The organism is Pantoea sp. SGAir0183 (genome assembly GCF_043545505.1).
On the sequence record NZ_CP028053.1, the window covers coordinates 3,328,450 to 3,386,120 of the forward strand.

Here is a 57,671-nt window from a genome sequence, read left to right on the forward strand (position 1 = left end):
GCACGGGCGCGCAGCACCTCTGTCATCTCTTCTGCGATGGGCCGTCCGGTCAGCGTCGGGCGCTGCGCAGCTTCAGGCTGGCTTTCCAGACGTCGGGCAAGCACCTCAGAAGGCGCACTTAACCAGATAACCTGACCATGTTCGCGCATATAGCGGCGGTTGACCTCTGCCAGCACCATGCCACCACCGGTCGCGATGATGGTTGAGGGCGCCGTCACGGCTTTCAGCGACTCGGTCTCCCGCGCACGAAAGCTTTCCCAGCCCTCCGCCGCGACAATTTCAGCCACGGTACGCTGGGTCGTGAATTGCAGGTGGTGATCGGTATCGCGGAAGGCATAACCCAGCGCATGAGACAGGGCTTCACCGATGGTGGTTTTTCCGCAGCCGCGCGCACCAATCAAAAAAATGGACAAGGACATCTGGGCACTTCCTCCGCCGTACAGCCCATAACAGCTGCAGGTCTGGCTTAAATAATACGCGCATCATAGCGGGAAATGATGGCGGCCTCTACCCATTGAGCGTATTTTACGCACAGTCAGACAACCCATTGCATTAAGCTTTTTATAAACAATGAATTAACCATGCACATTTTGTGCATGAACACCGTATTTTTGTCTCTGCAACATTTGCTTACCGCCACGAATTTACATTGCTGCTCATCGCCCCCATATACTGTTTACAGTCGCAACGGGAGAGTAATCATGCAACGCGAAGAACAACAACTGATTGAAAATCTGTTCAGCCGTTTGAAACAAGCGGAAAGCCAGACAGCGGCGCGCGATGCTGCTGCCGAACAACTCATCAAACAACACCTGCAGGAACAACCAGGCGCGCCCTACTACATGGCGCAGGCCATTCTGATTCAGGAAGCGGCCCTTAAAAAACTTAATGAACGTATTAAGGAACTGGAAAACCAGCTGGCGCAACAACAGGCGCAGCAGCAGCCGAAGAGCAGTGGTGGATTTTTATCCAGCCTGTTTGGCGGCGGCAGCGCCCAACCGCAGCCAGCTCAGCCGCAGTGGAACAGTGCGCCGCAACAGGCACCGCAACCGCAGCAATCTTATGCCAGCGCCCCGGCGCCACGTGGCAGCGGCTTCCTGGGCGGTGCCCTGCAAACCGCCGTTGGGGTGGCAGGTGGTGTGGTCATGGCCGATATGCTGACCAGCATGTTCCATCATTCTCAGCCGCAGGAAATCGTTAACATCATCAACGAGCAGCCGTTGCCGCAGGTGGACGACAGTCTGAATACCTTCAACGGTGGCAACGATCAGTCGTTCCTTGACCAGAACGGGGCGGATAATCAGTCTTTCCTGGATCAAAGTAACGGCTGGAGTGATTCCTACGCCGACAACGGCGACCTGAATGATTTTGGCGGCAATGACTTCGACGACGACGACAACTTCGTCTGATTTAGCGCTGGCGTTGTCGGAGCCAGCTGTCTAGTTCATTGGCAAACTGCTGGCGGTCCCGTGGGCTTAATGCGGCGGGGCCGCCTGTCTGAACACCGCTGGCGCGCATGGTGTCCATAAAATCGCGCATGGTCAGTCGTTCGCGAATGGTTGCTGGTGAATAGCGTTCACCGCGTGGATTCAAGGCTGCCGCGCCCTTCTCAATCACTTCCGCGGCCAACGGAATATCGGCCGTAATCACCAGATCGCCGACGTTTACGCGCTTAACAATCTCATTGTCCGCCACATCAAATCCCGCAGGCACCTGCAGTGTTCGCAGCCAGGGCGAAGGTGGCACCCGCAGGGACTGGTTAGCCACAAAGGTCACCACGGTTTGCGTTCTGTCCGCTGCCCGGTACAGCACGTCCTTAATCACGTTAGGACAGGCATCAGCATCAACCCAGATAGCCATTGTTATTCCTTGTTCTGCAAAAGAGTGACGATGGTAACCTGTTTTGCTGATCGGGTTGAGTGAAAAACACAGCCCTCTTTAACGCAGAACCTGCTTTAGCCGACCTGGCTGCACCGCCCCTGCGCCTTAATGCGCACCGCGCCATGTCCTGGCACGGTTGAACGCCTCCAGTCAGCGGGGTGACAGCAGGCCGTTCAGCACAGGGCTAACTTGTTATTAATCCTGTCTGCAGTAAGCTACATCGTTGATATGTGTAAACAGCGAAGGAGACGGTGATGCAGGAAAAGAAAATCGGATTTATTGGCGGAGGCAACATGGCCAAAGCCATCATTGGCGGCCTGATAAACAGCGGGCAAGTTGCACCGTCAGCGATCTGGATTTATGACCGTAAAGCCAGCACTAATCAGGAAATGGCCGAACAGTACGGTATCCATGCGGCTGAGAGCGCAGAAGCGCTGGCGCAGCATGTTGATGTCCTGTTTGGTGCGGTAAAACCGAACGTCATCCTCAGAGTTCTGAATGATCTCGCCACCTGCATGAAAAAAGAGACGCTGGTTGTCTCCATTGCGGCAGGCGTTACCCTGGACAATCTGGCCTCCGTACTGGGACACGATCGAAAAATCATTCGGGCCATGCCGAATACCCCGTCTCTGGTGGGAGAAGGGATGACCTCGGTCACGCCCAATGCGCTGGTTGAACAGAGCGAACTCGATGAGGTCGTTGCAATGTTTAAAAGCTTTGGCCAGGCCGCGGTAGTGGATGAATACCTGATTCATTCCGTGGTAGGCGTGAGTGGTTCGGCACCGGCTTACGTGTTTATGTTCATTGAAGCCATGGCCGATGCTGCGGTGGCTGGTGGCATGCCGCGGGCGCAGGCCTACCAGTTTGCGGCACAGGCCGTAAAAGGTTCGGCACAGATGGTACTGGAGACCGGCAAACACCCGGGCGAGTTAAAAGATATGGTCTGCTCGCCGGGCGGCACCACGATAGAAGCGGTCAAAGTTCTGGAAGAAAAAGGTTTTCGCTCCGCCGTGATTGAGGCGATGCAGCAGTGCATGGCGAAATCAGAGAAGCTGAGCCGCAGTTAACCCGCGGCGTCTGGCAACGGCAGTGCGCGTTGCCAGGCGCATCCCCACTAGCCGGCGGAACGGTAGTCCTGATAAAGCGCCAGCGCCTGCTTCACCGTCATGGGTTGCTGCATGTTGTCAACCAGCGCGGCGGTCAGAGTGTAAAGGCCACAGGAGAAGATCGCCGCCAGTTGCCCTTCTTTGCCATAAAACGCCATGAATTCCTTTTCTTCCAGCGAGCCCACCGACTGGTAGTCATCCCAGTCCGCCGCATGGCCAAGATATTCATAGCGCGTACCGTAGTGCGCGGTCCAGAAAAACGGCACCCGATCAAAGTGACGGATATTGCCCAGCATATTGATGGCCGCTGTCTGTCCTTGTTGTTCGGCAACACGAAAGTGTTCGATTCGCAACGGCCCCTGGGGAGAAGGATACGTGGCGATATCGCCTGCCACCCAGACATTCTCGGCCACCCGGAGTTGTTCGTCCGTTTGCAGGCTGCCATCCTCCAGCAGCGGCAAATCATGAATAAAGTGTGTGGCGGGTTTAACGCCGGTCGCAAACAGCACCACATCGGCGGCAATATGCTTGCCCGTTTTTAGTCGTACCGCGTTAACATGGTCTTCGCCCAGCAGGGCATCGATCTCGCCTTCGATAAACTTTACGCCGTTCGCCTGATGGAGCTGATAAAAATAGCGACCAACGGCTTCGCCAAACTGTTTCGCAAACGGCAGCGGATGACGCGCAATGACGGTGACATCAATGTCGCGATTACGCAGTGAGGAGGCCAGTTCCATGCCGATAAAGCTGTTGCCGATAATGACAATCTGTTGAGTGTCATCGACCGCCTGCAGTAAGTCTGCGGTGTGCTGTTTACTGCGCAGGATATGAACGCCAGCAAGATCGCGCCCGGACAGCGCAGGTTTGACGGGCGCGCCACCTGTGGCAATCAGGAGCTTATCGAATTGCAGCGTCGTACCGTCAGCAAATATTATCCGGTGCTGATGGTTATCAATCCGCTCCACGCGCTTTTGCAGGCGTTCTACGTGCGCCATGATGTCCTCACCCAGCAGTGAGGGCACCTCATCGATGTCCATTTTGCCCGAGGGGACAAATTTGGTTAACGCCGTGCGATCATAGGGTGCATCTGGCTCCTGCTCAATCAGGATCAGCCGCCCTTTAAACCCCTCGTGACGTAACCGCCATAGCGCCGCACTCCCGGCTGCGCCACCACCCAGCACGACAAAGACCGGCGCAGCGGCTCCACTGCCTATCGCAGTCGCAGGCGACATGGCTTTGGGATTCACCAGAACCGCCTCGTTTTCAATGCGCACGGGATACTGTTTGAGATCGGCCAGCGCGAGCGGCTCACACATTTTGCCACTGTCCAGTTCAAAAGTGGCTTTATGCCAGGGACAGATCAGCCGGTTTTCACAAATGGCACCCTGCTCAAGGGGTGCGCCGGCATGGGGACACTTCGCCTGGTAAGCGTGTACGTTGTCGCCATCACGAATTAACAGCAGCTCTGTTTCCCCGAGCTTTTTTTTAACCGGCTGGCGGTGCGGTAAATCCTTCAGAGCGACCACAAATTGATAGTTCACGACATAGCTCCTTCTCCGACTGTCACGGCTGAACGCGCAGATCAACAGGGCTTCTGCGCAAATGCCTGTAAACAGTAAGTGTGGCAAAGGATCGGCCAGACTCCGGTTTTAACGTCAGGATTTTTTGCTAACTGTTTGTTTAAGCGGAAATTAAAAATACGTGAGGATGTGACAGCGCAGGCAGGAGAAAACTAAAGCGGCCACCGAAATGGCCGACCGAACGTTAACTTTTCTTCAGACACTGACTCATGAAGGTTTTGCGTGCTTCCCCCGTCAGCTTTTTATCACCGGCCTGCAGATTACAGGTTTTCATTTTTACCTGCTGCGGCGACATGTCGGCGACCTTACTGTCCTTTTTCAGGCAATCGCTCATAAATTTCTTTCGCACATCGCCTTTCAACGCTTGTGACGTGGCATGTTCATTACACATGGCCATTTTTTGCTGTTGTGGCGTTTTTTCAGCCGCACTGGCGCTGCCGCCCACCAGTAAGCCTGCTAACACTAGCGTCATTAAACCGCGTTTCATTGTATTCACTCCCTCTTGATGAAAACAGATTAATTCTGGCACGTTACACGCTATACGGAATACGTTTATCAGGGAATAAGGCAGAGATCGCAAATCTGAATTGTCGGTGGCACTTTTCAGATACGCGGACGATTAAGTAAGCGCGTGACATAACGTTTTAGCAGGACCGTATTTTTATCATTATGATCTACATCGGCATTCATCATGGCGGTTTCAATACTGCTGACGATAGCGTGATGCTGCTCGGGTGGAAGCAAACGCAGCATCGCGGTAACCACGATTTCCAGCGCTTCGATCTGTGCAACCTGCTCTTTTGACGCCTCTTCTTTTTCTGCCAGGGTGATTAGCAACTCAGCAATCAGGTTTTTCATGCCGGGGCCCCTTCGTGTAAGACAAATAAAAATTAGCATTCGTCAGATTAAAAAACAAAGTGATTTTTCAGCCCGCTTTGCGCCCGACTCAGGCCATTTTGTCGCTACGGTTTTATTGCATTTATTTTGCCGGACAACGAAACGTTGTTATCGCAATGAAATAACACGCTGACTCACTCAGTCGAAATAAAATAAAGATTCCCGGCTGGCTTTTTTTAGCAGAGATTCTTTTCTTACAAGCGATAACGGCCGTTTTCATTCCCGTTAACGTGAGAATAATCTCCCCGCGATGGCGGGCAGTTGGCCCCCCTGTTCCTTAACCTTCCACCCGGACAACAGGATCCTCACGGCCCGGTAATGACGGGCTACTCAGCCCTTTGGCTGCGCCAAAAACGCACCTGATTCAGTGCAACAGCTTGTCTTTCATCAAGATAGTCTGAAAAAATGCCTTATTGCATATTGGCACTATTCGATTTTCACTCATCACATCTGAAAAATATTTCAGGCTGTTACTGACAATCCTCTCTGGCCCACCTATGTTTAAAAAACCGCCAGGTACGGGCGGGACGTTGGCTGTTCTGACCAACGAAACGCTCCCGATAAAACCCTTGCCGTTCTTTCCGGGAGCCCATCATTCAGTAGCTTCTGCCTGCTGCGCCGTTGCGCACCGGGCAAAGGGTCTGTTTGCGGAGACGGGGAATGAGCGTCCAATCTAATAGTGCCAGTCGTGCTATCACTGATTACTTCAACAGCCCGGACTGGAACGTGCTGCCGGAGTCCGATCTGCTGGCCGTTATCCTGCGTGAACTGATGGAAGCAGGCCAGCCGACAACGAATAAGGCAATAATCGCACGCGTCATTAATAAACTGGAGTTTGAAGGGGATGAGCAGCGCCTGCAGCGTTACCGGGGTTTACTGGCCCAGTTGATGGAAGCGCGGCCACGTGAGTAGGCCGCCTTTATGCTATTTCACCCAACGGAGCTGACGGGCTTCACTTACACTGGCACGGCCGCTGCTGCGTTGAAACAGGCAGAGTTCACGCCCACGCCGGTTTTTCATTTGCTTCTGTGGGTAATGCCCCTCAAGTAACAAGGCGCTGTAACCCACGCTGTCATCATAGTCGATGGGCTGCCCCACGATTTTTACCTTACTTAGCGTACTGGCATTGATACAGGCCTGCCGCATGACCTGCTGGTTTTCCTGCCATGCCGTCGGGCTGGAAGCCAGTGCGACCGGACTGATCAGCAATAAAAGTGACAGTGAGAGGCGTGGACGAGAGTACATGCGTTGCTCCTTCCAGACTGAGCCAGAAAAAAATTCCCGCCAGAGCGGGAATAAACAAGACGAGCATTGCAAATTGATGTGACGAGGAAATCCCGATCCTGCTGGCTCAGTGCGACCAGACGACCACAGGCTGAAGACAACAGAATACCGGCCTTATCTTCCCCTGTCCCCATGACACCTCAATGACAATGCGCGGTTTATTTAACGCTTAACCACAATAGACCTGGGTGATAGTACCGCTTTTGTCTGCCAGAAAGTTCAGGCGGGCGAAATTAAAATCCATCGTGACGGCAGAATTCCACGGAATAGCGCGCACCTTCTGACTGAAACGCTGTTGCTCAAGGGCGGACAGCGGTTTGCCGACAAAGTTTTGGTAATGAGAGGCACCGCAACTGTCCGCTTCCTTGCCGGGCGGGACGGCTGCCGTATCAGGCTGCGTGGTGGACTGACAAGCCGTCAGCAGTAAGAAGCCGGTTGCCACCAGCACTTTTCCGTAATGATTCACGTATGTTCTCCTGTAACCGTGTTAAACCCTGACCTGAAGCGTAACAAGCCCCACCACCGGGTTTAATCGTTAAAATCAAGCGATTCACACATTATTAAGCATTAAATGCTGCCTTATTGTCAGATAACCAGTGTAAAGGCACTTACCGTTCAGAATTTCAAATACAAGGCGCTAACCTTACTAAGAATTATCTTAGGAGGCTACTATGGAACTTGTGATTTTTATCTGCTTTGCCGTTGTGATGACACTGATTGCGGTTCGGGTGCGATAAGCGGCCCGTTTGCGGGTGCGGTTTCACGTCTGACAGGCTGGGCGACCTGACAGGCGACAGAGTGTATCTCAGGCAACGCACTGATTTTTAACTGATTAACCCAGACTCGTTTACGTAAGGTAATAAACAGCTAACATTGTGTGATCGGCTCTCTCGACAGCGATTTGAGGCATTGCTACTATGCGCTTATCTTCGCTGGCTGGGTCGCCTATGAACACCAATTCCGACAGAGTGACGTTGACACTGTTTTATGTCGGCAGCTTTGTTGTTTATTACCTCGTTACCATGTTGATTACCCTGTTTCCTAATTACGGTATTCTGCGTAATGACGGTTTACTGGTGCCTGTGCTTTGCCTGTTTGAATTTGCCGTTATCTATCCGCTGTATCGCTTTTATTGCCAGCGTCGTACCGATATTCCTCTGGGCTTTTTGCGTTCCGGTCAGACTTTACTGTTTATTGGCGCGCTGTTTATTTTAATGGTGGCACAAACGCAGTATTTGCAGCCGGAAGGCTGGCTGGTCGCACAAACTCAGCAGGGGCCCAGTTCGATGCTTATCCTGCTGTTGACCGCCGTCTTACTGGCTCCTGTGTTTGAGGAAGTGTTGTTTCGCGGCTTTTTATTACAGGGATTTCTGTTGTGGGCACCTAACAGCCGTTTTGCCTGTGTTTTACTGACCTCGTTACTGTTTGCGCTCATGCATACGCAATATGTCCACTGGGAAACGGTGGTGGCGCTGACGCTGTTTTCTATGCTGCTTTGCTACGCCCGTCTGCGCAGCAATACGCTGGCCCTGCCAGTCTTTCTGCATACGCTGAATAATCTGATTGCGATTCTGCCTGCCTGGTATTTCGCCTGATCCCGCTGACCTTTTGTTACCGGGTCATCACTAACCTGCGTAAAATCAGCGTGTATCTTTTACTAACAGGGAGGGATGGTCAGAAAGCCCATGATTACCATGCTGGATGTGGCCCGCAAGGCCGGCGTCTCTAAAGCCACCGTCTCGCGCGTGCTGGCTGGAAATCGCTACGTCAGTAAGAGTACGCAACAGAAGGTCTTTCAGGCTGTGGCGGAAACCGGTTATCGCCCTAACCTGCTGGCGCGTAGCCTGGCGACGCAGAAATCCCAGAATATCGGGCTTATCGTTACCCATTCTTTATTCAATGGGCCTTACTTCAGCGAATTGCTGTTTCAGGCTGCTACGTTGACGAATAACTATGGCCGGCAGCTTATTCTGGCGGATGGTAAAACCAGCGCTGACGATGAACGTGCCGCCATTGAGTTTCTGCTCGACCTGCGCTGTGACGCCATCATAATCTACCCCCGTTTTCTGGATACCGCGGCGCTGGATGCCATTATTGAGCAGCACGCCATTCCCGTTATGGTGGTGAATCGTCAGCTGCAGCGTCATCCGGCACACTGCGTCTGGGCCACCCATCAGCAGAATACCTTTCAGGCCACCCGCTATTTGATTACGCGCGGCCATTACGACATCGCTTTCATTACGGGTCTGGCAGGCTCACCGACCGCTGCGGCCCGCCTGGCCGGTTATCAGCAGGCGCTTGACGAGCATGGCTTAGCGGACCGTGCGCTGATCGTGCAGGGTGCATGGACGCCCGCCAGCGGCATGGCGGCGGCAAAAACGCTGCTTGAATCGGACATGCCATTTAGTGCACTGATGGCCAGTAATGACGATATGGCTATTGGGGCCGCGCTGGCGCTGAACGCTGCGGGCAAACGGCTGCCGGAGGATGTCTCCCTGCTGGGCTTTGATGATATTCGTATGGCGGAATTTTTTCTCCCGCCGCTCACCACGGTACATGTGCCGGTCGCAGAGATGATTCAGCACACGCTGGCGCAGTTGGTGGCGATGCTGGAAGGGGAAGCGGTCACGGCCTTGCCGCCGTTTAGCGGTCACCTGATCGAACGGGCCTCGGTCACTGACGGGCCTTATAAACAGTAAGGCGCGGCATCCCTGCCGCGCACCATCAGTAGTCGACTGAATCGTTCAGCGTTGCGCCATTACTGCGAATCAGTTTCTGGTACCAGAAAAAACTCTTCTTACGGTAACGTGCCAGATCCTTTAAATCTTTTTCATCGCGGTTGACGTAAATAAAGCCGTAACGCTTGTTGATGCCCTGATGCGTACTTACCAGATCTATTGCCGACCAGGGACAATAGCCAAACAGTTCCACACCATCGGCAAGTGCCAGCTGCAGTTGCGCAATGTGTTCGCGCAGATACGCAATACGGTAATCATCATGTACCTTATTATCGGCCTCCAGCCGATCAAAGGCACCCAACCCGTTTTCGGTCACGATAAGCGGCAAAGCATAGCGGGCATAAATCTGGCGCGCCGTAATGCGAAAACCCACCGGATCGATATACCAGCCGAACTGATTTTGCCGGAGATGCGGATTATCACATCCCACATAAACCGACCGATCAATGCCCGCCATTTGCTGATCGGGCCGAGGTTTATTTTCGCTTTGCTCCCCCTCGCCTTCGGCTCCCACCGTCGCGGACGCATAATAATTAAAGGCGATAAAATCCGGCTTGCCTGCGGCGATGATGGCCATGTCATCGTCTTCGATCGTCGGTAACCAGCCGCGCTGCCTCAGGAAAGCCCAGACCACGGCGTTATAGCGACCATGGACCGCCAGATCCAGATAGAGCCAGTTGCGAATTGCAGAGAAATTATCGGCTGCCAGCACATCTTCCGGCCGCGCACTGGCGGCATAGACGCAGGAGATATTGGGTGCCGGACCAATTTTGGCATCCGGCAACCGTTCATGGCAGGCGATCATCGCTTTCGCCTGCGCCAGCATCATATGGTGATTCTGCTGATATAGCGTTTTCTGCGGATCGGCGGTGCCGGGTGGCAACGTACCAATCACATCGCCCTTGAGGATCATCATGTTCTGTTCGTTTATGGTCAGCCAGTACTTAACCTGACGACCATAGTGCTCAAAGCAGGTGATGGCAAAACGCTCAAAGGCCGCTACAGTACGCCGTGAAGACCAGCCGCCCGCCTGCTGCAACGCCCAGGGCAAATCAAAATGATAAAGGGTGACCAGCGGCGTAATGCCGTACCGACAGAGTTCATCGATCACCTGCTGATAAAAAGCCACGCCCGCCGGGTTCAACGCACCATCGCCCTCGGGATAAAGACGGCTCCAGGCAATGGAAAAGCGGTAGGTTTTTAATCCCATCTCCGCCAGCAGCGCGATGTCCTCTCTGAAACGATGATAGTGATCGCTGCAAACGGTAAAATCGGTAAGATCCTGATGGAAGGTTGCCTGGTCAATGACGGAAGGCCCTTTGCCCTCTTCATTCCAGGCCCCTTCAACCTGATAAGCTGAGGTGGACGCGCCCCAGAGAAAGTCCCTGGGAAACGCGGGCAATGTCGAATGTTGCATATAACCTCCTGTTTAACGTGCGGCTAACTCCCGGCGCAGTTGAATGATCTCCTCAGCCAGTTCGCGACAGAGCATTGCGTTCATCAGGTGGTCCTGAGCATGGACCATAATCAGACTGACCGGAATCTTTCCGCTGCCCTCATCAGCGCCAATGAGCTGCGTCTGCGTTTGATGGGCTGCTTTGGCCGCCGCGGTTGCGGCACTGAGCATACTGTCCGCCTGCGCCCAGTTTTGCTGCCGCGCCGCCCGCAACGCCTCCATTGAACAGGAGCGAGCTTCGCCTGCCTGGATAATCAGTTCGATTACCGTGCTTTCATCAATTTCCATGGGTTACTCCTTAACCGGTTGCGCTGCGGCAGAGGGTTGCTCTTGCTGCAGCAGTTGACGCTCGTACATTTTGAAAAACGGGTAGTAGATCAGCGTGGCAATAGTGACCAGCACGGCAATCAACACAATGACGCGCCAGTCCCAGCCGGTTGACCAGGCGGCCCCGATGGGGGCGGGCGTCGTCCACGGAGCCAGTGAGATCACGTGATTAATCAGGTTCGTTTTGGTGGCGATCCAGGCAATGACGGCGTTAACTAACGGGGCAAGAATAAAAGGGATAAACAGAATGGGGTTCATCACGACCGGTGAACCAAAAATCACCGGTTCGTTGATGTTGAACATGCTGGGCACCACACTCAGTTTTCCAATCGATCGCAGATGTGCTGACTGACTGCGCAAGTAAAGCAACACCAACCCCATCGTCGAACCGGAGCCACCGATAACAATAAAAAACTGCCAGAAGGGTTCAATAAACACGTGGCTGATGGGTTCTCCCGCGTTCAGCGCCTGCTGATTCAGACCGAGATTGGTCAGCCAGAAAGCCTGCAATATGCCCCCGACAATCACCGCCCCATGAATGCCTGCAAACCACAGCAGATGGCACAGCAGTACCGCCACCAGCACGGCAGGCAGCGAATCAGAGGCAGAGATGATGGGCGAGAAAATGGCCATGATGGCCTGAGGCAGCAACATGCCGAACTGCGCCTGTACCCACAGGCTCAGGGGAAACAACGTAATAAAAATCGTGATAATCGGGATGAGCAGATCGAACGACTGACGGATCTTCGGCGGCACCTGCTCGGGCAGTTTGAAACCGATGTTGTATTTCTGCAGAACGTGCATCAGCTCCGTCGCAAAGAGCGCGACCAGAATGGCGGTAAAAATGCCCTCCCCGCCCAGCGAACCAACCGGCAACGTTTTGCCGCTCTGCGGTGCCGCCACCACCAGAAACGCCATCAGCGACAGACTGGCCGCCATAAAGCCATTCATCTTATAACTGTTTGCGAGGTTATAGGCGATGGCACTGGCGATATAGAGCGCCATAATGCCCATCGTCATGTTGTACGGCATCATGATTTGTTCTTCATGCGCCTTTACCATGCCCAGCCACCACTGTGCGAACGCCCAACTGCTGTCTGCCGAAAAAGGCGGATGAGCAAACAACAGCATAAACGAGCCCACGATCAGAAACGGCATGGAGGCAATAAATCCGTCCCGGATAGCGATGACATGACGCTGGCTGGAAAGACGGCCCGCCAGTGGGCTAATACGGTTTTCGATGACGCCGAATAGAGATTCACTGAAGTGGCTCATTGCCTGACTCCTTGCTGAGGCAAAAGAGAATAACCTGCCTGACGCAGTGCGGGTTTCGCGTGATATATCCCGGACCTCCCTGGTGTCAGGTATGAATAAGCTTTAGTGCGTCGCTTAATATTTTTTCACCATTCATCATGCCGTAATCCATACTGTTGATGACCGCAACCGGCTTGCTGTATTGCTGGGCGATCGGTTGAAAATCGGCCAGCTTGTATTTGATTTGTGGCCCGAGCAGGCAGCAGTCGTAATCGGCGATATCGTCTCTAAACTCTTCAATCCCCACAGCTTTTATCTCGACGTCCAGCCCTTGCTGTTGCGCCGCCTTTTCCATTTTCTGTACCACCATACTGGTGGACATACCCGCAGCACAGCACAGTAAAATCTTCGTCATGGTGTATTCCTCTTTGTGGTGAATGATTAACGAATACACAGGGTGAAAATTTTCTGCAACCGGTTTCAGATTTGCGTATCAGAAGTGTGAGAAATATCAAAACGCGAGCATTAAAGAGGTTCGGGGCGAATAAACACCTGAATAAGCCTTATCAGGAAGCCCGTTTCTCGTCATGCTGAGGCAATAAAACAGCGGTTCACTCAGCCATATCGTCGGCGCTGTCCATCGCAGTGATGGGTAAGAATTCACTGCCTGATAAGCGGGTAACGCGTATAATTGCTCAGAGCAATCCGATACCGACTGCCGTAACACGGGCGTCCGGCGGCAATTAGCTATACTGGTGATATATAAAGGAACACTCACCCTTCTCGCAGTACGCGGACCGGGATAAGGAGTCGGTTATGTTAATTGGTTTTGTGTTATTGGTCAGCGCGTGTGGACACGATGCCTGTGAAGCTTTACCGGTATCAGAACGCATTTATCCGACGAAAACCGCCTGTGAAGTCATGGCAAATCGTATCCATAAAGTGCGTCCTAACGTCGTGCTGATATGTGGCGAAGTGCATCGTTAAGAAAGCGGTACAGGGCGAATGGCACAAAAAGTAGCCGATGACATTGCAAGGTTGCCGCTTAACGTTCAAAATATAAGCTGTTCTACACCAACACAGTCGTGAATCCCATGAAAAGTAGTCGTCCCCGCCGTCCTACCGGGCGTTGGGTTTATTACATTTTGTATGAAGGCATTCTGTGGCCCTGTCCGGTTCGCTGGGAATGGGAAAGCGGATACGGTGGCTGGCTGCCGTTTTACTACTCACCTACGTTTGAGTTTGTCGCGGGCGATCCCGGCAAGGCGTACCGTATTGCGCGCACGGATGTACGTGTGAAGCGGAGTGAAGAGATTTACGCCTGATTGCTGTCATGCATTCCATGGCAGCCACGAGGCGGTAAGAAGGAAACAGATTACCTCCAGCAGCAGTACCACCATCAGCAACACGCCGAGTTTGTGGCGCGACAGCCAGGTTTTCAGCCCCATAGCATTGCGGCCCTGTGGATCAGCAGCAGTCCGCCACCCATGCTCAGCAAAACCCGCCCCCCTTTTCCGTCTTTTTTGCCATTTCAGTGTCCCTCTGAAGAAAGCGAAAATGCGCCCTGAGGCGCATCCGGATGCTGCAAGATTGCTGCGGGAGCCGCCAGAAGGCGACTCAGGTACGCAATCAGTTGTTCAGCGTGTAATCGAGTGTGATCTCTGCATTAAGCACCTGCGAAACCGGACAGCCGGCTTTAGCTTTATTGATGATTTCATCAAAGGTGTCGTTATCAATGCCCGGCAGCGAGATGGTGCTGGTCAGCGCCACTTTCGTAATCGCGAAGCCTTCACCTTTTTTGTCCAGCGACACATCGGCACTGGTATCAATGCTTTCAGGTTTATGGCCTGCGTTACCTAACATGAGCGACAGTGCCATTGAAAAACAGGCGGCATGTGCTGCGCCGATAAGCTCTTCCGGATTGGTGCCTTTCTGCCCTTCGAAACGGGTGTTAAAGCCGTAAGGTTGCTGGTTCAGTACACCACTTTCTGTGCTGACTGTGCCTTTGCCTTTGATATCGCCTTCCCAATGCGCCGAACCTTTCTTATGAATGGTCATATCATTCCTCCTGTTGGTAAAGAAGGTAAGTATAGACAACGTCGCTCAGTTTGCCGGGCATGAGGCCGGATGCAGGGCCACTTCGCCCAGCAACGCATTCGCCTGCACCAGCGACGTCTGGTTGATATCGGCTATACACTTCGCGCCTGTTAAGGTCATCGCGACTTTCATTTCGTTTTCAATCAGCGTCAGCAGATGTTCGACGCCACGTTGGCCATGTGTGGCCAGCGCGTAAACAAAGGCCCGTCCCAGCAGAACAGTATCTGCGCCCAACGCAATCATGCGCACCACATCAAGCCCATTACGGATGCCGCTGTCGGCAAGAATCGTCATATCCCCCTTCACCGCATCCGCGATGGCCGGTAAGGCACGAGCCGAAGACAACACGCCGTCCAGCTGGCGTCCGCCATGGTTTGAGACCACAATGCCATCGGCACCAAACCGCACCGCATCGCGGGCATCTTCCGGATCCAGAATGCCTTTAATCACCATTGGCCCGTCCCAGAACTCACGGATCCATTCCAGATCTTTCCAGGAAATCGACGGATCGAAATTCTTTGCCAGCCAGCCAATATAGTCTTCCAGCCCGGTCGGTTTGCCCAGATAGGTGGAAATATTGCCCAGATCGTGTGGTCGGCCCTGTAGCCCAACATCCAGTGCCCAGCGTGGGTGCGTGACAGCCTGCCAGTAGCGGCGCAGGGCCGCGTGCTTGCCGCTCATGCCCGAGTGCGCATCGCGATAGCGTGCGCCCGGCGTTGGCATATCAACGGTAAATACTAATGTGGTACAGCCCGCCGCTTTTGCCCGCTCAAGGGCGTTACGCATAAAGCCGCGATCGCGCAGCACATACAGTTGAAACCACATGGGCCGACTGATTTGCGGTGCCACTTCCTCAATCGGGCAAACGGAGACGGTCGATAAGGTAAACGGAATCCCTTTGCCCGCCGCAGCGCGCGCGGCCTGCACTTCCCCCCGACGCGCGTACATGCCACACAGCCCAACCGGTGCCAGCGCGACGGGCATGGACAGCGTTTCACTGAACAGCGTGGTTTCCAGGCTGAGCGCCGACATGTTCCGGAGAATGCGCTGGCGCAACGCCACGTCTGACAGATCGGCAACATTCCGCCGTAGCGTATGCTCTGCATAGGCACCGCCATCCAGATAATGAAACAGAAAAGGCGGTAAAATGCGCTGCGCGGCGGCGCGATAGTCACTGGCGGCAGAGATGATCATCAGCGGTTTTCCTTGTGATTGTGCAGGTCATGACCCGGCAAACGCGTAATTCGCGCCTGCCTGGCTTCGTCTTCATCAAGTGTTTTCATCGTGGTGTGAACAAAACCCAGATGATCCATGGCGGCTGACCGGGCAGCCTCGGCATCGCCCAGTAAAATCGCGTCGAGCATCGCCCGGTGCTGATCGGTCAGGCGGTCAAAAATCACGGGTCTGATGTACATCAGCTTACGACTGTGCAGCATGGACGAGTGCAGTAAATCGAATAACCCCCGCATGGTTTGCAGCAGCACGATGTTGTGTGAGGCTTCTGCGATGGCCAGATGAAAGCGCAGATCGGCCTGCCCGGCCAGATGGGGATCGTCACTCTCTTTCATCGCCAGCGTGGCATCAAAGGCGTACCGCAGACGCTCTTTATCTGACTCGGTAGCCCGTAGCGCCGCATGCCAGGCCGTGCTTCCCTCAATCGCATGGCGCGCTTCAAGAATGTCGTAACGGTAGTCTGGATCGTTGGCGAGAAGCTGACGAATGGGCTCGACGATGCGCTGCTCAGACCAGGGCTCCTGCGGCTGACGCAGCCAGGTACCGTCACCGCGCCGACTCATCAAAACGCCGCTGCTGATCAGTTGCTGAATAGCTTCACGCAGCGACGAACGGGAAACGCCCAGCGCGGCCGCCAGCTGACGCTCGGCGGGCAAACGCATGCCCGGCTCAAGCTGATGATCGCGGATATAGTGCTTAAGCCGCATCGGTAAGGGATCGTTTGGTGTCATGGGATCATCCAGGGAAAAACGTAAGCCTGCAGCGTGGTCATCACCCCAACCAGGCCGGTGAAGATCAGGCTGTGCTTTACGGTGAAGCGGAACAGATCGGACTCTTTGCCGACCAGACCGACCGCTGCACAGGCAATAGCGATCGACTGGGGAGAGATCATTTTACCGGTGACGCCACCCGTGGTATTCGCTGCCACCAGCAGGATATCGGAAACGCCAATCTGCTGCGCCGTGGTGGCCTGCAACGCGGCAAACAGCGCGTTGGAGGAGGTATCCGAACCGGTAAGAAACACGCCAAGCCAGCCCAGAAAGGGGGAGAAAAAGGTAAAGGCATGGCCCGTGTGCGCTAAGGCCAGCGCCAGCGTGGCTGATAAACCCGAGTAGTTCGAGATAAAGGCAAAGGCCAGCACCATACCAATAGAGTAGATGGGCAACATCAGGGATTTCAGTGTTTCGACAAATGTCCCGACTGCCGCTCTGGGTTTCATTTTCAGAAAGATAATCGCCACAATTGCCGCAATCAGAATGGCAGTGCCGGTTGCAGACAGCAGATCCAGTTTAAAAATGGCGGGCCAGGCGCTGGGCTGTGCCACAACCGGCGGTATCCGGGTAATCCAGTCATGCAGGCCAGGGACGGGAATGCTCATCACCCAGTTGGCCAGTGCACCCCCTTTGGCAAACAGTGCTTTAAAGGGCGGGATACTCCACAGCGTTACCGTTGCGGTGAGAAACAGGAAGGGCATCCAGGCGCGAATGACCTGCTTTGTCGTATACGTCTGCTGACGTGCGGGTTGCGTCGCCGTGTGATTTTCGGCATCGCTGAAGCGAAAGATGCGAACCGGCTGCCAGACGCGCAGAAACAGAGTCAGGGAAACCAGTGATGCCAGCGAAGAGATAATATCGGGTAACGCCGGGCCCAGGAAATTTGAACTCAGGAATTGGGCTATCGCGAACGACCCACCCGCAACCATCACCGCCGGCCAGGTTTCTTTCATCCCGCGCCAGCCATCCATGATCGCCATGATCCAGAACAGCACGATGACGGTTAAAAAAGGCAGCTGGCGTCCGGCCATCTGACCGATGGCAAAGCTGTCCAGACCGGTAACCTGCCCGGCTACAATAATGGGAATACCCATCGCACCAAACGCCACCGGCGCGGTATTCACGATCAGGCATAACCCTGCGGCATAAAGCGGATTAAAACCCAGCCCTACCAGCAACGCAGCCGTGATCGCCACCGGCGCACCAAAACCTGCCGCGCCCTCTAAAAAGGCACCAAAGGAAAAACCGACAATCAGCATCTGTAAGCGCTGATCCGGCGTGATCGACAAGATGGACGCGCGAATGATATCGAACTGTCCCGTCCTGACCGAGATTTTATAGACAAAGACCGCGGCCACGATAATCCAGGCAATGGGCCACAGGCCGTACAGGAAGCCGTAGGCCGCTGAGGCCAGCGCCTGCTGCCACGGCATATGATACAGCAGCAGCGCAACTCCCAGCGACAGCATGACAGTGATGGTGGCAGCCTGATGGCCTTTCATCTTTAGCTTAATCAACGCAAAAAAGAAAAACAGAACAGGCAGTAACGCAATCAGGCTGGAGAGCCAGATGTTATTGAGCGGATCATAATTTTGCTGCCAGACCTGCATGCCGTTATCTCCAGAAAGGTGATGAGAGCGATGCGCGACGGGCATAAACACAGGGCGCATCTGTCACGCCCGTCCTGCTTATTGGTCCTACCAATTTTGCCAGTTGGGGCTTATCCGTTACAGATACTTAACCCGCTGTTAACCCAAGGCAACAGTTACGGCTTTAATTTTAACGTTATGTGAAGCACTGAAAAGGTTTAGCTGTTTTGGTCGGACCAATCACGGTTGTGGAAAGGCGTATTTGTAACTTTGCGGATGAAAACGCAGATTCAACCCGACCAGCCCAATCGTAACGCCGCACTGGAGCCACCAGATCGTGGAGAAATCCCCGGTCAGTGCATGTAACTGACCGGCGATAAAGGGCATACTGCCGGCAATAATAAAGCCAATCCCTTGCATGAACGCCACCAGTCGTCCGCCCGCCTGCGGATGCGCCAGATGGTCCAGCGCCAGCACCAGCGCCAGGGGAAAAGCACCACCCAGACCCACGCCCGCCATTCCCACCCACAGCCATGGATGGTAAAGCGGTGCAAACAGGAGGCCAAGCATACCGCTTAGCTGAAAAATCAGCGTTAACAGCAACAGCGGCCGTCGATCCGGGCCGCGCGTCAACAGCGGAAACACCATCGCCCCGGCGACCTGGCAGGTAATCATCACGCCCAACAGGCTTCCGCCCGCCTGTGCGCTCCAGCCGAGTTGATGGTAGAAATCAGGCAACCATGCCACGCAAATGGCATAACCGCCATTCACTAAACCAAAGCTGAGCGCCAGCATCCAGGCGCGCGCGTTGCGCCATAGTGAAGGCATCACGACCGACGCGCGCGCTGGCGACGTCACCCCGGGCATCCACGCCCAAAGCAGGATGGCCAGCAGCGCAGGCACGGCCCAACTGCTGAGGGCCATCTGCCAGCTCAGGTGAGCACTTAACCACGGTGTTAATGCGGCACCCAGTCCGCCCCCGCCCATCAGGGCCGCAGACCACAGCCCGGTCATCATCGCACTGCGTTGTGGAAAGCGTTGGCGGATAAAGCCCGGCATCGCCATTTGCACTATCCCGATACCAATGCCGCCCGGTAGCGTGCTCCCTACCAGCGATTCGCCCTGCGCCACAAAAAGGCGGCTGAGGAGCGCCAACACTAACAGAGCCAGTCCGCCACACAGCAGTCCGCGCAGTTGAACACGCTGCATAAGTGGTGCGCTGATTAACGCTATCGCTCCCATCATCATCATGGGAATCGCAGGCAGCAGTGACGCTGCCAAGGCGGAGAGTCCAATGCTTTCGCGTAACTGATCCAGCAACGGACTGACGGAGGTCATCAGTGGACGCATATTCAGTCCCGCCAGCACCAGGGCGGTAACGATCACAATATTCTCTTTTTTCATGGGCCATCCTGGAAGTAAACCTTGTCAGCCTGGCAGCTGTCGTTACTATTTGGAAATGGAATATCATCATGACAGGCAGTGGAAAAATGAATCGCCAGCCTATGTTCACGCCCCAGCAGCTTCTGAGCTTTGTTGCGGTCTGCGAAACCGCCAGCTTCACCCGTGCCGCCGATCGCGTGCACCTGTCGCAATCAACAGTGAGCCAGCAGGTGCGGCGACTGGAAGAGAGGGTGGGAAAAGCACTGCTGGCCCGCTCATCACATCAGGTAACCGTCACGGAGGAAGGCGAGAAGCTGCTGGGTTATGCCCGCCGTATCATTGCCCTGAATGGCGAAGCACTCGATGTGTTGAGCGATAAGTGGCGCGATGGTGTGCTGCGGCTTGGCGTTCCGGAAGATTTTGCGGCCCCCACGGCTGCCCTGCTGGCGCAGTTCAGTCGCGAACATCCCCATATGCGGCTGGATGTGATGAGCGGGATGCAGGTAGAACTACGTCGGGCCTGGCAGCGGGAGGAACTGGATATCATGCTGATTAAGCAACCTTACGGTGAACGCCCGCTGGCTTCCCGACCCGAGCCGCTGTTATGGCTGGACAGCGCCGCATATCCCTGCTTTGAGCATTCGCCGGTGCCGCTGGTCCTGTTTCCTCAACAGGGACTTTATCGCGAGGAGATCTGCCAGACGCTGGATGGGTTGGGCCGCAGCTGGCGCATCGGTTACAGCAGTGCCAGCCTTGTGGCCCTGTCTGCCGCCAGTGCCCAGGGCCTGGGCGTTACGCTGTTGCCTGCCAGCTGCCGTCTGCCTGCACATCGTGTGCTGGGCGACCAGCAGGGCTTGCCGGTGATTAACACTTTTGAGCTGGCGCTGTTTTGTCGCCAGCCGGATGAGGCGCTTCAGCGCCAGCTGGCAGAGGCACTGGTGACATTTGCCGATCTGCACTGGCAGTGAGTTTTTCACTGACAGGCAGTGGAAAAGGACGCTGTAAAACCAGAAACCGCGGGCAGATGCGGACGCGCCCCCTGTCACAGAGCTGGCATGGGGCGCGGACAGCCGAATGAAGGCGACGCTAAACCCGAGCCTCCCTCGTCTGTGACATTAACGCCATCGCAAGCGTATAGAGATGGGCGCCATCAGAAGCCACCGGATCGTCTTCGGCATAACATCCAATCATAGAGGCCACTTTATCTGCCGATAAGCTTTCCCCATAGAGATGCAATGTCAGGACTGCACGACCTACGATTTTAAGTACGTCTTCATGCAAGATCTGCGGGATATTATTCAATGAAAAAATCCTCTGCCAGTAGTGATATCGATGTATCCTCCTCAATATAAAGGCGTTTACAAGTCGTTTTCATCTTCTCTTCTGGCGATACTTTTGCATTATTAATGCGTTAATTCCGTCGCAAATGCGGAATAATCTGATTAACTTTAAATTGTGTATTACAAAGAAAATATTAGAAAAAACATTCTTAATCTTAATGGCTTAGTCCATGTAAGCGGTTTCACATTTGACGTTTTAATTGATTAAAATTTCCCAACTAATCTTTTTCATCTTCAGTTTATTCTTAGATAAAAGCGCCGCCCGGCGCAGGGTTTGCAGGTTAACATTGCTGTTGTGTACGCTTTCTGACAGACTTGCGCTCGCAATGATGCCCCAACTTACAGCCGCAGAGGCCGCACCCGTGACCGCTTTTTCCTCGCTTAATTCTCTTCCCGATAGTCAGCTCGATAACCTGCGCGAGATGGGCTATACCAGCATGACGCCGGTCCAGGCCGCCTCGCTGCCCGCTATCTTAGCCGGACGTGACGTTCGTGCGCAGGCAAAAACCGGCAGCGGCAAAACGGCCGCATTTGGTATTGGCCTGTTGCATCATATCGACAGTGCGCGTTTTCAGACTCAGGCGCTGATTTTATGTCCGACGCGAGAACTGGCCGATCAGGTCAGCAACGTTCTGCGGCAGTTAGCGCGCTTCACGCGCAATATCAAAATTCTGACCTTATGCGGCGGCCAGCCCATGAGTGCGCAGCGCGATTCGCTGGTGCATCCGCCGCAGATTGTGGTCGGTACGCCGGGCCGTATTCTTGACCATCTCAAGCGCGAAACGCTGCAGCTCGACAGTCTGCGCACGCTGGTGCTGGACGAAGCCGATCGGATGCTGGAAATGGGCTTTCGTGACGATATGGAAACCATTATTGCCGCCACGCCCGCCGCGCGTCAGACGCTGTTATTCTCTGCCACCTGGCCAAACGGCATTGCAACACTGAGCCAGCGCTTTCAACGTGATGCGCTGAGCGTCGTGACGGAAGAGGTCAGCGAACTGCCAGCAATCGAACAACAATTTATTGAAGCGACGCACAGCGAAAAATTGTCGCTGCTGATTAGCCTGCTCAGCGAACGCCAGCCATCGTCCTGTGTGGTGTTCTGCAACACCAAACGCGAATGTGATGATATTGCCGCCGCGCTTAACGCCCGCGAGATCAGCGCCATGCCCCTGCATGGCGATCTCGAACAACGCGATCGCGAACGTGTGCTGATCCGGTTTGCTAACGGCAGTGGTCGCGTGCTGGTGGCGACGGACGTCGCGGCCCGCGGCCTGGACATCAAGTCGCTGTCGCTGGTGGTGAACTACCAGCTGGCGTGGGATCCCGAAGTGCATCTGCATCGTATCGGCCGTACCGCGCGGGCGGGCGAAGAAGGCGCTGCCGTGAGTTTTGTCGCGGCCGATGAAATGGCGCGCGCGCATGCGTTAGAAGATTTCCTGCAGCAGAAGCTGCCATGGGTTGCCGCCAGTGCGCTCAGGAAAAGTAGTAAGCCGTTGCCGGCAGCCATGATGACGATTTGCATTGATGGTGGGCGTAAGGCCAAGATTCGGCCCGGCGATATTCTGGGTGCGCTGACAGGAGAAGCAGGCTATCGCGCCGATCAGATCGGTAAGATTGATCTCACCCCGACGCACGCTTATGTAGCGATTGAAGCGGCTCAGGCAAAATCTGCGCTGGTCAAACTTAAGCAGGGCAAAATAAAAGGCAAAACCTGCCGGGCTGTACTGCTGAAAGACTAAAAGAAAGGGCGAGAATCATTCTCGCCCTGCCGATTATGGCTCATCGATCCGCATAACGTGCAGCGTGGTTTTGTCACCTTTTCCGTGCACTTTACCGCTGACGCGAACTTTGTCGTCAGCGGAATAGGTTTTGCCATCGAACGTTTTCTTCGGCGCAATAATGGTTAAAGTGCCGGTGCTGTCACGAAACTGATAATTATTGTCCGCGACTTTTTTTACGATATAACCTTCCAGCGTGACGTAACCGCCCTGCCGAAAGTCACGAATCTGATCGATGTGCGTCTGTCCTGTGTCTTCTGACCCTTTGTAGCCTGCATCCTGTTTATGCTGTGGCGGCGGCGTATCACCTGCCTTGAAGCCACCTTCTTCCGCGTAAGCCCCTGTGGTCGCTACCGCCAGTAAGGTCGCCAGTACTAATTTTTTCATCGCTTACTCCTTTATAGGGAAAAGTATCCATGCTGCGTTCTCACTGTTAAGCCTGGCACAATAATCTCTTAACGTGCGTTTTCCCCTCTCACCTTTTTCCGATGGCTGCCGATAACTTCATCACACCCTTTTTCACCTGCTGCGCTGACGCTGAGGCAACGATGGATAATTTTCAGAAAGAGATCGATGAGAGAGCGAATCTCGCCTTATCGAATAAGTTTGAGCTGCTGCTGTTTCGCCTTGGCTCTGACCAGTTAAAAGGTAAATCAGAGCTGTTTGGGATAAACGTATTTAAACTGCGTGAAATTGTTCCGATGCCGCCGATTACGAAAGCTGCGGGCATGCGTTCGCCGTTGCTGGGCATGGCGAGCATTCGTGGACAGTTCATTCCTGTTATTGACCTGCCTGCGGTAGCCGGTTGCGTGCCTGAAACGGGCCTGAACTTGCTGCTGGTGACCGAATACGCGCGTAATACGCAGGCGTTTGCCGTCGAATCCGTTGAAAACATCGTGCGTCTTAACTGGAGCCAGGTTCATACCGCTGAAGCCGGTATCGGTGGACGTAACATCACCAGTATCGCGTGCCTGGATGACGACGAACAAAAAAGCAATCTGGCCATGGTGCTGGATGTCGAACAGATTCTCTATGACATCATCCCGTCCGTTCGTGGCGTGGAGCCTGAAGCGCCGAAAGAGCGTCAGTATAAAATGAAGCCCGGTTCCGTCGCGATTGTGGCTGAAGACTCCAAAGTTGCCCGCCAGTTGCTGGAGCAGGGCCTGAAGAGCATGGGCATTCCTGCCGTCATGTGTAACACCGGCCTGGAAGCGTGGGAAAAAATCAAAGCGATCCACCAGCAGGCTCAGTCGCAGGGTGAATCCATTCACGACAAGATCGCGCTGGTGTTAACCGACCTGGAAATGCCCGAAATGGACGGCTTTACGCTCACGCGTAACATCAAGCGCGACACCACGTTGCGTCATATTCCCGTCGTGATCCACTCCTCGCTTTCGGGCAGTGCTAACGAAGATCACGTTCGCAAAGTCGGGGCTGATGGCTATGTTGCCAAGTTCGAATTAAACGAACTGTCGGATGTCATTTTCAAAGCGCTGGAAGCCGCCAGCTAAAACGTAGCGGGCAGCACAACCCTGCCCTGCTGTCACCTAACGTTCAATACATGAGACTATGAAAATGCAGAGTGAAGCGCTTCCTGTCGTACGTAAGCCCCTGTTCCGCGGGCGTTTACGTCAGCTGAGCTGGATTGCAATGGTGATAGCCTGTCTGGCGTTCTGGGCCGGCGTTCTTGTGCTGATGGTATAAGCGCAGCCTGGAAAACGGCTTCTACATTTCGCGAAAAGGGAATGAAAAAAGGCTGCCACTGGCAGCCTTTTTGATTACGGTAAATGCACAACGCTATAACGCTCTTTAGCCTTTTCAGAGCGCCTGTGGCTGACTCTGAGTTGCAATCCTTGTCGCGTTAATCTGAACAACGACCGTTTTGCAAAAAATGCATTTTGCTCCATGCGGGTTGGCTCTTGTCACATCGAAATGTGATGTACGGTACTGCGAGCCATTACAGTGAGGACACTTGAAACGCGTAATTTTCAGTCCTTAGAGACCAACAACGTTTGCAGCAGCTGGGCCTTTAGCACCATTTTCTACTGTAAATTCAACTTGTTGACCTTCATCTAAAGTACGGAAATCAGTACCCTGGATTGCAGAGAAGTGTACGAATACATCTTTGCTGCCGTCCTGAGGAGAGATGAAACCGAAGCCTTTCTCAGCGTTGAACCATTTAACGGTACCGCGGATTTTGTTAGACATGTTTAATTCCTTAAATAATTGAGCCTTCCGGCGTAATGGCCTGAGAACAGATTTCAATCAGAACGTAAGAGAAGACTCAAAAAGAAGGAATGTCTCGCGACAGGCTTAGAGATGAGAACTGCTGTAGATACTTACTTTGATAGCGTCTGTTAATCAAACCGACGATTCATTAGGTCACATCCTCGCGTTGCATGCAAGGGTTATTTTGAAATCGATGCAAACAGGGCAGATAAGCCAGACGACGTGCCTCTGCCCTGTTCTGCCCTCAGCCTTGGCGAATGTGGATTCTGTGGCCCTGCTCACCGGCTGCCAGATCGTCACGCAAGGTTAACTCGGGGATCGCGTAATCCCCGCCGTTTTGCCGATAATAGCCAACAGGTGCAGTAATAAACAGGTTATCGAGCCGCTTACTCAGTTCCTGACACAGCGCATCAAAACGTACGCTATCGATCCGGCCGGTACGGTAAACCGTGAACGGCGGCAGCACGTCAAAGCCGGGGTAAAACAGAATGCCATGCTGAATGGGAAACAAAATGTCATCAATATGCCCATTGATGCCGCGAGGACTGTAATGCGACGCCCATCCGCCCATCGTGACCACCAGCATGGCGCGCTTCCCTGCCAGCGTACCTTCACCGTAGCGATCGCCCCAGTGCGTATCTGAATGTTCGCCTACGCCGTAGGCAAACCCGCAGGCATAAACACGATCGATCCAGCCTTTCAAGATGGCGGGCATCGAAAACCACCATAACGGGAACTGCAAAATCACCGCATCGGCCCAGAGTAGTTTTTCCTGTTCCTGCTGGATGTCTTCGCTTTGAAAACCGCCTTCAAAAGCCTGAGTGGATTCCAGTGAGGGAGTAAACCGTTCGGCATGTTGGCGATGTTGTGTGTCGGCAGGCGATACGCGCGCCTCCCAGTTCATGGCATAGAGATCGGAAACGCGCACCTGATGGCCCAGCCGTTCCAGATGACTGACGGAAAAACGCGCCAGCGCACCGTTAAGCGAGCGGGGTTCAGGGTGAGCAACAACGATTAACACATTCATAAACTATCCCGTGTTGATAAAAGAGACAGGTAGCCTGCGCCTGATTGTGCTATCAGTAAAAGTAAAGGAACGGATAGTCGCTATAGACAGGACTGATACCATGAAGCCCGATCTGAATTTGTTGATCACGTTAAACGTCCTGCTACAGGAAAACAGCGTCAGCCGTGCCGCTGAACGGTTAAACCTTTCCCAGCCTTCCGTCAGTGCCCGGCTGGAACGCCTGCGTACTTTATTTAACGATCCGCTACTGATTCCGGTTTCTCATGGTATGCGTCCCACGGCGCGGGCCGAAGGATTACGTCTTTCGCTTGAAGAACTGGTTGCCAGGATCGATGAAGTCGTAGCCGAGCCGGGCCCCTTTGTGCCCGCCGAGGCAGACATCACCTGGCGTATTGCCGCCACGGATTATGGTGCGCAGACGGCGCTGGTGCCGTTGATGAATACCTTACGTCAGGAAGCACCGGGCACCCGGCTTGCGATACTGGAAATGAAACCGGCCCTCATCGCGCAACAACTGGAAAAAGGCACGGTCGATCTGGTGCTTCATCTGCGTGACGGCGTGCCAGAGGGATTACATGTCCGCCCACTGTTTCAGGAGCGCTATGTGGTAGCAGGCCGTCAGGGTCATCCCGCCCTGCATTCTGCTATCACCGCCAAAGCGCTCTGCGCGCTGGAGCATGTGGTGGTGTCGCCAGACGGCGGCGGCTTTCGTGGGGTGACGGATAGCGTGCTGGAAGCCAGAGGATTGAGCCGGAAAGTGGTACTCTCTGTACCCCACTTTTTGCTGATGGGCACCGTGCTGAGCACCAGCGATTTAGTGGCGTTGATGCCGGAGAGAGTGGCGGCGATGATGCCGGGATTAATGACCGTGCTACCGCCGATGACGATTCCGGGCTTTGAGCTGGTGATGCTGTGGCATGCGCGATCGCACCGGGATTTGGGGCACAGGTGGTTGAGGGAGCGGGTGGTGGGGAGGTTTCAGGATGGGAATATGGTGAGGTTCTGAAGTACTATTAAAGTAATTAATATCATAAAGGTGAGCGATATGGATAAAGAGATACACGCCGAAGCGAGTAAGTTTTTAAGTTACATTTTACGGCATAAACCTGAAACGATTGGGTTAACTCTCGACGCGGAGGGGTGGGCTGATATTGATACATTGCTCCGCCTTTCAAAAGTAAAAGGCCATCAATTTGATAAGGACCTCATTCGCACTATTGTTGAAAAAAGCGCGAAGAAACGTTTTACCCTCTCTCCTGATGGCTTACATATTCGAGCCGCACAAGGACATTCTTCTCAGCAGGTGGATATCCGTTATGAAGAAAAAACACCTCCTGCTCTTTTATATCATGGGACTGCTACACGCTTTCTGGCATCTATCTTTGGGGAAGGCCTTAAACCTCAAAGTCGTCAATATGTCCATTTATCTGGCGATGAAAGTACAGCAATTCAGGTTGGCATGCGTCACGGAAAACCTGTCGTTTTGAAGATTCAGGCTCGGACCATGCATGAACAGGGTTTTACTTTTTTTCAGGCTGAGAATGGCGTCTGGTTAACAGAGAAAGTGCCTTATCAGTTTATTCAGCAATAATTACTCTTCACCTCCGTCTCGCTCTGTCTTATAGCGGGATGATTCAAGGCTAGCCATTTTCAGCCATTCATTAAAGCTATCTACATTACCTCTATTTTCCCAACCAGGCGAAGCAAAAGCATGTACATAATAGACTCTTGGATCACCTGTTGTGTTTGTACCATCAAAACAAGCTATATCGTCAGAGTAGTTTAATTTAGCAAATGGCACTAATTTTCGAGTAGGGTATCTTTCTTTTAATTCATTCATCCAGAATGAAGATGATTCCTGAGATTCACAAATAAAAGACCACGGCTCAATGTCAGGAATAATATCCATAGTCATTATTTCAGCATAGGAAGCCGGATATCTAAAATCATCAGGAAGTTCGTCCTTTGTGTATAAATAAACACCCATTTATTACTTTCCTTTTCCTGTTACTCTGGGAGGTTCAGTTGATCCATAAGGATTATTGGTACAAAAGCCGCCAAACTGTTTATTTATTCTACCTGTTACTGCCTCCCCCCAAGTTTGAGGAACAAAATCACGTTTTCTGTCTGCAAAACGTTCAACTTCAGAAGGTGTTAATGTCTCGTTATAGCTTCTTACATTCGCTTCAATATTTATACCTGCTTCTCTGGCAGCCCTGATCCTCGTGTTATCAATGCTGGTCCTTTTCCATCAGGAATTTTGATAACATCCACTGGTTCTCCCTTATTTCAGTAATTGTTTAGGAGTAGCAAACCCACATTCTTTATCTATGGAATAACGCCCTCCATCCCATCTATAAGCTTCAATCTCATTACATATTAATCTAATTTTTGTAAAGGGATTCCCCTCATCATCATAGTTGCTAAAAACCCTCCAAATCATCTCACCATCTCCATTTAGATAATAAATATTCCGTGCGCACTCAACTTTCCCATATAGATCCTGCATACCTAATCGATTAATAACTACAATTTTTTTTCCATCATCAAGCAAAACTTCGCTCAAAACATTATCATTCATTATCACACTCTCACTTTATCGGTCCAGGAACACCAAAGCTAGTATCTGAAATTTGATCTAAAAGTTGATATTGCACATTTCCGCTTTCGGAAGCTCCAAATTCAGGTTGAGCGGCGACCTTAACAACTTGCATTCTTGTACCAGTTGGTACAGTAACCTCCGCAACTTGTGTTGGTACGTTTGGTAAGGCCAGATGTTGTTGAATTTGCTTAGGGGTCATTCCTGCAATTTCATCCGCCCGAACCAGAAATGCACCTATAGGGTTATTTGATGTAGAAACACGCACAAAAGTCAAATCTGATGTCATCGTGAATGTTCTAACCTGTGTTGCTGAATCATAAGGAGCATTCCAGCCTCTATTGATGAAAGGAGCATTTGCTTCGTCTGCATTTATGGCCTTAACATTAGATATCATGCTATTTTTAGATGGATATAATGTTGCTGCCGCAGTTTTACCGATACCTACTGCACCGCCAGCGCCAATACCGCCTGGTACTATAGCTTCCGATAACTGAATACCGCTATTATGCAGACATATATACAGCTCGTCCTTACAGGTCTGTAACGCGACTTGCTCCATCCGTGCAATTGCAGGTGTAGCGGCGGCGAGTAAACCACCACCCAGACCGGCGGGGATCGCAACTGTCAGTGCATCATTTATCGCCTTACCACGCTCACACGCTGCACCAACCGGATTATCAGCACAGGATGCAATATCTTGACCGTGCTTTCTTACAAAATCTTTCTGACCTAGCTCTGTGCCGCCCCCCATTAAATTATTCTCAACCGTAACCTTCCCGGCCTGACATCACTCTGATTAATACGAACGGTGAGCGCTGACACATTTTAATCTGGCAGTGTGAAGCGTTAGACAACGAGCAATGTGGTGCGTCAGTAAATATACCGACAACTACATCGACCATTTAATTTTATTGCGGTTTTATACTCTCCAGCACGATTCGTCTGGCGATTCGATTCGCGAGTCGGCTGCAGAGTCGCCACCAATAAACATGCGATTCAACTCCAGATTAATTTCGTGATAATCTATTGTTTTTTATAAAGATAGCCAGTGCTTACTTTGTGACGACTCGCCGATGACTTGCCATAGAGTCATAGGCAAGTCGGATCTGCATAATAGAAATTTTTATAACCTAATTTTGAAATTATAACTTAATTATTTTAAAGGCCCATCAAAAAAATTAGTTTTGCGTGAGTGTGGGGATTTTATTGATGAGGAGACATATTTAGATTTAAAAGAGAGATAGAGTACAATTAGTATTTCTGGCAGAAAATAACATTTCAACATATCAAACCAGGATAAGATTAAAAGCCTCATAAATAATTAGAGGCTCTTTTAAAGATTTGTAATAACCTATCGTTCCTTTCGATTCAAAGAATCATATTGTCCGAACGCTGGAAACTGTTCATAATTTTTGGCTACATCAGAGTAAGTTTCACTCCTCTTTGAAGTTTTACTCGGGATATTATCCTCTATAATTATAGTATGCCCATCTTCTTTAAAATGGTACGTTGTCCCGTTGATAACAAGGTCAGTATCATCGTTAAACTCTCTATAAACAGCCATCGATAGAAATAATGTTTCCACATCCAGCATTTGAAAATTATAAAGAAGATACTCTCTTAAATGTTCATCAAGAAAGCTTACACTTACCCAACCACTATTCCTCATTATATTAATAAAGCACGATGGTGTAGATTCAGAGTCAATGAGCACTGTATAAGGTTCGCCAGCCTCATGTTTTTTAAGGGCTTTTTCCTCCCCCCATAAGTCAATTGGCTCTTTATATCCAATTGACCAATTTTTGCAGTAATAAACTTTCTGACTCATTTATACACCTTACCATTTGTATCACGAATCACTACACCAGATTCCTTGGCAATATCAATTATTGATTGTGGAATAGGTTTAGTTTGTGGAGGGATTTCTAGTATATTTATCCCTTTTAATAAGCTGCCACCAAGATCACCGCTGGAGGGAACATTTGCAACTGTAGCTCCAGCCGGATACTTATTCACAGCTTCCCTAATGTAACTGGTCGCCGTAGCCTCTGTAATATCAGCAAATTGTGTGAATTTACGAGACACTATCTCACCTTTTGCCGGGTTATATGAATCCACACGATAATAACCGTTTCCGTTGGGTTTGTTCACATACAGCTCATTGTATGGATAATTTTTAGACTGCTCTTCATTAAATTTATTACCCGCCTGAACATTCTGCAACCATTCGGGCTTAGCCGATATCGTTTTACCTGGTGTTGAAGCGCCAGCTTTGCCCATCCCGCCAGTCACTGCACCTAGCACGGCCATTGCAAGGATCTCGGACTGTTGTTTGTCCATGCCATACCGGTTTTCCAGCTGACTCGCAAATTCTGTACTGGTAACTACACCTTCAGCCTCCATCTGCTGCGCCCAGAATGAAGAGATATCATTCTTCAGCTGTGATGGCACATCTGCATCAAACAGGCCATCAAGCGCCTTGCGAACCAGCATCCCATTTGCCGGGATATCACCGTACTTCTCTTTGCAGGCTGCAGGATTGGTGGAACAGACCGCAATCATTTCCTTTTGCTGCTTCAGGCTCAGATCTTCCATTTCTTTCACGATCTGACCACAGTCACCACGGGCTTCACAGCCCTTGGCTTTCTCCGCAAAACTTTCTATTTGCGGAACACTCAGCGTATTATTCTCCACCTCAGTCCGCGCCGCCGAGCCACCGCTTCCTGCCCCGGTGCCGGCGCCCACAGCACCGCCCACTCCAGCGCCCGCAAGCGTAACTATATTGGCAATCAACTGTTTTTCATCGGCTGTGAGGAGAGCTGCTTCTTTACCGAAAAACAGCTTGCTGAGCGCATCGTTGGTGCCCAGAGCAGCGGCTGTGAATCCACCCGCCGCAGCGCCAGCCACGCTACCGCCCTGAGCCCTGGCAATAAGACCGGAGGCCAGTGTATGAAGCAGGATGCGCATGGCATCATTGTCACCAGATGCCTGCTTAATCATTTGAGCAAGTAACGGTGCCGCACCTGCAGCGACTGCACCGCTGGCATTTCCGCCTGCAAGCGCTGAGAATACGCCGCTGACTGCCTGCGCAGCAATCTGCATTTTGGAGCCTATGCCATATTTTTCTTCTGTTTGCTTGTCGAGGCTACTGAGCACCAGGCTCTTTTGTTCTGGTGTCAGCTTATTGAAAGCAGGGTCATCCTTCAGCTTGTCAAGCTGCTCATTCTTTTCTTTCTCCTTTAAATAATCGAACGTCGATTGAATGGCCTGCTGACCTAACGCCGTCATCTCGCGCTGCACGTCAAGGTTATCCTGCACTTTCTGCGCATTAAAGTGATCACTCAGTGCGCCCGATGCGGAATCCGTATCCCGGCTCAGCGTTGCCAAATCCTGTTTCTGAGAAGCAGGATCGCGAATATCAATCGTGCCTGCTGACACCGCACTGTGTGTAACCGAATCCGCACCTGCTTTTACCTGCGTAAGACCTGCTGAAGGCATACCGGATGTGCTGGCACTGATGCCATAACCACTTCCCCCGTTCTTCGCGTGATTATCTATATCACTCCAGCCCAGCGTACCGGTGCTGAGATGGTTTTTATCCGGCGTCGCAGAAGAGGCGATAACTGCACCGTCAAGCTGAGTGTGGTTGCCGACGTAAATGTTATAGCCACCGTCGCCCGCCCTGATGCCGCTCTGCTGCTGTACCGAAGCATAATCATTGTAAATTTTACTGCCGCTCATGCTGGCGCTGCCCTGTACCGGTACGCCTGCGCAAATGGGTGGCACGCAGATACTGGCACTAAATCCGGACGAACTCTGATGGCTGTCGTAGGTTGACTGATCCTGCTGACTCGCAATGTTCAGATTGCGTCCTGCATTAAGCTCAACATGATTACCCTTCAGACCGGCGCCGTTAAGCGTGACGTCCTGACCAGCTTTGACCGATAAATCTCCCCTGGCAGTAATGTCACTGTTATGGTGGGTAACGCTGCTGCCATTGGCATTCGCGCTGTTCTGGCTTGCCGCTAATTCAATGGAGAAACCGTTCTGACTGCCTCCCAGCCCAAAACCGACACCAACGCCATAGTGATTACCGCCACTGGTCGACTCTTGACTGGTCTGATCCTGGGCTGAACTTAAGGCGATATCTTTACCTGCCGTTAAGGCGACATTGTCACCGCTGATTTTAGCGCCCTTGCCGGTGATGTTTTCTGCTGCCGTTAAGGTCGTATCGCCCTGAGACTTGAGTACTGAACCACTCTGAACCGTACTGCTTTGCTCAACAGACTGGTGGCTGGTTCCCGCTGTAGCGCTAACGGAGACTTTGATCGCAGCCGTGTTTTGTGTCGCGGCGGATAAAGCCGTTAACGCAGCCTGGGCGGCATAAATAGCCTGCAAGCGAGGATCGCTGTTGTTCTTGTGTGCATCCGCAACTTTGTCTGCCGCCTGAGCAATACTCACCGCATAGCCTGACACCTGTGCTGTTACGCCATATTGTGCCGATTTGCTGTTGCTGCTGGCGCGGTTGCTGTCCTCAGAGGGGTTAAGATTGATATTCCTGCCATCAACATTTAATGCGTTACCTGCATAAACGTCTGCGCCCTGAAGACTGATATCCTTACCGGCAGAGACTGATACATTCCCCTGCTCGCTTACCACACCACTGCGAAGGTTGCTCTGCTGGGTTCCCGTCCGGGCTTTATTCCACGCCGTACTGCCCCAGCCCAGGGTTCCGCTGTAGCCATCCCCGCCCAGCGATCCGATTAAAGTGCTGCCACCCTGCGCAGAAATGTCCTGCTTATCTTCACCTGTCGTCAGGTTTACGTTGCCCTGTTTTGCCGTCAGTGTAACTGACTGCTTACCGGTCACCGTTGAACCGGAAAGATTGATGTCCCCTTTATCACTGTCGATGCTAACCGTATTTCCGGTTACCGACGAAGTATGCTGCGTGAGATAGCTGGCATTACTGGTTTGCTGTTCACGTGCAATCCCCACAGGCGATGCCGGGGAGCCATGATTTGGCGAGTTTCCCGCCATCCGTACAAATCCAGCTGGCGATGCACCCGACGTCAGACTCAACCGCTTGCTGCTGCTTTCACTACTAACTGACTGACTGTCCTGAGACGTTACAATATCGACATTGTTAGTGGCCTTAAGCTCAGCCTTATTTCCGGCTGCAACCGAACTGCCTTGCAGGAGGATATTACCATCGGGTCCATTACCTTTCGCTTTCAACAGGACGTTGCCTGAAGCGCTAAGTGAACTGCCGCTTTGATAAATACTGTCACTCTTCTGATCAGCCTTTGAAGAAGAGTGGTTATAGGACAAACTTAGACTAGGGCTATCAAGTAACGTTGCCCCGAGTTCAGTTCCTACGCCTTTAGCTTGCTGATAAAAGGAGCTGTTTTGATGCACAACATCACGCAGATTACGGATGGTGTCCAGCAGCGTACCACTGAGACTCAAACCGATGCCTGAACTTTTACTCTCCTGATGTGTTCTTTCGGTTATGTGATCTTGCCCAGCTATCAAAGCAATGTTTTTGGCGGTAACAGTGATATCGCCATTGTTCCCTCCGGCGACAACATCACTGCCTTTCACCAACGCATTGTGACCTGCAGAAACGGTAACTCCCCCATCGGCAGCACCGATCAGACTCCGAGCGTCACTCTGAGTAACTTTCGCGCCTTTATATTCACTTTTGGCGGATTGTTTACCGTAACTAATCCCTAATCCTGAGCTGCCAAAACCACTTTTCTTCTCTTCTTTCAGTCTGTAAGTGGATTGCGTATCCGTTGCCGCCAGAACGTTAACGTCATTACCCGCACTAAGCGCAACACCGCTTTGACCTGCAACCGAAGACCCCTGCACAGTGAGATTATTTCCTGCGGTGACCGAAACGTTATTGCCACTTAACTGCGTGCCTTTCTCGTTTGTTGCCTTGTCTTCTTCAATGGTGTGCGTGGTCTTTTTACTCAGGAAGCCCTTTTTGGTTTTGGTTTCTTCTTTGTAGTAATAGTCGCTTTCGGTCGCGGTATTCAGGTTAACGTCGCGCCCGGCCTGCAGCGCGATATCCCGCTGTGCCGTCACGTCTGTCGCCTGAGTGTTGATATCCCGTCCGGCAGCCATGGTCGTACTGCCACCACTGGCGATTTCCGTGCCCTGCTGGCGCACGGTTTCACTGATAACGGTTTTTTTGTCGCCCCTTTCGCTGTAACCGGAACCGGTAGCGTCGGCATTCAGGTTGATATCCCGGCCCGCTTTCAACGCGGCATTGCCGGTGGCAGCGATGGCGGCGGCCTGGCTGTTGATGTCCTGACCCGCAGCCAGGCTGAGACTGCCGCCGCTGCTGACAGCCGTGCGATCCAGTCCGGTGGAATGGGATTCCTGGTTGCCATTTCTGCTGTTCTGGCTGTTGGTAGCACTGCTGAGGTTCAGATCATTACCCGCTTGTAGCGAAGCATCATTTGCAGCGTTAAGGTTACTGGCGGTGACGTTCAGATCGTGACCGGACTGAACCGACAGATTATGGCCTGCCGAAATCTGGCTGGCTGTATTCGTAATTTTTTGCGTACTGCTGTTTTGAAAACCGAAGCCATTAATCTGATAGCCCGATGTTTCCTGGTTATTTGCTATGGCAATATCGTGCCAGGCATTCATAAGCAGATCGCCGCCAGCATTAACGTTGGCACCCTTAACATTAATGTCGTTGCCGGCTTTAAGGCTCATGCTGTCTAGCGATTTGATGCTCGCCGTAGGACCGACGAAGGTCTGGCTTGCTGAAACCGTGTTACTTTTATCGCCAGTACCCTTTAATTCCCACAACTTTGTCGCCGTCGTATTGTTGATATCGCCATTAATACTCTCAAGGGCGACCCTTTTACCGCTGATGCTTGAACTGACGTTGTTAATATTATTTATCGCTGTCAGCTGTAAGTTTTCGCCAGCATAAATCATACCGGCACTAAGATTATTCACGCTGTTCTGACTACTAACCGTCAGGTTGTTATTCGCGGTAACAGTACTGCCGCTGTTGGTAATATCACCACCGGAAAGCGTCACATTATTCCCTGCAATCACACTACCATCATGCATTTCCACATCTTTAGATGATAAATAGACTTTCGGCACCATCACCGTCTCGCCATTTATCGTCGCGGCTTCCCACCAGACAATACTTTTATCAAGTGAGGCTACCTGCTGAGCGGACAGTGAAACACCAAACTGTAATCCCAGCGCGCGCTGCGCAGAGGCCGCGTTATCCATGAGATAGCGCATTTGATCCAGTTCAGAACCAATGCCGTTCAGATAACGGCTGCCGGTCTGGTTTAGCACCACGTTACTAACGTAGCGCGTATCAAAGGCCGCATCGCCAAGGAAACGGTAGTCGTAATTTGGCTTGAGGTTCAGACGATCAAGCAGATAAGACGACCCCAGGAACGTGGTTTTATCAGTATAAAGCTGACGCGTTTCCTGCGGTGCCTGGCCGGGCTGTCTGCCAAGCAAAGCGTTAAGATCGCCAAACAGGCTGTTATCCAGTTGTCCCAGACCGTTAAGTTTTGGATTGAGAGTGATTAAATAGGGACTTTTACTGTTACCAAAAACAAAATAGCCATTATCGCCAGACGGAATCGGATAGGCACTGGTATCTACTGTGGCTGGCTTATAACTGCGTAGATTAGCTGAGCTGACTGAAGGGTCGGAAATCAGTCTACCTGACTGACTTAAATCGGCGCGGCTGAAGCTGCCTGATGCATGAGTAACAAGCGAAGCCTTATCAGGTGTGCTGTTATCCAGTGAACTATCACCGTTAACCTGCTGCAGGGCACCCTGAAGCTGATCGCGCCACTGCGGTGAGTTGACTGTTACCTTGTCGGTTCTGGCGATTTGCTGACGCTGTTGCCCGCCCGCCTGGCTCAGTGAGGCCAGTCCTCTTATGCCTGGCGATGAAATCGTATTCCCAGACCAACCTGCGTTTGAGGTTGTATTGGTGTTACTGATGTTATCACTAAAATTTGCATTAACACTCCCTCCAGCTTGAATAACAGCCCGAAGGGGCGCCCCAGTAATTACCGTTTCAAATTCTGGCGCCCCTGAATATACATATGTAACTTTATCCGAAAAAGAATTACCTCTACGCAGTTGACTCGGACTATTCACATCTCCAACCGGACCCTCTATAAAACTTCTGGGTGGAAGGTTAAATGTACGGTATTCATTAGTAGTAACACCAAGCCAAGATGCATTATTTAACCTTGAACCTTTTATATTTAACCAGCCACCTGATAAAACATTACTAGCAAAATTATCGAAACTGTATGCATTTACATTGATATTATTTCTCGCACTAATATAAGCAGCCCCACCATTGGCTGAAGCAGTGCTTATAGTCTGTTGAAACAAATAACGCTTAGATTTTACTTTTTTAGTAGGTGCAAGGTATTCAATTTCATAATAGCCTGCTGAGTTGGCACCATTTGGGCCAGCCTCTACGGTGTAAGTTCCCACAGCTCCATCTTCTTTATTAAGTTCTGCTAAAGAAATTTGAAATGATCCTTGATCTGCACCATATGGAAGATCTCCACCTTTAACTACTGTGCTATTTGTAGACAACCCATCCCGCGTATTCAGCAAATGCCCGGTATTGATATTGATATCCCCACCCTGCGTCTCAATCGTCCCCGAGGTGTTGATCACTTCCCCGCTGGCATTGCCCGCGCCATCGCGCTGCATCCACAGGCTGTTGCCCGCCAGAATATCGCCGCGCTGGTTACGGATGCTGTTGGCAAATAAATAGAGATTCTGTCCGGCGTAGAGCAGCGCCGTGTTGACCAGGCTGCCCGGCGTGCTGATGGTCAGGTTACCGAGCGTGCCGGTAAAACCGTCCAGCGTGACGTCGCTGCGGCTGTTCAGGGTGACGTTGCCACCGCCCTGCAGGCTGCCGGCACCGTTCATGGCGATGCGGTTGCCCGTCAGACTGCTGTCGGCGCTGCCGGTGGTAATCTGGCCGTTATTGGTCAGATCGCCCCCCGCATTGATCGTCACGCCCTGGCCCTGCATCGTGCTCTGGTTTTCCAGCGAGCCGTTGCTGTTAAGGGTCAGCCGGTTGCCCGCTGCCAGCGTATTGTGACTGACGAAGCTGTTCGCCAGATTCAGCACCGCATCACCCAGCGCCACAACCTGACCGAACTGGTCGAAACCGTTACTTACCAGCGTCAAACCACCGCCGCTGAACAGCCGTCCCGTTCCGGCCAGGTTAACCTGCGCCGCATTCACGCTCAGCTGTCCTGTGCCGAGTAGCGTGCCGCTGTTATTCAGGGTCTGATAATTCACGGCAAGGTTGCCGGCCTGCGCTGTGCCCTGGTTCTGGAACCCGTTACCGTTCAGTGTACCCTGCTGATCGGCAAGCAGCGTGCCGTTGTTGGTCAGGCCGGACGCATTCAGCGTGAGCTGCCCCGCCTGCAGCCAGCCGTTGTTCACCAGCTGCGGCGTGGTGAAGGTCAGCACGCCGCCCGTCAGCAGTCTGCCGTTGTTGGTGGCAGAATCTGTGGCGCTGACTGTGCCGCCGGCCCCCTGAATCAGACCGTCGTTATACAAATCCGGCGTGGTCAGGCTCAGTGCATTCTGCGAAAGCACCGTTCCACTGGTGGCGTTGGTCAGATGGCCGCTGGTGCTGAGCTGCAGGCTGTTATCACCCTGCAGGCGGCCGGTGTTGTCTACCGTTCCGGTATTGATTACCAGGTCGCTGCCCTGAATACGGCCCGCATTGCTGAGCGAGGCAGCCTGCAGGCTGAGCTTCCCGGCGCTGAGCAACGTTTTATCCTGCTGCTGCGTCAGTGCGCCGTTGAGCTGAACCGTCAGGCCGTCTGTACCGGCAATATTACCGTTGTTGCTGAGCGTGTCGCCTTTCAGCATGAGGTTTTTGGCAACCCACTGTCCCTGATTCGCCAGCGTCAGCGCCTGTAGGGCAGCTGTACCGTTGGCTGATATTTTGCTGCCTGCGGCGGCATCCAGCCTGTCGGTTAACGTCAGCTGCAGGCCATCAGCGCTCTGTATCGCCCCGCCGTTTGCCAGTTTTGCCGCACTCAGCAGGATCTGTTGCCCCTGCCAGGTGCCGTTGTTGGTGACGTTACCGGCCGTAATGTTCAGCGTCCCCTGTGTCAGGAGCTGTCCCCCCGCGTTGTTGACGAGTTCACGCGCCGGCGCGGACTGTGCCAGCAGCATGCTGAACCGCTGCGGGGCCGGTCCGAGCGTCAGGGATTTCAGGCCGATAAGGTTGCCCTGGTTGGTCACGCTGGCCGGTGTGACCGACAGCGTGTCGCCCTGAATGGCGCCACTGTTGTTCAGCGTACCGCCGCTGAGCATCATGGTTTTTTCGGCGAGGACAGCGCCGGTATTCACCAGATTTTGCGCACTGAGTTGCGCACCGCCCTGACTGAGGAGTGAGCCCCCGTTATAGAGGTCGTTATCAATCGCGGCGGTGAGATCGCCGGTGCTCAACAGCGATCCCTGGTTTTGCCAGCTCCCGGCAGTGATCTGGCTATTCCCGCCCTGCAGGGTGCCGGCGGTATTTAACGTCACGGCGCCCAGCAGCAGATCGCCGCCACTTAACGCTCTGCCTGTTGAAGACTGGGTGAGATCGCCGGTGCTGATCGCATCAAGTGACGTGCTGCCCTGCCACAGGCCGCTGTTGTTGAGCGATGCGGCACGCAGCGTCAGGCCGCTCGCCATGATTTTGCCGCTGTTAACCAGGCTGTCGGCATTCAGGCTGGCGTTGCCGCCCGTAATCAGGTTGCCGCTGTTATCCAGCAGCCCCGAGGTTTGCCCGTCCAGTGTGCCGGTGCCGTTGAGGGTACCGGTGTTTTTTACGCTGCCGAAACGGTAACTGAGCTGGCTGCCCTGCCAGGTGCCGGCGTTACGGGCATCCGTACCCTGTAACGTCAGCGCGCCACCGGTAATCAGTTGACCACTGGCCTGGTTATCCAGCTGACGGAACCCTGCCGTCAGCGCGTTGTCGCCCTGCAGCAGCCCCTGATTTTGTAAGGTATCGCCCGTGATTTGCAGTTGCTGCCCGGCAACGATCCCGGCGTTAGTCAGTGACTGCGCCTGTACCTGCGCCAGCTGGCGTGCCAGCAGCTTGCCGTTTCCGCCATTATTCAGCGTGCCGGTCAGCGTGGCGTTCAGCGCGTCCGCATTCACCTGGCCGTTATTGGTAAAATCACCCCCGTTAACGCTGAAGGTGCCCGCTACCTGTACTGCCCCATCGTTGATGAGCTGAACGGGCGCCAGGCTCAGGCCGCTGCCGCTGACAAGCCGGCCGTTTGCCAGATTTGCAATCTGTGCGCTGGTCATCGCCAGTGCCCTGTTGCCCTGTAACAGGCCGGCATTGCTGAGCAGGGGGGCCTGAAGAGATAACTGATCGGCAGCAAGCGTGCCGCCATTGATCACCTTGCCAGCCTGCAGGTTCATTGCCTGCTGGCCTGTCAGGGTGCCGCCATTATTAAGCTCGCCAGCCACAGAAGCAGTGACGTTTTTCATGGCACGCGCACTGCCGCTGTTTTGCCAGCTTTGTGCTGTGACAGCCAGATTATCGCCCTGCAGCTGTCCCTGGTTGTTCAGAGAGGAGGCCGTAATGTCAGCGTTGCCCGCCGTCTGCAACTGGCCCGTCGCCTGATTAGTCAGGCTGGTACCTTTTAAGGTCAGTCCCGTGTCGCCCTGAATCAGGCCGCTGTTGATTAAATCCCCCTGAAGCGCCAGCACTTTTGCGAGCAGCCATCCGCTGTTGTCAGTGATACCGCCCTGTAAGGTCACAGCCTGCTGACCCAGTATCTTCCCGCTGTTAGTCAGCGCCTTTGTATTCAGCGTGGCATCACCGGCACTGAGCGCATTGCCGCTGTTTACCCAGTTGTCTGCCCTCAGGGCCAGTTTTTCTCCCTGAATTAATCCCGCGTTATTCAGGTCACCGCCGTTAAGCGTCAGTTGCCCTGAGGTCAGTAGTTCGCTACCCGGGCGGTTATTTAGGGTGCCAGCATTCAAAGTCAGGCTGTCAGTGCCCTGAATTCTGCCCGCGTTATTCAGGCTGTCGGCGGTAAGTTCAGACTGATTAGCAGCAATCTGCCCGCCGTTAGCAAACTGGTTGTTTGTCAGTTGCAGCGTGCCTGTCGCCAGCAGCTTACCGCCCGCGAGATTTGACAGTTGACCGTTGTCAGAATGAAGCGTGCTGGCGTTGATTTCGCCATCGTTGACAAGACTATTGCCGCTCAGGTTCAGTGCACCCTCCGCGCTCAGCAGCCCGCTGTTGCTGAAGTCAGGCAGGTTAAGCGTCAAATCGCCCGCCGTCGCAATACTGCCTTTTTTTAAGTTAGTCAGATGCTGGCTTAATAACGTCAGATTCTGCGTGCCCTGCAACAGACCGCTATTGGTGATAGCGTCGCTGTTGAGGACCAACTGGGGTGCCGTCAGCGAGCCGCTGTTATTCAGCGTGATCGTCTCCAGCGCAAGTGCATCAGCACCCTGCACCGTACCGCTGTTAGTTAACACTTCACTTTTCAGCCGGATCCTGTTGCCCTGCAAGGCACCCTGATTCGTAACCTTGTTGCCGATCGCGGACAGTTGCCCCTTTGCTGACAACGATCCTGTGTTCGCGGCTGTGAACGCATTCAGGGAAAGGTTGTTACCTGCGGTCAGTTGCCCGGCATTATCAAACTGACCGGCCGGGTCCAGGCCTGAACCGCCGGTGAAGTCTGGTTGCGCGTTGAACGAGATATTGTTTGTTGCATTGAGCGCACTGCCGCTGTCCAGCGACAAGCTGGTTGCGGCAAGGTTGATGCTGTCACCGGCCATTATCTTGCCGCCGCTGACCTGCAGGCGATTGCCGCCCTGCAATGAAACGGCACGATCGCTTCCCAGGCTCCCGTTATTCAGACTGATACCGTTTTGTGCGGTTATCGCCGCCGGGCCAGCGGATTTATGTTCCCCGCTCAGCTCAACGCTTTGCGCGCTGACGGTCAGTGCCCCGCTGCTGAGGCTGTCATGCACGGCCAGTTTGCCGTTCGCGTCCAGGGTGATATCGCCCTGTCTGGCCAGTAAGTTACCCAGGTTGACGCCAACGCCTTTTTCGCTGGACACCAGATGAATACGGTTGGCGTACATGCCGCCCAGCGCGCTGGTATCCACCGCCACGCCCGGCGCAGGCCCTTCTCCGCGGATGGGCGTAACGGACCCGTCCTGCCCGACGCGATTGGCACCCAGCGTCACGGTGAGATCTTTAGCGTGAATGCCGGCATTGATTTCCGTTGCGCGTGCCACAATCGACACCGCATCGGCCTTGCTGCCGTCCAGCCCTTGGCCTTCTAAGGTAATGGTGCCTTTACTGACTTCCAGCGCGGCCAGATTGCCACTGGCATCGAACTGCGGTTTACCGGTGGTCAGCGTGACGTTCGGCGTGTTGATAAATCCACAGCCGTTACAGGTAATGCCATAGGGGTTTGCGACCATGACGTTCGCCGCCCTACCGGCAACTTCCGTGTACCCCTGTAGCTGGGTGCGGTTCGCGCCCACCACTTCGTTGATGATGGCCCGCGCTTCCTGACCGGCGCGGAGGTTGGGGTTGTTCTGAATCAGCCCGCCAAGCTGGGTCTGCGTCAGCTGACCCGTGGCATTGTTCAGGATCAGTCCCTGCTGCCCCACGTTATATTGATCGTACTGGTTATGAGAAATGCCCGCCTGATTCGGCGTGGCAATATTGACCACGGGCACGCCATTGCCCGCCGCATCCATTTTCGTGCCCGGAGTTACCGGTGTGATTTCCGCGGCCATCACCGGCAGCATCGGTTGTACCGCCACCAGATAGCAGATGAGATAGCTGAGTGCGCGGCGGGCAAGGGAAACGGGCTGACGATCATCCATAATCAGTTCCTCTTTTTAGAAAACCAGCCCGACGCGGGCGTAGATGCTGACGTGATCCGGCTGGAGATAGCCGGGATAGCTGAGCGGAATGCCCACGGTGTACTGGGTGTAGAAATACTGGTTACGGGTCCCCAGGCCGACGGCGCTGCCCCATATCGTGCCCGTAAACTGAGGGTTCAGCGGATCGCTTCTCAGCCAGCCCCCGTCGACCGCCACCAGAGCGGTGACGTCACCCAGTCCCGGTAAGGTAAACAGGCTGTAATCAAGCTCATTACGTAAATAACCGCCGACATCACCCGACAGATACTGCTCTTTGAAACCGCGCACGGAACTTTCGCCGCCGATCGTCAGGCGTTCACTGCCGTAGAGCGTGTCCGGTGACCACTGCCCGTAAAGGCTGCTGAGCCACCACAGTTTTTGGGTGAGCGGTTTCTGGTAGCTGGCACTGATGCTCCATTTGCGAAATTCCGCTTTCGGCAGGCTGCCGTTTTTGCCCGCATCGCTCTCGGCATCAAACCACGGCATACCGCGGCTGAAGGTGGGGTTCAGCGTGGCGACGCCACCGGCAATTTTCTGCGTATGATTCAGGCCAAACTGCAGGCTGGTTAATTTACGGCTGCTGCTCACTAACGGCGCGTCATTGAGCCAGTTATGGCTGGAATAGTGATTCAGGCCTGCCTGTACGCCGGTTTTGATATCGCCGTTGCGAAACAGCACCCACGATCCATTGAGACGATGCGCGATATTGTCGCCGTTGCTGAACCAGGTAAAACCGTTGTTGATAAAGTGGCTGTGGTAGTTGCTCCAGCTGTAGCTGTAATCCAGCAGGCCATAACCATAAGGCACGCTGACGCCGGCCTGCAGATTCTGGGCGTCACGCCAGCGGCTGAAGGCACTGCTGCGTCCGCCGCTCACAAACCAGCGATCCGCCAGCCCCAGCAGGTTGTTTCCCGTCAGTGAAGCCGTAAGCTGCCCGACGCCGGTCGTTCTCTGCCCGCTGTTATCAAAACCCAGCGTCATGCTGAGCGGAAATTCAGGCTTTGCCGTTAAGTTAACAATGGAATAACCCGGTCTGGGCGAGGGCTGAATTTCAATCTGCACAGGCACCGTTCTGACACGGTTAATCTGTTCCATGCCCTGTTCAATATCGCGCAGGTTAAGTATTTTTCCCTCCATTCCCGGAAAAACCATACGCAATATACGTGGATGTTTACCGTCCAGAATAATGGTGTCCAGTTTGCCTTCGAGCACAGGAATAATAAGCTGGCCGGAGGTAAGATCCTGTTCTGTTAAAAAGGCGCGGCTGGTAATATAACCCCTTTGCATATACCAGTCGGAAATGGCATGCACCAGCGCATTAATTTGCGTTAAGTTCAGGCAGTGATTGACGTAAGCAGATGTAAGCGCGGCCTGTTGACGCTCAGAAAGCAAGGTCGCATTACGGATGACAATCTGATGGACAGGAAAGCAGCGGCCGGTCACATCGGTGCGCGGCGCAGGCGCAGGCTGAGGGGACAGCGCCTGCCAGAGTGCATCACGCTGCTGCTGGTCCTGTTGCAGGCGTTGCTGTTGCTGATTCTGGAGATAATCGCGATCGCCCGGCGTTAAGGGATCAGCCCACGCCGTTGCGGAGATCAGTAAAGCGCTTAACGCCAGCCACGTCCCTGCTTTTATTCTCATTGGATTGCCTAATGAAAAGAAATGTAAGTTTTTTGTAAGCAAGCGAAAGCATAATATCACCTGAACTATTGGAAAATTCCTGATAAAAAGAAAAAACGACAATGTATTGCTTATTTAATTTACTAAGCGAAGCGCGGGCGACTTAATGCAAATTAAAAAATAAAAACCGTGACTTAAATAAAACGCAATCCTGAAGCTTTATTTTTCCGTCAGGTAAGTATGAAGTTTTCAGGCAGATTTGCTTTTATCTGGCGCTTTTCGGACGCATTAACTTAAGTTTCTGGTTTGAAATGTAAGCATTTTTTAACCCACATTTCGTGCGAAAAAAATGCGTCGTTTGAAAAGGGAAAGGCGTGAGAAAACAGGATGCTCTGGAAAGTTGGGTTAGTTTAGCGCGAAATAAAGCCCCCGAAGACCTCATCAGGGGCGAATGAAAAGCGCTAAAGACTTCTGATCTGTTGCCCGGCGACATCTATCATCAGCCTGTCCTCTGGCTGAATGATATCCAGCATATCACCCTGCTGACAGAGAAAGGCAACACCGGCTTCGCGGGCAATAATGGCAGCGTGAGAGAGCGCACTGCCCTCCCGCAGGCAAATGCCTTTTATCTGCTTCACATCCAGACTGGCGACCGCAGAGGGAAAGATGTCATCGGCAATCAGAATCGCGGGGACATCCGGTGTTGGAAGCGTAATCTCACGACCGCTAAGGTGACACAGGGTGCGGTGCAGGATGTCTTGAATATCGATAAATCTCGCCTGCAGGTAAGCATCATCCAGTTGCCGGTATTGCTGACTCAGCGCCATGAGTACCTCATACCAGGCGGATTCGGCACAGCACCGCGCCGCACGAATCTTCTCGCAGGCTTCATCAAACATATCGGCATCATCCAGCAACGTGTGATGCCCGGCGAAAATAGCGGCTACCGCCTCGCCATAATTCGCTTCTGCCCGTTTATGCAGCGCATCCAGATCACAGAGAGTGTCAGCGATTGCCTGCTTCAGCCGTCGGCATTCCTGCTGCTCATCGGCACATGGACGCCGGTCAGGCTGCGCCAGCGGCAAGGGATAAAACACCGCTTTACCCTGCACCTGTCCCGTGTCCGGTACCGTTGTCCTGAGCGACATCGTTTCAGGTTGCTCGCCAAAATTTTCCGCCGCCAGAGAGGTGAACGCTTCCAGCGCAGCGCCCGCTTCGGGGCCACGTGCCGACAAGGTAATCTGATCGTTACAGCGCACCTGCAGCAGAGCAATCTGGTTGAGACTGTCTGGCGTGACACACTGGTTATCTTTTTTCAGTACCAACTCCGCATCAAAACCAGCCAGCGTGGTCACAAGCCGTGAAGCAGGACGGACGTGCAGGCCATGGTGATTTTTTACGGTCACCGTGACCGATTGTGCGTCCTCGTGTGGGTTAACGGTGGCGACGCTGGCCACGGCACTATCAGATGCAATACCCAGTTGTGCCTGCTTCGCCTCCAGCGCCTTCATGGCCACCGTCATCACCTTTTCGATATCGGCACCCGCCGCCGCACTGACGGTTGCCGCCAGCGTACCTTCCACCAGCGGTGCGGCACACAAACGCACTTTGGCCGCAATGGCAGGATCAAGCAGCTCAAGCGCCGTTTCTGCACTTAACAGCGCACTTCCCATGTCCATCATGACCAGAACATGATCCGCATCTGCCACCGATTCGATCGCCGCCATCACTTTCACGGGATCCGTGCCAATCGGATGATCAGGATCGTCAATGCCGGCAGCGACCGCCAGCTTGCAGCGATCGCCGGTTAACATTTGTCGCGCCAGCATCTCCACGCCGTTACCCAGCAACGCACTGTGTGACACGATCACCAGATTTACCATGTGCTTCTCCTTAAGCTTTGGCGGCGGCAGCCAGCATCTGCATCATAAACATCACCGATGTTGCCCCCGGATCCTGATGACCAATACTGCGCTCTCCCAGGTAACTGGCGCGGCCTTTGCGGGCCTGCATTGTAATGGTGGCGTGAGCGGCCGTTTCTGCCTGCTCGCAGGCGGCATCCAGCGCGGCGATGACCGACATATTTTGCTCACTGGCGTGCCGCAGTGACGCCACCACCGCAAGCCAGACATCACACATCGTTTTATCGCCGGGTTCCGCTTTTCCTCGATTCACCACGCCTTCGGCCCCTTCGCGTATCATTTGATACAGCTCTTCCAGCGTCAGGCTCTGATGTGCCTGTGTGACCTGCGCCGCCCGGATAAAGAAAGTGCCAAACAACGGCCCGCTGGCACCGCCCACATTGGAAAGCAGCGTCATGCCGGTATTTTTGAGGATAAAGCCAATATCCTTATCGGCAATCGCGGGCAGCTTCTCGACCACCTTACTGAAGCCCCGGTGCATATTTAAGCCGTGATCGGCGTCGCCAATTTCGCGATCCAGGCCGGTGAGAAAATCACTTTCACGGGTAAAAACTTCACCACAGCGGTAAAGCCAGTTCACAATTTGGGCGCGGGTAAGTGACATGTCGAACTCCTTAACAGCCCCAGTTCAGGGCAGGTGTGTGTACCGGGGCATCCCACAGTGACAGGGCCTCATCATCCACGCTTAACAGCGTGATGGAAAAGCCCACCATATCCAGCGATGTGCAGTAACTGCCCACCAGATTTCGCGCGATAGTGATGCCGCTTTCGTCGCAACGCTGAGCCAGGCGGTTATAAACACCATACAGTTCTGACAGTGGCGTAGCGCCCAGATTATTAACCAGCGCAATCACACGATCGCCGCGGGTTAATGCCTGCTTACTGTGTTTAACCTCTTGCCAGCTTCCGCTGTTTTGATCCCAGTGACGTAGGGTACGGCTGTAGTTGCCATTCTCCAGCAGCGTGTCGAACATCTCATCGACCGTCTTGTCCAGCGAGGTAAAAGTACGGCGGTCGATGCCGGGTTCGCCATGAATCCCTACACCGAACTCCATTTCGTTGTCCTGAAGTTCGAACGAGCGTTTGCCGGCGGCGGGCACGGTACAGGCGCCTAACGCAATACCGATCGAGTGGCCCAGGTTATTGAGTTTACGTCCCAGCGCCGCACAGGCTTCCAGTGAATCGCCCCGCTCCGCTGCGGCGCCAAGCAGTTTTTCAATCAGTACCGTATTCGCCACACCACGTCGTCCTGTCGTGTAGAGACTGTCTTTTACGGCCACGTCATCGTCAACCACCACTGTGGTGACTTTTACACCGCTTTCGTGCAGCAGCTCGGTGGCGGTTTCGAAGTTGAGAATATCACCGGTGTAATTTTTGATTATCATCAGTACGCCTTCACCACCGTCAATTTTCATGGCGCATTCATACATTTTATCCGGCGTTGGCGAGGTGAAAATCTCACCCGGGCAGGCACCCGAAAGCATGCCCGGACCAATAAACCCGCAGTGCATCGGTTCATGGCCGCTTCCGCCGCCCGACAGTAAGGCAACCTTTCCGGCGACAGGCGCATCGGCGCGCGTCATACAAACTGGATCCTGATGCAGCGTCAGTTCAGGATGGGCACGAGCGAAGCCTGCAAGCTGTTCACTCAATACATCTTCCACACGATTAATCAGCTTTTTCATGGGTATGCTCCGTTAGCATCGGTTTGCCGCCGCTCTTGCCTCAGCAAAAGGGACAGCATTATCAGGAGAGCGAGACGGCGAAAAGCAGCGCGTCGGTGGAGTGATTCTTACGGAGTCGACAGGAAAAAAAATGCCCCTCTTCAGCGTTCCATAAGGGAACGTTTTGCTGCGTTATTATGTTTCGTTATGAAACGTTTTATCGCACTTACGGCGAAAAATGAGAGGCAAAGCAAGAAATCGGGATCGTTGCACGTGATCAATCTGTCTGAGCGATAAGCGTTTTATCCCCTCAGGCTGGCGCGCAGTCGCGTCCTTCCTCTCACATGGGTTCCGGGTAGTCTCTTAACCGCTAAGAGGAGATCGCGATCGCAACATGGCTTTTCGAGCGCGTTTATTGTTTCAGGATGGAACATAACTGGCCGTATGGCGTTCCATATAAGAACGTTGGCGTCAAAAATATTTCCCCTCACCGTTGATCGTAAAGTGAGTCGCGTACGCCGGTCATCATCCGGCTCACATCGCCAACTGAGCCAGAAAGATGCGCGCGTTCATCTTGCGAACATGTTCTTACTTGAGGGTGAAAGGAATGCCAAAAATTATTCAGTCTCCAGCGAAATATATTCAGGGCCCCGATGCCTTGTTGTCCTTTGGGGAATATGCCAAAAACCTGGCAAATCATTTTTTTGTGATTGCCGATGACGTTGTGATGAAACTGGCGGGCGATCAGGTCCTGTCCGGCCTTGCCAGCCACAGTGTGACCTGCCATGCCGAACGCTTTAACGGGGAGTGTTGCCGGACGGAAATAGAACGCCTGATGGCCCTTGTCGAACAGCATGGCTGCCGGGGCGTGATCGGACTGGGTGGGGGGAAAACGCTGGACACCGCTAAAGCCGTCGCCTGGTATCTGAAACTGCCGGTGGTGGTGATCCCGACCATCGCGTCGACGGATGCGCCCACCAGCGCGCTGTCGGTCATTTATACCGAATCCGGTGAGTTTGCTGAGTACCTGATCTATCCCAAAAACCCTGACATGGTGGTCATGGATACTACAATCATTGCCAAAGCCCCGGTTCGCTTACTGGTCGCCGGTATGGGTGATGCCCTGTCGACCTGGTTTGAAGCAAAAGCCTGTTATGACTCGGGCGCAACCAGCATGGCGGGAGGGAAATCGACCGCGGCCGCGTTAAGCCTGGCGCGTCTGTGCTACGAGACGCTTCTGGCTGAGGGCGAAAAAGCGCGCTGTGCCGCCCAGGCGGGCGTCGTCACGGAAGCCCTGGAACGTATTGTGGAAGCCAACACCTATCTGAGTGGTATTGGTTTTGAGAGCAGCGGTCTGGCTGCCGCTCATGCGATTCACAACGCATTTACCGTGCTGGAAGAGTGCCATCATCTTTATCATGGCGAAAAAGTGGCGTTTGGTACGCTCGCGCAGTTGGTACTGCAAAACAGCCCGACAGATGAGATCGAAACCGTGCTGAACTTCTGCCAGAAAGTGGGCCTGCCTGTCACGCTGGCACAGATGGGAGTGAAACACGGCATTGAAGAGAAAATAAGCGCGGTTGCCCATGCGGCCTGCGTGGAAGGCGAAACCATCCACAATATGCCGTTCCCGGTTACAACGGACAGCGTGTACGCAGCCATTGTGACTGCGGATCTGCTGGGGCAGCAGTGGCTGTCACGTTAGCCGACTGCCGGTAACCGCTGGCCCGGGTATCACGGGCACCTGGCGTCCCTCTGACCGGATCTGTCAGAGGGATTTTCTATGGTTTTCTGGCGGAAAACGTGATGACGGGTTTACCTCCCCATAGCAATAATGACGGTTCAGTGGTGATTACGCAGTCATGGCAGCGCTGCAGTAAATATATGCAACGCGATAACTGGCAGACGCCACACCAGGCGCAGGGCCTGACCTATGAATCCATATGTCGACGTAAAGCCGCGTTGATAACCCTCGGTCAGGCGACGCTGGAGGATGCATGGGAATACATGGAAAACCGTGCCTGTGCGCTGCTCATTCTGGACGAATCAGCCTGTATTCTGACCCGCTGCGGCGCGCCTGAAACGCTGATGCAGCTTGACGCATTAGGCATGCGGGATGGCAGCTATTGTGCGGAAAGCATTATCGGTACCTGTGCCTTATCGCTGGCGGCGCTTGAAGGTCAGCCCATTAAGACCCACGGCGAACAGCACTTCAAACGGGCCCTTCATCCCTGGTTTTTCTGCTCAACCCCAATATTTGATAATCATGGTCGCTTATTTGGCTCCATTTCTCTGGCCTGCCAGGACAAGACGCAGGCATCGTCAGATCTTTCTCTGACGTTAGCCATTGCCCGTGAAGTGGGCAACTCGTTACTGACGGACACTTTGCTTACCGAGTCCAACCGCCATCTGAATCAACTCAATGGCCTGCTGGAAAGCATGGATGACGGCGTGATGGCCTGGAACGAGCAAGGCGTGTTGCAGTTTCTCAACGCCCGGGCCGCACGGATGTTGCATCTGAATGCGCTGACCAGTCAGGGAAAAATGCTGGCGGATTTGGTGACCCTGCCTGCCCTGTTGCGTCGGGCCATCACCCATGTTCAGGCGCTGAAGCATGTAGAGGTCACGTTTGAAAGCCAGCACCAGTTTGTGGATGCCGTCATTACGTTGAAACCGATTGTTGAACCCCAGGGCAACAGTTTTATTTTGCTGCTTCATCCGGTTGAGCAGATGCGCCAGCTGATGACCAGTCAGTTAGGCAAAGTCAGCCATACGTTTGAACAAATGCCTGAAGAAGATGCGGAAACACGACGTTTGGTTTGTTTCGGCCGTCAGGCCGCAAAAGGCCGCTTTCCGGTCTTACTGTGTGGGGAAGAAGGCGTGGGGAAAGAGCTACTCAGCCAGGCGATTCATAATGAAAGCGACCGGGCGAGTGGTCCCTACATTGCGGTTAACTGTCAACTTTATGCCGACAATTCTCTGGGAGAGGATTTTACAGGCAGTGCGCCCGGCGAGGATGAAGATGGCCGGTTAAGCCGACTGGCGCTGGCCAGCGGCGGCACGTTGTTTTTGGAAAAGATTGAATATCTGACTCCGGCTCAGCAGTCTGTGCTGCTTCAGGTCATCAAACAGGGCGTACTGACCCGGCTGGATGCCCGGCGGCTTATTCCTGTTGATATCAAAGTGATTGCCACGACGACCACTAATCTGGCCCATCTTGTGGAACAGAATCGTTTTAGCCGTCAGCTTTATTACGCCTTACATTCCTTTGAAATTGCCATACCGCCTCTGCGGGCGCGCCGTCACAGCATTCCCTGTCTCATTAACAACCGGTTGCGCAGGCTGGAAAAGCGGTTTTCATCACGTTTTAAAGTGGATGACGAGGTTATCACGCAGTTAATGCAGTATGGATGGCCAGGCAATGACTTTGAGCTCAACAGCGTAATCGAGAATATTGCGATCCGCAGTGAAAATGGCCATATCCGGCTAAGCAACCTGCCTGAATCACTGTTTTCTGAACAGGCTGATAATACTGCCGGCACGGCGTTGTTGCCGGATGATTTGTCTTTTCGCGCCATTGAAAAAGAAGCGATTCTTCAGGCAGCCCGAATGACGCACGGCAAGGTACAGGCTATGTCGGCGATGCTGAATATTGGACGCACCACCTTATGGCGAAAAATGAAACACTATGCGATTGATGCCAGTGAGTTCAAACTAAAGTAAGGACTGTCGGTTATATTCGCCAGCCAATGAGGCGGTCAGTCTGCGCCTGACCGCCTTGTTATTTTGCTTACATCATACCCGGGACAATGATCGCCAAAAAGATCAGGGCAATTAAGCTATGTTTTACCCAGTAATAAAGGGTCCGGTTACGCTTTTTCAGCTTCTGTCCGGCATCGCGAACAGCATTAACGTATTTAAAAATCCGGTTAATGAATCCCGTTTTGTCATTCTCATCATTGGGCGAGGCGGCTGCCGACATTAATGTATTGCCAACCCAGTGATTAACCGCCTGTGCCCAGCGCCATTTCATCGGCCGCTCAATATCGCAGAACAGAATAATGCGCGTTTGCTCGCTTTCATTCTGCGCCCAGTGCACATACGTTTCGTCAAAAATCACCGCCTGACCATCGCGCCAGCTATGGCGCTGGCGATCCACTTCGATGAAACAACGGTCGTCATTGGGCGTCACCAGACCAAGGTGATAACGCACCGATCCCGCGTAGGGATCGCGGTGTTTACCTAAATGACTGCCTGCAGGCAGTTCTGCAAACATGGCTGCTTTGATGGACGGGATCTGACTCACCAGTGCCGTGGTCACAGGACACAGCTGCTGTGCTGAAGGGTGCACATCGCTATACCACTTAAGGTAAAAACGTTTCCAGCCACGTTTAAAGAAGGTGTTAAAACCTGCATCATTATGGCTTTGTGCCGCTTTGATGTGATCCTGAAGCCGTATCGCCTCCTCACGGATAACCTCCCAGTTATCGGTAAGCTGACGAAGTTCAGGAAAATCATCCGTTGGGAAATAAGGCTGTTTTGCCGGCAACCTGGAGAAGCCCGTCATAAACATATTGATGGGCGCCATAAAGGTCGAATGATCAAATAACTGACGTGAAAACTTTTGCTTTTCTACACCGCGTGAGTGCGCATAGATAACGCTAATAATAAAAATACCAATGATAATGGCAGCCACCATACAACGTGTTCCTTGTGTTGCAAGAATGGAGTGTTTCTTGCGAAGAGTTATTGGGACTTTAATTTTTAGTATTGAAACGTAAAAATTTTTGTCATGCAGTGCGCTTTGCGTTATCACTCATGGCGAATAACGTCAGGTTGTTTAGTAAAGGTTTATAAAAAGGAAGCGATCTGTCCGCACAGCGCGTCAGATCATCGCAATAACACTTCAACATCTGCCAGCATATAAATAAACGTCGCGAGGCCGAAGCCTCGCGAATGTATATGCATGCTAATCGTAATACGCCACCTTCCGATCGACGCCGTTTATATTCATCAGCACAAATCCGGTCGGCGTTGTTTTATTTGTCGGCGAGCCTTCTGCGGTCGCCAGGGTTACCACCCCTTTTTCATTGGCGCCCAGCCCCGCTACACCATTGTGAAGACCAAAGCGCGCAGCGGGTTTTAGCGTCCCGACTTTTGTGACGTCATCAACCTGAGACATATCACTCTGGAAAAGTGAGCAGGATCCGGTGTCAAAGCGCGTCGGCCCGGTGGTTTTCAGGTTAAACATGGTCTCACCGCTGTTAGCGCGCAGCTTGACCCACACGCCAGCATAGGTGGTGCCCACCCGGTTGTAGCGAATATCCATAACAGCAGGTTGACCCATGTGGCAGGCATCCGCCCAGACGGTATCCAGCCGTTGTAGGTTGATCCACGTTTTCCCTGTACCCGGCATGTTAACGGGTGACGTAGCAGTCCCCGAAGGCGTGGTGTTATCCGCTTTACCAATCAACTCAATAACCCATTGCTGATTGGGTGAAGGGAAAAACACCTGGCCCAGGCGATACCAGTTATCCGTCGCAGTATTATTCACGACTTTATAGCCACTGAAGTACCCTGCCCGTAGCGATCCACTCATAAACGTGCCGTAGTTCTCGTCGCGGCGATAGCCATACTCGAAAGTAGAAAGCCATTTGCCCGTGACCAGATCCTGACTGAGCTTTGCGCCCGCCTGCAGGTTAATATGGCGCATTACCACGCGCGCATTATTGAGGATTAAAGGTGCACTACAGTCTTCGACGTTGAGCGTATCAATTGTCCAGCCGCCATCAGACAGATCGCCGGGATTACGCGTATGTTCAATCCACACGTTGCGCATAATCGCCTGCGTCATGCGCGGCATGTAAAGCGTGGCATCGCCATAGCCTGTCTGGAAATTCGCGTTGCACAATTCAACCGCCGTGGAGTGATCCCACACGCCTTTAGGCGAATTTGACCAGCCAATATCAAACACCCGTGAGTAGGTGGTATTGGTGTAGATTTGCTCAAACTTACTGTCGAGCGTGTCCTGCAGTTTAAAAATCGTGCCGCCACTGCGCTGGCCGCGAAAACAGCTAATATTGACGATTTGCCCTTCCACACAGATATTTTCAAAGAAAGGCTGAGTGTTGCTGCACATCTCAGGGGTGATGGTGGCTTTATTGGCAACAATATCCGCGCTGGCTTGCCCATCCCAGGTGATACCACGGATCGTCGTCCTCCGGGCTTTAACCTTAAACAGCGTATTGGCGCTTTTGTCGGAGATAAGGGTTGTGCCGGGCAGAGAACCCAGCGCCAGGTCATCGCCGGCCAGACCAAAGAACGGCATTTCTGTATCACTCAGGTCCATTGGCATGATCAGGAAACGTCCGCCGGGAAAACGGACTGGTAAACCTTTCATATTTTGGCTGTAAGTTTGTGACCAGCCAAGAATACGTTTAAACGCATCGGTGTCATCGGTTACGCCATCGCCTTTCGCGCCAAAATGCAGGATGTTAACTTCACGTGGATCGTTAATCGAACGCTTCCAGTAAAAGTTATTGCCAACGGCGACTGTACCGCCATCGTCTTTTAACGCGGTGGTGCCGGTGAATCCCACAAAATCACCGCCGCCCCGGAAACTGGAGTCTTTGTCGTAGTAGCGTTTTAACACGGCAATTTCACCTGCTTTTGACGGCACGGTAGTACGCAGCTCAGCAAATGAGTTGACTTCAATCATGATATCCTCCTCAGGATAAGGTTTTATAAATCATTTAGTTAACTATTTTGACGATGAGGGATGTCCACAGAGAGCATCCCAGAGATCGTTATGGGCATTGATCGCGCGCACAGTGCGAATGTCTGCCTTCTGCGCGTCATCGCCATGGGTGTAAATAGGGGAAAAGAGAATGCAGGCTGAATCGTTAGAGATGATGGGTTCAGGGCTGGTTATATTTGGACTGCTGCAACTTGTCGCGAGCAGCAGCATCATCAAGATTGAGGTTATCAGTCGCCACACGCTTCGCCTCCTCACTATTGTGTTGCTGTTGATGAGTAATCTTCGTCAGGCGGTCTGCCTCTTGCCTGGCCCCCTCGGCTTCTGACTGCGCCTGCTGTTGCACCTTGCCAATTTTTTTGCCACCGAAGTAACTGGCTCCCAAAGCCGCCATCAGCGCACCCAGCGCAGCCAACCAGTGCCAGCCGCCGTTGGTTAACAGAGAAAAAAACGTCATGACTCCATCTCCTTACTTTGCCGTTTTTCATTGAGCAGGGTTTTCTGGCGAACAAACTGCGCAATCACGCCCATCGCCACCATGAAGGCACCGATAAGACCCAGATAGTTGTGGGGAAGAATGCTTTTTACGTCCTCCGGCAGCGTTTGCCAGGCATTGAGCGCAGAAGACGGAAACGACTGAACCCAGGCACTGAGCATCGATCCCAGCGAGGCAAGCCATACAGACCAGGTTTTAAACAACAATTTGGCGTGAGAAACAAACTGAAGCGTGGTGAAGCGCTGCATTAACAGCAAAATGATAATGACGCTTAACACCGCGATAATGAAAAGTAACCATCTCATAGTAACCCCCGGTAGACGTCATAGTTTCCGCTGCGCATCACTTCGGCATGACGCCGGACACGGCCCGGTGTCTGCCGCGCCCACAGGCTGTTGAGCATGGCCTCACCGGCCTCAACAAAGTTTTCCTGGGCAATCGCGTTGAGCATGTTTTTAAACTGCAAAATGCCATCTACGCCAAGCTGATAGGCCATACTCATCAGAACATCGGTACGCGCCTCATTACATTTCTCCAGCGCCAGCTTAATGGGCGCACGGCTTTGCATATCTGTGATCTTGTTTTCCAGAATGCATTGCTTCCAGACATCCCCGACCCGCCGGGGAACCCGCATGACATAGTTACTTAGCGATGCGCCTTTTGGGCCAATACGGATGCCGCCTGCAACGGTAGGAAACCCCAGCGTATCGAGATAAGGCATTTCGGCGTAACCCTCTTCAAAATTCAGAATTGCAATAATCTGGCTCATAAAAACTCCTCATAGACGATGCAGACATAACCGACCGGACTGACAAAACATAAAACAAACTGATTAGTGCAGGGATAAACGCAGCGGCGATGTCGGGTGAACATGCAGCAGCATTGAAGCATTTACAAAAGGTCAGAAAGGATGGAGATGTCTGCGACAGGCGTAAAATCAGTGACGAAAAATTCGTTCAACGGACCGCATAGAGATGAACATGTGGCAGGCAGCAATTATCAAATCCCGATATCTCCTGGCTTCTCAGGCGCGGTGCGGCAATCGCGCGATCAACAGCCGATATCACTTGCCGCTGACAGATTTGCTCTGCGCGGCGAAGCGTGCGGGTTTCGGGTGGACAGTTAAGTGCTTCGTCAATACTGTGTTTGAGACGGTTAAGAGGTTGACGCCGCTGATGACGGCGAGTTCGTGCATTGCCTGTAAAAACGCTTTTGCCATACTGGATTATCGCCATAACTCCTCCTGTGAATGAGTCTTTGGCGATAGGGTGGCAGGCAAGCATTTTCGCTCCGTTGAACACGCCTGAACGTCGCGGAATGCTGTTCACAGGCACTCCTCCCGGCTGAATAATCAGTCAGGTGGAAGGGTAAGCAAAGGGTTCGGGCGGCATCTGATGACACTGCACGGTACGCATCCACCCCATCCCAAAGCTCATTAGCGTTGGGGGGTTGATTCGCGCTTGTGCAGCGCCTCAATTGTTTAAGAGCGTTTCATCCTGGAGGTAACAACTTTTTTCGTCCCTGCTCAAATTATTAACAGGTTCTTATGCTTTATCAAACACCACTGGTTAATTTATTTTTTACCATAAGTTAACTTTTTGAATTTAGACCGATTATTTTTTTCACTTAAGGATCATCAGTCTGACTGAATTGCCTAACCCAGAATATGATACTGCCTGGCCTGGCTCATTATCACCTTTGCCAGAACGGTTAAACTGCCCACATCATTCCGGTCCAGATACCAGGTCTCGTAACGTTTATTATCTGAGATAACAGCAATTCTTTTATGCTGCAGTTGCAGGCGTTTGAGGTAAAGTCTGTCGTCCAGCGTAAAAATGTAGATGCCATCTCCGTCGAATGTCTGCACGCTAATGTCCACAAACAGCTGATCCCGTGGGGCAAATGTGTCTGACATGGCATCGCTGTTCATTGCGATTAACCGAATATGATCGGCCGGGCGGCCGCTGAACAAGATGCGGGCTTCCTCCTGCCCGTATTCGATAGCCTTAATCGTTTCAACGAAGTCATCCCCGACGGGAACCCCCATTGCTGACGTTTGCCCCAGGTCAAAACTGTTAACGCGGAACGTGCTTTTTTGGCACGGCATATCCTGCAGTAAATACGGTTCCGGGGTCTGCTCCATGCCATATTGCAACCATTCTACTCTGACACCCAGTAACTGGCTGAGCGCCAGAAGATTGCCGTTATCGGGCACGGACTGCGCGTTAAACCATTTCCACACGCCGGGTGCGGAAATCTGACAACCCTGCTGTTGCAGCGCACAGGCGACCTGCTTATTTCGGCCATGACCGGTGATGCCCGCACTTTCACACGCGGCGATCAGCCTGGCAGTGAACGCTTGTTTGATACTCTCTTTTTTAACCATCAGTTAATAATCAACCATGAAAGAGGTGCTGAATGTTATTTTCGTTATTGCTACCAGTTCATTTTATATTACCGCCCGTTGACTACCTAACGGCATTGCCAGGCATTTTTGATTATTGTTAACCGTTATTATGCCAAGCGAAGCATAAAATCAGGCGCTAAGCCGCGTCTGACCTCACCTTTCAGTAATCTTGTGTAAAAAATTGCGCCCTACCTTCATCGTTTCTGATGAACAGCCTCCCTCTTACTGACTAAAAAGCGGCCAACGGACGAAAAACTCTACCATTGAATGGTGCGAAAAAAGCC

The 57,671-nt window shown here is 52.9% G+C and carries 51 protein-coding genes (1 of these 51 running past the window's edge); 15 read left to right on the forward strand and 36 right to left on the reverse strand.

Annotated elements, in window-relative coordinates; genetic code table 11:
- Positions 1–419, reverse strand: the 5' portion of a protein-coding gene (aroL, locus tag C1N59_RS15550) for a shikimate kinase AroL (protein ID WP_006117584.1). Its footprint begins 106 nt before the window's first position; 419 of the gene's 525 nt are visible here — the first part of the coding sequence; the start codon lies at positions 417–419; the stop codon falls past the left edge of the window.
- Positions 420–701: 282 nt separating this feature from the next.
- Between aroL and C1N59_RS15555 the strand changes: the two genes are divergently transcribed.
- A complete protein-coding gene (locus C1N59_RS15555) occupies positions 702–1,409 on the forward strand; it encodes a DUF2076 domain-containing protein (RefSeq protein WP_394549847.1) in 708 nt (235 codons plus the stop codon).
- A 1-nt stretch (position 1,410) separates the two neighbouring features.
- Here the strand turns inward: C1N59_RS15555 and C1N59_RS15560 are convergent, their stop codons facing one another.
- On the reverse strand, positions 1,411–1,860 hold the full coding sequence (locus tag C1N59_RS15560; RefSeq protein ID WP_006117586.1) for a YaiI/YqxD family protein: 450 nt from the start codon (positions 1,858–1,860) through the stop codon (positions 1,411–1,413).
- Between the two features lie 275 nt (positions 1,861–2,135).
- Here C1N59_RS15560 and proC point away from each other — a divergent pair, with 275 nt between their 5' ends.
- A complete protein-coding gene (gene proC, locus C1N59_RS15565; RefSeq protein ID WP_033738612.1) occupies positions 2,136–2,948 on the forward strand; it encodes a pyrroline-5-carboxylate reductase in 813 nt (270 codons plus the stop codon).
- 47 nt (positions 2,949–2,995) lie between these two features.
- Here the strand turns inward: proC and C1N59_RS15570 are convergent, their stop codons facing one another.
- The 3 genes from C1N59_RS15570 to iraP all read right to left on the reverse strand — a co-directional run bounded on the left by C1N59_RS15570 (position 2,996) and on the right by iraP (position 5,425).
- Positions 2,996–4,528, reverse strand: a complete 1,533-nt coding sequence (locus C1N59_RS15570) for an FAD-dependent oxidoreductase (RefSeq protein WP_394549848.1) — start codon at positions 4,526–4,528, stop codon at positions 2,996–2,998.
- 223 nt (positions 4,529–4,751) lie between these two features.
- Complete coding sequence (locus C1N59_RS15575; RefSeq protein ID WP_006117589.1) at positions 4,752–5,054, reverse strand: PsiF family protein; 303 nt, start codon at positions 5,052–5,054, stop codon at positions 4,752–4,754.
- Positions 5,055–5,170: 116 nt separating this feature from the next.
- Complete coding sequence (iraP, locus tag C1N59_RS15580) at positions 5,171–5,425, reverse strand: anti-adapter protein IraP (protein WP_006117590.1); 255 nt, start codon at positions 5,423–5,425, stop codon at positions 5,171–5,173.
- 699 nt (positions 5,426–6,124) lie between these two features.
- Between iraP and C1N59_RS15585 the strand changes: the two genes are divergently transcribed.
- Positions 6,125–6,376, forward strand: coding sequence for a biofilm development regulator YmgB/AriR family protein (locus C1N59_RS15585; RefSeq protein WP_006118140.1), 252 nt, complete (start codon positions 6,125–6,127; stop codon positions 6,374–6,376).
- 12 nt (positions 6,377–6,388) lie between these two features.
- On the opposite strand, the gene C1N59_RS15590 is transcribed toward C1N59_RS15585, so the two are convergent.
- Together C1N59_RS15590 and C1N59_RS15595 are read right to left on the reverse strand one after the other, a co-directional pair.
- Positions 6,389–6,709 (reverse strand): hypothetical protein, encoded by a 321-nt coding sequence (locus tag C1N59_RS15590; RefSeq protein ID WP_006118139.1) that lies wholly within the window; start codon positions 6,707–6,709, stop codon positions 6,389–6,391.
- A gap of 208 nt (positions 6,710–6,917) precedes the next feature.
- Positions 6,918–7,214 (reverse strand): I78 family peptidase inhibitor, encoded by a 297-nt coding sequence (locus C1N59_RS15595; RefSeq protein WP_033738606.1) that lies wholly within the window; start codon positions 7,212–7,214, stop codon positions 6,918–6,920.
- Between the two features lie 481 nt (positions 7,215–7,695).
- On the opposite strand from C1N59_RS15595, the gene C1N59_RS15600 reads away from it, so the two are divergent.
- Complete coding sequence (locus tag C1N59_RS15600; protein ID WP_033738779.1) at positions 7,696–8,343, forward strand: CPBP family intramembrane glutamic endopeptidase; 648 nt, start codon at positions 7,696–7,698, stop codon at positions 8,341–8,343.
- 90 nt (positions 8,344–8,433) lie between these two features.
- The gene (locus tag C1N59_RS15605; protein ID WP_033738604.1) at positions 8,434–9,447 is read left to right on the forward strand and encodes a LacI family DNA-binding transcriptional regulator; all 1,014 of its coding nucleotides are present in this window, start codon (positions 8,434–8,436) and stop codon (positions 9,445–9,447) included.
- 25 nt (positions 9,448–9,472) lie between these two features.
- Here C1N59_RS15605 and C1N59_RS15610 read toward each other — a convergent pair whose 3' ends face one another.
- The 4 genes from C1N59_RS15610 to C1N59_RS15625 all read right to left on the reverse strand — a co-directional run bounded on the left by C1N59_RS15610 (position 9,473) and on the right by C1N59_RS15625 (position 12,938).
- The gene (locus C1N59_RS15610) at positions 9,473–10,903 is read right to left on the reverse strand and encodes a glycoside hydrolase family 1 protein (protein WP_058708263.1); all 1,431 of its coding nucleotides are present in this window, start codon (positions 10,901–10,903) and stop codon (positions 9,473–9,475) included.
- Positions 10,904–10,915: 12 nt separating this feature from the next.
- Positions 10,916–11,230, reverse strand: a complete 315-nt coding sequence (locus tag C1N59_RS15615; RefSeq protein WP_006118134.1) for a PTS lactose/cellobiose transporter subunit IIA — start codon at positions 11,228–11,230, stop codon at positions 10,916–10,918.
- 3 nt (positions 11,231–11,233) lie between these two features.
- Positions 11,234–12,544: a PTS sugar transporter subunit IIC gene (locus C1N59_RS15620; protein WP_033738601.1), complete on the reverse strand. Its 1,311-nt coding sequence runs from the start codon at positions 12,542–12,544 to the stop codon at positions 11,234–11,236.
- 85 nt (positions 12,545–12,629) lie between these two features.
- On the reverse strand, positions 12,630–12,938 hold the full coding sequence (locus C1N59_RS15625) for a PTS sugar transporter subunit IIB (RefSeq protein WP_006118087.1): 309 nt from the start codon (positions 12,936–12,938) through the stop codon (positions 12,630–12,632).
- A 401-nt stretch (positions 12,939–13,339) separates the two neighbouring features.
- On the opposite strand from C1N59_RS15625, the gene C1N59_RS15630 reads away from it, so the two are divergent.
- Positions 13,340–13,510, forward strand: a complete 171-nt coding sequence (locus tag C1N59_RS15630) for a hypothetical protein (protein ID WP_006118086.1) — start codon at positions 13,340–13,342, stop codon at positions 13,508–13,510.
- A gap of 107 nt (positions 13,511–13,617) precedes the next feature.
- The gene (locus C1N59_RS15635; RefSeq protein WP_006118085.1) at positions 13,618–13,848 is read left to right on the forward strand and encodes a hypothetical protein; all 231 of its coding nucleotides are present in this window, start codon (positions 13,618–13,620) and stop codon (positions 13,846–13,848) included.
- 304 nt (positions 13,849–14,152) lie between these two features.
- Here C1N59_RS15635 and C1N59_RS15640 read toward each other — a convergent pair whose 3' ends face one another.
- The 5 genes from C1N59_RS15640 to C1N59_RS15660 all read right to left on the reverse strand — a co-directional run bounded on the left by C1N59_RS15640 (position 14,153) and on the right by C1N59_RS15660 (position 19,619).
- Positions 14,153–14,581 carry an OsmC family protein gene (locus C1N59_RS15640; RefSeq protein ID WP_006118083.1) on the reverse strand — a complete coding sequence of 143 codons (429 nt, stop codon included), beginning with the start codon at positions 14,579–14,581 and terminating at the stop codon, positions 14,153–14,155.
- 45 nt (positions 14,582–14,626) lie between these two features.
- Entirely contained in the window at positions 14,627–15,814 is a 1,188-nt protein-coding gene (lldD, locus tag C1N59_RS15645; protein ID WP_006118082.1) for an FMN-dependent L-lactate dehydrogenase LldD, read from the reverse strand.
- Entirely contained in the window at positions 15,814–16,584 is a 771-nt protein-coding gene (gene lldR / locus C1N59_RS15650) for a transcriptional regulator LldR (protein WP_033738599.1), read from the reverse strand. Before lldR ends, lldD begins: the two co-directional genes overlap by 1 nt.
- On the reverse strand, positions 16,581–18,236 hold the full coding sequence (lldP, locus tag C1N59_RS15655; RefSeq protein WP_394550878.1) for an L-lactate permease: 1,656 nt from the start codon (positions 18,234–18,236) through the stop codon (positions 16,581–16,583). Before lldP ends, lldR begins: the two co-directional genes overlap by 4 nt.
- A 219-nt stretch (positions 18,237–18,455) precedes the next feature.
- Positions 18,456–19,619 carry a cyanate transporter gene (locus C1N59_RS15660; RefSeq protein WP_162286718.1) on the reverse strand — a complete coding sequence of 388 codons (1,164 nt, stop codon included), beginning with the start codon at positions 19,617–19,619 and terminating at the stop codon, positions 18,456–18,458.
- Positions 19,620–19,705: 86 nt separating this feature from the next.
- Between C1N59_RS15660 and C1N59_RS15665 the strand changes: the two genes are divergently transcribed.
- Both C1N59_RS15665 and dbpA read left to right on the forward strand, forming a co-directional pair.
- Positions 19,706–20,566 (forward strand): LysR family transcriptional regulator, encoded by an 861-nt coding sequence (locus C1N59_RS15665; RefSeq protein ID WP_033738778.1) that lies wholly within the window; start codon positions 19,706–19,708, stop codon positions 20,564–20,566.
- Positions 20,567–21,300: 734 nt separating this feature from the next.
- Positions 21,301–22,680: an ATP-dependent RNA helicase DbpA gene (dbpA, locus tag C1N59_RS15670; protein WP_394550880.1), complete on the forward strand. Its 1,380-nt coding sequence runs from the start codon at positions 21,301–21,303 to the stop codon at positions 22,678–22,680.
- A 33-nt stretch (positions 22,681–22,713) separates the two neighbouring features.
- Here dbpA and C1N59_RS15675 read toward each other — a convergent pair whose 3' ends face one another.
- A complete protein-coding gene (locus tag C1N59_RS15675; RefSeq protein ID WP_006118076.1) occupies positions 22,714–23,106 on the reverse strand; it encodes a YgiW/YdeI family stress tolerance OB fold protein in 393 nt (130 codons plus the stop codon).
- Between the two features lie 161 nt (positions 23,107–23,267).
- Here C1N59_RS15675 and C1N59_RS15680 point away from each other — a divergent pair, with 161 nt between their 5' ends.
- Together C1N59_RS15680 and C1N59_RS15685 are read left to right on the forward strand one after the other, a co-directional pair.
- Positions 23,268–24,230 (forward strand): chemotaxis protein, encoded by a 963-nt coding sequence (locus C1N59_RS15680; RefSeq protein WP_006118075.1) that lies wholly within the window; start codon positions 23,268–23,270, stop codon positions 24,228–24,230.
- Between the two features lie 58 nt (positions 24,231–24,288).
- Positions 24,289–24,423: a hypothetical protein gene (locus C1N59_RS15685; protein WP_255421330.1), complete on the forward strand. Its 135-nt coding sequence runs from the start codon at positions 24,289–24,291 to the stop codon at positions 24,421–24,423.
- Between the two features lie 114 nt (positions 24,424–24,537).
- On the opposite strand, the gene C1N59_RS15690 is transcribed toward C1N59_RS15685, so the two are convergent.
- From C1N59_RS15690 to C1N59_RS15700, 3 genes are all read right to left on the reverse strand, one after another.
- Positions 24,538–24,711 carry a cold shock small protein YmcF gene (locus tag C1N59_RS15690; RefSeq protein ID WP_110268586.1) on the reverse strand — a complete coding sequence of 58 codons (174 nt, stop codon included), beginning with the start codon at positions 24,709–24,711 and terminating at the stop codon, positions 24,538–24,540.
- A gap of 3 nt (positions 24,712–24,714) precedes the next feature.
- Complete coding sequence (gene cspA, locus C1N59_RS15695; RefSeq protein ID WP_006118073.1) at positions 24,715–24,927, reverse strand: transcription antiterminator/RNA stability regulator CspE; 213 nt, start codon at positions 24,925–24,927, stop codon at positions 24,715–24,717.
- 265 nt (positions 24,928–25,192) lie between these two features.
- Entirely contained in the window at positions 25,193–25,975 is a 783-nt protein-coding gene (locus C1N59_RS15700) for an NAD(P)H-dependent oxidoreductase (protein WP_054634428.1), read from the reverse strand.
- Between the two features lie 100 nt (positions 25,976–26,075).
- Here C1N59_RS15700 and C1N59_RS15705 point away from each other — a divergent pair, with 100 nt between their 5' ends.
- Both C1N59_RS15705 and C1N59_RS15710 read left to right on the forward strand, forming a co-directional pair.
- A complete protein-coding gene (locus C1N59_RS15705) occupies positions 26,076–26,981 on the forward strand; it encodes a LysR family transcriptional regulator (protein WP_394549849.1) in 906 nt (301 codons plus the stop codon).
- A 39-nt stretch (positions 26,982–27,020) separates the two neighbouring features.
- Positions 27,021–27,566 carry an RNA 2'-phosphotransferase gene (locus C1N59_RS15710; RefSeq protein WP_394549850.1) on the forward strand — a complete coding sequence of 182 codons (546 nt, stop codon included), beginning with the start codon at positions 27,021–27,023 and terminating at the stop codon, positions 27,564–27,566.
- Here the strand turns inward: C1N59_RS15710 and C1N59_RS15715 are convergent, their stop codons facing one another.
- From C1N59_RS15715 to dhaK, 9 genes are all read right to left on the reverse strand, one after another.
- A complete protein-coding gene (locus C1N59_RS15715; protein ID WP_263756895.1) occupies positions 27,567–27,962 on the reverse strand; it encodes an SMI1/KNR4 family protein in 396 nt (131 codons plus the stop codon). It abuts the gene before it with no gap.
- Positions 27,963–28,259: 297 nt separating this feature from the next.
- A complete protein-coding gene (locus tag C1N59_RS15720) occupies positions 28,260–28,556 on the reverse strand; it encodes a hypothetical protein (protein ID WP_263756896.1) in 297 nt (98 codons plus the stop codon).
- A gap of 10 nt (positions 28,557–28,566) precedes the next feature.
- Complete coding sequence (locus C1N59_RS15725; protein WP_394549851.1) at positions 28,567–29,328, reverse strand: hypothetical protein; 762 nt, start codon at positions 29,326–29,328, stop codon at positions 28,567–28,569.
- A 600-nt stretch (positions 29,329–29,928) separates the two neighbouring features.
- Complete coding sequence (locus tag C1N59_RS15730) at positions 29,929–30,405, reverse strand: hypothetical protein (RefSeq protein ID WP_394549852.1); 477 nt, start codon at positions 30,403–30,405, stop codon at positions 29,929–29,931.
- Positions 30,402–42,485 (reverse strand): hemagglutinin repeat-containing protein, encoded by a 12,084-nt coding sequence (locus tag C1N59_RS15735; RefSeq protein ID WP_394549853.1) that lies wholly within the window; start codon positions 42,483–42,485, stop codon positions 30,402–30,404. Before C1N59_RS15735 ends, C1N59_RS15730 begins: the two co-directional genes overlap by 4 nt.
- A gap of 15 nt (positions 42,486–42,500) precedes the next feature.
- Positions 42,501–44,165, reverse strand: a complete 1,665-nt coding sequence (locus C1N59_RS15740; RefSeq protein WP_205951327.1) for a ShlB/FhaC/HecB family hemolysin secretion/activation protein — start codon at positions 44,163–44,165, stop codon at positions 42,501–42,503.
- Positions 44,166–44,605: 440 nt separating this feature from the next.
- The gene (gene dhaM / locus C1N59_RS15745; RefSeq protein WP_133745031.1) at positions 44,606–46,027 is read right to left on the reverse strand and encodes a dihydroxyacetone kinase phosphoryl donor subunit DhaM; all 1,422 of its coding nucleotides are present in this window, start codon (positions 46,025–46,027) and stop codon (positions 44,606–44,608) included.
- A 10-nt stretch (positions 46,028–46,037) separates the two neighbouring features.
- Positions 46,038–46,670, reverse strand: coding sequence for a dihydroxyacetone kinase subunit DhaL (dhaL, locus tag C1N59_RS15750; protein WP_006118067.1), 633 nt, complete (start codon positions 46,668–46,670; stop codon positions 46,038–46,040).
- 10 nt (positions 46,671–46,680) lie between these two features.
- Positions 46,681–47,751, reverse strand: a complete 1,071-nt coding sequence (gene dhaK, locus C1N59_RS15755) for a dihydroxyacetone kinase subunit DhaK (RefSeq protein WP_033738582.1) — start codon at positions 47,749–47,751, stop codon at positions 46,681–46,683.
- 586 nt (positions 47,752–48,337) lie between these two features.
- Here dhaK and C1N59_RS15760 point away from each other — a divergent pair.
- Both C1N59_RS15760 and dhaR read left to right on the forward strand, forming a co-directional pair.
- Positions 48,338–49,435 carry a glycerol dehydrogenase gene (locus C1N59_RS15760; RefSeq protein WP_394549854.1) on the forward strand — a complete coding sequence of 366 codons (1,098 nt, stop codon included), beginning with the start codon at positions 48,338–48,340 and terminating at the stop codon, positions 49,433–49,435.
- 101 nt (positions 49,436–49,536) lie between these two features.
- Entirely contained in the window at positions 49,537–51,453 is a 1,917-nt protein-coding gene (gene dhaR, locus C1N59_RS15765; RefSeq protein ID WP_394549855.1) for a dihydroxyacetone kinase operon transcriptional regulator DhaR, read from the forward strand.
- Positions 51,454–51,520: 67 nt separating this feature from the next.
- Here the strand turns inward: dhaR and lpxO are convergent, their stop codons facing one another.
- The 7 genes from lpxO to C1N59_RS15800 form a co-directional block, all read right to left on the reverse strand.
- A complete protein-coding gene (lpxO, locus tag C1N59_RS15770) occupies positions 51,521–52,429 on the reverse strand; it encodes a lipid A hydroxylase LpxO (RefSeq protein ID WP_033738574.1) in 909 nt (302 codons plus the stop codon).
- 270 nt (positions 52,430–52,699) lie between these two features.
- Positions 52,700–54,448, reverse strand: a complete 1,749-nt coding sequence (locus tag C1N59_RS15775) for a glycosyl hydrolase family 28-related protein (protein WP_394549856.1) — start codon at positions 54,446–54,448, stop codon at positions 52,700–52,702.
- Between the two features lie 199 nt (positions 54,449–54,647).
- Positions 54,648–54,941 carry a hypothetical protein gene (locus C1N59_RS15780; protein WP_033738571.1) on the reverse strand — a complete coding sequence of 98 codons (294 nt, stop codon included), beginning with the start codon at positions 54,939–54,941 and terminating at the stop codon, positions 54,648–54,650.
- Positions 54,938–55,285 (reverse strand): DUF7940 domain-containing protein, encoded by a 348-nt coding sequence (locus C1N59_RS15785; RefSeq protein ID WP_006118062.1) that lies wholly within the window; start codon positions 55,283–55,285, stop codon positions 54,938–54,940. The genes C1N59_RS15780 and C1N59_RS15785 overlap by 4 nt, the downstream gene beginning before the upstream one ends.
- Positions 55,282–55,749: a lysozyme family protein gene (locus tag C1N59_RS15790; protein ID WP_033738569.1), complete on the reverse strand. Its 468-nt coding sequence runs from the start codon at positions 55,747–55,749 to the stop codon at positions 55,282–55,284. The genes C1N59_RS15785 and C1N59_RS15790 overlap by 4 nt, the downstream gene beginning before the upstream one ends.
- Positions 55,750–55,936: 187 nt before the next feature.
- On the reverse strand, positions 55,937–56,215 hold the full coding sequence (locus tag C1N59_RS15795) for a transcriptional antitermination N peptide (protein WP_072193621.1): 279 nt from the start codon (positions 56,213–56,215) through the stop codon (positions 55,937–55,939).
- A 419-nt stretch (positions 56,216–56,634) separates the two neighbouring features.
- Positions 56,635–57,366, reverse strand: coding sequence for a S24 family peptidase (locus C1N59_RS15800; RefSeq protein ID WP_394549857.1), 732 nt, complete (start codon positions 57,364–57,366; stop codon positions 56,635–56,637).
- Positions 57,367–57,671: the final 305 nt, after the last annotated feature.

Excerpts from the sequence above, each read along its gene's own strand:
- C1N59_RS15555 (WP_394549847.1), top strand. The coding sequence starts at position 702 with ATGCAACGCGAAGAACAACAACTGATTGAAAATCTGTTCAGCCGTTTG.
- C1N59_RS15560 (WP_006117586.1), bottom strand. The coding sequence starts at position 1,860 with ATGGCTATCTGGGTTGATGCTGATGCCTGTCCTAACGTGATTAAGGAC.
- proC (WP_033738612.1), top strand. The coding sequence starts at position 2,136 with ATGCAGGAAAAGAAAATCGGATTTATTGGCGGAGGCAACATGGCCAAA.
- C1N59_RS15575 (WP_006117589.1), bottom strand. The coding sequence starts at position 5,054 with ATGAAACGCGGTTTAATGACGCTAGTGTTAGCAGGCTTACTGGTGGGC.
- iraP (WP_006117590.1), bottom strand. The coding sequence starts at position 5,425 with ATGAAAAACCTGATTGCTGAGTTGCTAATCACCCTGGCAGAAAAAGAA.
- C1N59_RS15585 (WP_006118140.1), top strand. The coding sequence starts at position 6,125 with ATGAGCGTCCAATCTAATAGTGCCAGTCGTGCTATCACTGATTACTTC.
- C1N59_RS15590 (WP_006118139.1), bottom strand. The coding sequence starts at position 6,709 with ATGTACTCTCGTCCACGCCTCTCACTGTCACTTTTATTGCTGATCAGT.
- C1N59_RS15600 (WP_033738779.1), top strand. The coding sequence starts at position 7,696 with ATGAACACCAATTCCGACAGAGTGACGTTGACACTGTTTTATGTCGGC.
- C1N59_RS15605 (WP_033738604.1), top strand. The coding sequence starts at position 8,434 with ATGATTACCATGCTGGATGTGGCCCGCAAGGCCGGCGTCTCTAAAGCC.
- C1N59_RS15610 (WP_058708263.1), bottom strand. The coding sequence starts at position 10,903 with ATGCAACATTCGACATTGCCCGCGTTTCCCAGGGACTTTCTCTGGGGC.
- C1N59_RS15615 (WP_006118134.1), bottom strand. The coding sequence starts at position 11,230 with ATGGAAATTGATGAAAGCACGGTAATCGAACTGATTATCCAGGCAGGC.
- C1N59_RS15620 (WP_033738601.1), bottom strand. The coding sequence starts at position 12,544 with ATGAGCCACTTCAGTGAATCTCTATTCGGCGTCATCGAAAACCGTATT.
- C1N59_RS15625 (WP_006118087.1), bottom strand. The coding sequence starts at position 12,938 with ATGACGAAGATTTTACTGTGCTGTGCTGCGGGTATGTCCACCAGTATG.
- C1N59_RS15630 (WP_006118086.1), top strand. The coding sequence starts at position 13,340 with ATGTTAATTGGTTTTGTGTTATTGGTCAGCGCGTGTGGACACGATGCC.
- C1N59_RS15635 (WP_006118085.1), top strand. The coding sequence starts at position 13,618 with ATGAAAAGTAGTCGTCCCCGCCGTCCTACCGGGCGTTGGGTTTATTAC.
- C1N59_RS15640 (WP_006118083.1), bottom strand. The coding sequence starts at position 14,581 with ATGACCATTCATAAGAAAGGTTCGGCGCATTGGGAAGGCGATATCAAA.
- lldD (WP_006118082.1), bottom strand. The coding sequence starts at position 15,814 with ATGATCATCTCTGCCGCCAGTGACTATCGCGCCGCCGCGCAGCGCATT.
- lldR (WP_033738599.1), bottom strand. The coding sequence starts at position 16,584 with ATGACACCAAACGATCCCTTACCGATGCGGCTTAAGCACTATATCCGC.
- lldP (WP_394550878.1), bottom strand. The coding sequence starts at position 18,236 with ATGCAGGTCTGGCAGCAAAATTATGATCCGCTCAATAACATCTGGCTC.
- C1N59_RS15660 (WP_162286718.1), bottom strand. The coding sequence starts at position 19,619 with ATGAAAAAAGAGAATATTGTGATCGTTACCGCCCTGGTGCTGGCGGGA.
- C1N59_RS15665 (WP_033738778.1), top strand. The coding sequence starts at position 19,706 with ATGAATCGCCAGCCTATGTTCACGCCCCAGCAGCTTCTGAGCTTTGTT.
- C1N59_RS15675 (WP_006118076.1), bottom strand. The coding sequence starts at position 23,106 with ATGAAAAAATTAGTACTGGCGACCTTACTGGCGGTAGCGACCACAGGG.
- C1N59_RS15680 (WP_006118075.1), top strand. The coding sequence starts at position 23,268 with ATGGATAATTTTCAGAAAGAGATCGATGAGAGAGCGAATCTCGCCTTA.
- C1N59_RS15685 (WP_255421330.1), top strand. The coding sequence starts at position 24,289 with ATGAAAATGCAGAGTGAAGCGCTTCCTGTCGTACGTAAGCCCCTGTTC.
- cspA (WP_006118073.1), bottom strand. The coding sequence starts at position 24,927 with ATGTCTAACAAAATCCGCGGTACCGTTAAATGGTTCAACGCTGAGAAA.
- C1N59_RS15700 (WP_054634428.1), bottom strand. The coding sequence starts at position 25,975 with ATGAATGTGTTAATCGTTGTTGCTCACCCTGAACCCCGCTCGCTTAAC.
- C1N59_RS15705 (WP_394549849.1), top strand. The coding sequence starts at position 26,076 with ATGAAGCCCGATCTGAATTTGTTGATCACGTTAAACGTCCTGCTACAG.
- C1N59_RS15710 (WP_394549850.1), top strand. The coding sequence starts at position 27,021 with ATGGATAAAGAGATACACGCCGAAGCGAGTAAGTTTTTAAGTTACATT.
- C1N59_RS15715 (WP_263756895.1), bottom strand. The coding sequence starts at position 27,962 with ATGGGTGTTTATTTATACACAAAGGACGAACTTCCTGATGATTTTAGA.
- C1N59_RS15720 (WP_263756896.1), bottom strand. The coding sequence starts at position 28,556 with ATGAATGATAATGTTTTGAGCGAAGTTTTGCTTGATGATGGAAAAAAA.
- C1N59_RS15725 (WP_394549851.1), bottom strand. The coding sequence starts at position 29,328 with ATGGGGGGCGGCACAGAGCTAGGTCAGAAAGATTTTGTAAGAAAGCAC.
- C1N59_RS15730 (WP_394549852.1), bottom strand. The coding sequence starts at position 30,405 with ATGAGTCAGAAAGTTTATTACTGCAAAAATTGGTCAATTGGATATAAA.
- C1N59_RS15735 (WP_394549853.1), bottom strand. The coding sequence starts at position 42,485 with ATGGATGATCGTCAGCCCGTTTCCCTTGCCCGCCGCGCACTCAGCTAT.
- C1N59_RS15740 (WP_205951327.1), bottom strand. The coding sequence starts at position 44,165 with ATGAGAATAAAAGCAGGGACGTGGCTGGCGTTAAGCGCTTTACTGATC.
- dhaM (WP_133745031.1), bottom strand. The coding sequence starts at position 46,027 with ATGGTAAATCTGGTGATCGTGTCACACAGTGCGTTGCTGGGTAACGGC.
- dhaL (WP_006118067.1), bottom strand. The coding sequence starts at position 46,670 with ATGTCACTTACCCGCGCCCAAATTGTGAACTGGCTTTACCGCTGTGGT.
- dhaK (WP_033738582.1), bottom strand. The coding sequence starts at position 47,751 with ATGAAAAAGCTGATTAATCGTGTGGAAGATGTATTGAGTGAACAGCTT.
- C1N59_RS15760 (WP_394549854.1), top strand. The coding sequence starts at position 48,338 with ATGCCAAAAATTATTCAGTCTCCAGCGAAATATATTCAGGGCCCCGAT.
- dhaR (WP_394549855.1), top strand. The coding sequence starts at position 49,537 with ATGACGGGTTTACCTCCCCATAGCAATAATGACGGTTCAGTGGTGATT.
- lpxO (WP_033738574.1), bottom strand. The coding sequence starts at position 52,429 with ATGGTGGCTGCCATTATCATTGGTATTTTTATTATTAGCGTTATCTAT.
- C1N59_RS15775 (WP_394549856.1), bottom strand. The coding sequence starts at position 54,448 with ATGATTGAAGTCAACTCATTTGCTGAGCTGCGTACTACCGTGCCGTCA.
- C1N59_RS15780 (WP_033738571.1), bottom strand. The coding sequence starts at position 54,941 with ATGACGTTTTTTTCTCTGTTAACCAACGGCGGCTGGCACTGGTTGGCT.
- C1N59_RS15785 (WP_006118062.1), bottom strand. The coding sequence starts at position 55,285 with ATGAGATGGTTACTTTTCATTATCGCGGTGTTAAGCGTCATTATCATT.
- C1N59_RS15790 (WP_033738569.1), bottom strand. The coding sequence starts at position 55,749 with ATGAGCCAGATTATTGCAATTCTGAATTTTGAAGAGGGTTACGCCGAA.
- C1N59_RS15795 (WP_072193621.1), bottom strand. The coding sequence starts at position 56,215 with ATGGCGATAATCCAGTATGGCAAAAGCGTTTTTACAGGCAATGCACGA.
- C1N59_RS15800 (WP_394549857.1), bottom strand. The coding sequence starts at position 57,366 with ATGGTTAAAAAAGAGAGTATCAAACAAGCGTTCACTGCCAGGCTGATC.